The following is a 56,961-nucleotide window of genomic DNA, read 5'->3' on the forward strand; positions in this document are numbered from 1 at the left end:
ACGGCGGATCGTGAAGCGGCCTATTTCGAGGCCACGCGTCTCGCCGGTTTTGAGGAGAAGGAAGCACAGAAATTCTTCGGCAAGCCGGCCGCCATCACGGCTGTCACGGAACGCGATTATCTGACCCCCTGGCCGGCCGAGGTGGCGGAATCGCGTTATCTGGAGCGGTTTTCCAAGCTGCTGGGCTGATGCTTCCGCAATGCCGCCTGCCGGCCTATATCTGGCTTGAAACAGAAGGCTGAAAATGATTCACGTTTGCTCGCTCGCCCGCCTGCACGATACCGTTGTCGACACCCGCGCCCGCCACGTCGTCACCCTGATCAAGGACATTTCGCTGGTGCGGCGGCCCGACAGCATCGCCGCCGAGAACCACCTGCTGCTCGACATGGACGATATCGTCCAGGTGATGGACGGCTACGTGCACCCGACCGAAGAGCATGTCGAGAAGCTGATCGATTTCGTCACGCGCTGGGACCGCAGCGCGCCGATCGTGGTGCATTGCTTTGCCGGCATCAGCCGCTCCACTGCCGGCGCCTTCATCACCGCCTGCGCGCTCAATCCCGCACGCGACGAGACGACGATCGCGAAATGCATCCGCGACTCCTCGCCGACCGCCATTCCCAACATGCGGCTGGTGACGCTGGCCGACAAGATTCTCGGACGCGGGGGCCGCATGGTGAAAGCGGTGCAGGCGATCGGCCCCGGTGTCTCGGCCTATGAAGGCATTCCCTTCCGGCTCGACATCGAGTGACACCATGGACGCCGCCATCACGCCGATCGAAATCGGACTGACGACGGCGATTGTCGCACTGCGCGGCGAAGAACCGCTGGTGCTGGTTTCCGGCGATGTCGGCAACAAGGACGCGCCGGCCGGCCTGCCGTCCGGTCCCTTTGATCCGATTGCACATCGCACCTTCGAAATCGGACTGCGCGAATGGGTTGCGGCACAGACCGCGCTGTCAATCGGCTATGTCGAGCAGCTCTACACCTTCGGCGACCGCGGACGCCACGCGCGCGTCAGCGATACCGGTCCGCATGTGGTGTCGGTCGGTTATCTCGCCCTCACCCGCATGCCGGAAGACGTCACCGCTCTGCGCGCCGCCGGCGCCGGCTTTCAGCCCTGGTACCGCTTCTTTCCCTGGGAAGACTGGCGCAACGGACGACCGGGCATCATCGACGATGTGATGCTGCCACGTCTCGAAAAATGGGCGAAAGACGGCGGCCAGAATTCGCCGCGCGCGTTCACGCGCAAGGAGCGATTGCAGCTCGGCTTCGGCACCGGCGGCGTGCCCTGGGACGAAGAGAAGGTGCTGGAGCGCTATGAGCTCCTCTATGAGGCGGGACTGATCGAGGAAGCGCGCCGCGACGGGCGCGTCGACAACGTGCCGGTGACACTGGGTGAGTCCATGCGCTTCGATCACCGCCGTATTCTGGCGACATCAATAGCGCGGCTGCGCGCCAAGCTGAAATACCGCCCCGTCGTGTTCGAATTGATGCCCAATGAATTCACGCTGACCGAATTGCAGCGCACAGTGGAAGCGATTTCCGGCCGGCATCTGCACAAGCAGAATTTCCGCCGCCTGGTGGAATCGACCGCCCTGGTCGAGCCGACCGGCGACAGCACCGCCGCAACCGGCGGACGGCCGGCGGCGTTGTTCCGTTTCCGCCGCGAAGTCATTCAGGAGCGGCATGCGCCGGGACTGCGGCTCGGCGTGCGGACCTGATAGGATTGCAGCGACGGGAAATTTGAGGGACAGCGAATGGACGCAAAAGTGCCGACAACCGGCGTCGTGTCAGCAGAAACGCTTCTCTCTTATGACGGCCTGAGCTTTCTGCGCGCACTGCTCGACGGCAGCTTGCCGCCGCCGCCGATCACCGACACGCTGGGATTCCGTCTGTCGCTGGTCGAACCTGGCCGCGTAATCTTTGAAGGCGAGCCTCAATTGAGGCACTACAATCCGATTGGCACAGTGCATGGCGGCTTCGCCATGGCGCTGCTTGATTCGGCGCTCGGCTGCGCCGTGCATTCGATGCTGAAAAAAGGTGAGACTTATACGACGCTGGAGATCAAGGTGAATTTGGTGCGTCCGCTCACCAAGGATACCGGTCTCATTGCCGCCGAGGGTCGCATCCTGCATCGCGGACGCACGGTCGGCACCGCGGAAGGCGACATCAAGGATCGCAGCGGCAAAATCTATGCGCACGCCACCACGACGTGCATGATCTTTCCGGCGAAGGGATCGTGATTTGAGATCGAGGCGGCGGGGTACGCCCTGTCTCCGTCACCCTGACGGCTTGCGCCAAGCGCAAGCCTTGAAGCGCGCGACAGCCCAATCGCTGCAACGCACCGGCCGATCATCCTTCGAGGCCCGCCTTCGGCGGCGCCGCATCAGAATGACAGGGGAAATCTTATTCGCCTGACCGCTTCGGCTGGGCGGCAGCCGCCTGATACGGCTTCGTCACCGCATTGGCAAATTCGGCGCGTCCGCCGCGGCGCTTGAACTCGCAAGCCGCAAAGCTCATGCCGCTGATCGCTCCGCGGAAGCTCTCATGGCTGGTCCTCTGCACGTTAAAGCAGGGTTCGAACGGCAGGCCCTTCACGAAGGCGCAGACCTGTTCGCCCTTCACCCGCAGCGTATTGGCCGGGAGCACGGCATAGCGAACCGGGCCGGAGCCCTGGAACTGGATGGTGCCGGCAACCGAGCCGTCATGATTGATGCGGCCCGTACCCTTGGTGCCCTCAAAGCAATTGTAGGTGAACAGCTTGCCGACCACGAATTTGCGGGCTTCGTCGGCCTTCATTTCCTGGGCCACTGCCGGACAGGCAGCGAGCAGCCCAACGACCAGCGCTCCAAAACGCAACATATCTCCACCCCACGTCTATGAGGTCCCCGTTAACAGGCCTCTTACCATAACGAAGGGTGAATATGACCCACCTTCGTAGCTAAATGCTGAACGGGTTTACCCGATATTGACCACGATCCGCCCCCGGACACCTCCGGAGAGGATATTTGGAGCCTTGGAAATCACCTCGGAAAGAGGAATTTCCGTGGTCATCGCCGCGAGCTTGCTGCGATCCAGCCCGTTTTCCAGCCTTTTCCACGCTTCTTTTCGTTTGACGAGCGGGGCCATCACGGAATCGATGCCCAAAAGTGACACTCCGCGCAAAATAAACGGCGCGACGCTGGTCGGCAGATCCATACCGCCCGCCAATCCACAGGCGGCAACCGCACCGCCATATTTCGTCATCGAAAGCACATTGGCGAGCGTGGTCGAGCCGACCGAATCGACCCCGCCGGCCCAACGCTCCTTGGCGAGCGGCCTGACCGCGCCGGTCAGCTCGCTGCGGTCGATCACCTCAGAAGCTCCGAGTCCTTTCAGGTAATCGGCCTCGTTCATGCGGCCCGTGGAAGCGGTGACGCTGTAGCCGGCCTGCGCCAGCAGTGCCACCGCAACCGAGCCGACGCCGCCCGCCGCGCCGGTGACGACCACCGGCCCCTTGTCCGGCGTCACGCCGGCCTGTTCCAGAGCCATCACACTGAGCATCGCGGTGTAGCCGGCGGTGCCGATCGCCATCGCCTCGCGCGCGCTCATGCGTTGAGGCAGACGCACCAGCCAGTTACCCTTCACGCGCGCCTTCTGCGCATAGGCGCCAAGATGCGTCTCGCCGAGACCCCAGCCGTTGCAGATCACCTTGTCGCCGGCTTTCCACTCGGGATGCGAGGAGGCTTCGACTGTCCCTGCGAAATCCACGCCTGCGATCATCGGGAAACGTCGCACCACCGGCGCCTTGCCGGTGATCGCAAGACCGTCCTTGTAATTGATCGTGGAATATTCGGGACGCACGGTGACGTCGCCGTCCATCAGATTGGCGTCGTCAAAATCCGTGAGCGCGACGGACTGGCCGCCCTCGTTCTTCTCGACCACGATTGCTTTGAAACTTGCCACGCTTGTTCCCTCTCCATCGTCATGGCCGGGCATGCCGTCGAAGACACTATCGTTGACGCCTTATGTCCCGGCCATCCAAGGCTTCCTTTCAAACCAAGACAGAGAATGAAAGACGCGGATGCCCGGCACAAGGTTTATGCCCGGGCCGGCCTATGGCCGGACCCGGGCATGACTGAGTTTCAATTTAAGCCGCAGCGGTCGCCGGACGCTCCACCGGCTTCTCGACGATCGGCAGATTGATCACCGCCGACAGGATGCCGAGCAGGATAGCAAAATACCAGACGACATCGTAGGAGCCGATGCGCTCATACAGCACGCCGCCTAGCCAGACGCCAAGGAACCCGCCGACCTGATGGCTGAAGAAGGCAAAGCCCGCGAGCATGGTGAGCCAGCGGGTGCCGAACATTACGGCGACCAACCCTTGCGTCGGCGGCACCGTGGACAGCCAGAGCAGTCCCATCGTTGCGCCGAAGATCACGGAGGACGCCGGAGAGATCGGCAGGCTGATATAGGCGAAGATCGCAATCGACCGCAGGAAATAGATCAGCGCCAGGAGATGCCGCTTGGGTATCCTGTCGCTCAGCCAGCCGGCACCGATCGAGCCGATCATGTTGAACAGGCCGATCGCCGCAAGCGTCCAGCCGCCGACCTCCGCGGACAGACCGCGATCGGCGAGATAGGCCGGCAGATGCACGGTGATGAAGAAAAGCTGGAATCCGCAGGTGAAGAAACCGAGCACCAGCAGCACATAGCTGTTGTGACCCAGCGCCTCGCGTAATGCGGCCGTGACCGATTGCTGCGCGGCCTGACTTGCGCCGCTGCCCTGAGCGTTTTTCGGAAAGGCCAGCGCCAGCGACAGCGGCATGATGAGCAGAATGACGGCGGCGAAGATCAGCAATGTCGTCTGCCACTCGACGCGGCCGTTGAGGGCAATCGCCAGCGGCGAGAACAGGAATTGTCCGAACGAACCGGCCGCGGTGCCGGCGCCGAAGGCGATGGAGCGCCATCGCAGCGGCAAGAGTTTTCCGAAGGCGCCGATGACGACGGTGAACGACGTGCCCGCAAGCCCGATGCCGACAATGAATCCGGCCGAGAGATGCAACTCGCCCGGCGTCGTCGCATACGCCATCCAGCCTAACCCGACGGCATAAAGAATGGCGCCGACGCACAGCACGCTGACCGGTCCGAAGCGGTCGGCAATGGCGCCGACGAAGGGCTGCGCCGCGCCCCACACCAGCATCTGGATGGCAAGCGCGAGAGCGAACACGTCCCGGCCCCAGCCGTGCAACGACGACATCGGCGTCAGGAACAGGCCGAGCGCCGAGCGCGGCCCGAAGCCGATGATGCCGATCAGGCAGCCACAAAGAAGGATAACGGCCGGCGTCTGCCAGGAGCGGGCGGATGTCATTTCAGGTATTCCTGTTGTCTCACACCGGGTTGAGCGCCGGCCGCAGCACCGGCTTCTCGATGATCGGCAGATTGATGACCGCCGAGGCTACGCCGAAGAACACCGACAGCCACCACACCAGATCATAGGAGCCGGTCGCCTCGAAGGCGATGCCGCCGAGCAGCACACCGAGGAAGCCGCCGACCTGATGGCTGAAGAAGGCGAAGCCGAAGAGCATGGCGAGCCATCGCGTGCCGAACATTACAGCGACGAGACCCGATGTCGGCGGCACAGTGGACAGCCAGAGCAAGCCGGTCACGGCGCCGAAGATGAGCGCCGACAGCGGCGACATCGGCAAGGTGATGAAAGCGACGATCGAGACAGCGCGCAGGAAATAGATGATGGACAGGATGTAGCGCTTCGGCATGCGGCTCATTAGCCAGCCGGATGTCAGTGAGCCGATGACATTGAACAGGCCGATGACGCCGATGGTCCAGGCGCCGACCTCATTGGACAGACCGCGGTCGACCAGAAACGACGGCAGATGCACGGTGACGAAAGCAAGCTGGAAGCCGCAGGTGAAGAAGCCCAGCACCAGCAGTACATAGCTGCGGTGGCCGAAGGCTTCCGACAGCGCCTGCGTCAGCGATTGATTGGCGATTCCGGAAGCGCCCCCGCTTTCGGCGCGCGGCGTCCGCAACGCCAGCGACAGCGGCAGGATCAAAAGCATTCCGGCGGCGAAGACGAGCACCGCGACATGCCAGTCAAACTGATCGATCAATGCGCGCGCCACCGGAGAGAACAGGAATTGTCCGAACGACCCCGCTGCGGTGCCCGCGCCGAAGGCCAGCCCGCGCATGCGCTCGGGCACAAGCTTGCCGAAGGCGCCGATGACCAGGTTGAACGAACAGCCCGACAGACCGAACCCGATCAGCATGCCGGCCGACAGATGCAGCGCACCTGGCGTGCTGGAATAGGCCATCAGCGCGAGGCCTGCGGCGTAAAGAAGTGCGCCGCCGCACAGGACGCGGATGGTGCCGAAGCGGTCGGCGATGGCGCCAGCGAATGGCTGCCCGAGACCCCAGAGCAGATTCTGGATCGCGATCGCCAGCGAGAAGACTTCCCGCCCCCAGCCATAGGTCAGCGACATCGGCGTGAGGAACTGGCCGAGCGCCGAGCGCGGTCCGAAGGTCAGCATCGCGATGGCGCAGCCGCAGACGATGATCACCAGCGGAGTGCGCCAGCTGGCGGTTTGACCAGGAACAGATACGGACGTCATGCAGGGCTCCGGCACGCCGGCGCAAACCGAAATAGCGGTTCGGCTTTCGTTAGTCAGGCTTGACGGAAGCCGAGCCCGGCTGCACCGGAGGCGCGGAATTTAGGTTGTCGCCGCGCATCGCCCAAACGAATCTTGGTGATGGCTCCAATCTGCCGGCGGAATGCCTGGCTACGTCATGCATGGCTCGCCTGCGCATCGGGGCTAGCGGCCCGACGGCGAAAGTGCTATAAATATTTTGCTCGCTTTGAGAATAACTGCATGGGCTTCAAAGCGGAGCGCTCGTAACCGGCCATCTTGTGCCGGCTCTTTTAGCACCCATATATGCTCAACTTGAGCATATATGTTTCGGGAGATAGTCATGCCCATCCTTGCCGTCGAAGGCCCGGTCAAAACCACCGGAATCCCCCTGACCACGACTCCCGCTCCGGCGGCCTCGTCAGCGGCTGCGGGTAAATACGGCGCCGTGACGATGCCCTCGCTCGCCTGGAACGAGAATGTTGCGCGCGAGACCGCGCATCTTTACGAGCGCATCAAGGGCGTGATCCCGGCGGTCGAATGGCCGGTCTTTGCGCCCTATGTGAAGGCGATCAACGAGCTCAAGCGCGAGCGCAACGCCGTCATCCTCGCGCACAATTACCAGACGCCGGAAATCTACAATTGCGTTGCCGACTTCGTCGGCGACTCCCTGCAGCTCGCCCGCGAAGCGACCAAGGTGAAGGCCGACGTGATCGTGCAGTGCGGCGTTCACTTCATGGCCGAGACCTCAAAAATCCTGAATCCGGAAAAGACCGTGCTGATCCCGGACAGCCGCGCCGGCTGCTCGCTCGCCGACGCTATCACCGGCGCCGATGTGCGGTTGCTGCGCCAGCGTTACCCCGGCATGCCGGTCGTCGCCTATGTGAACACATCCGCCGACGTGAAGGCGGAGGTCGACATCTGCTGCACCTCCTCGAACGCCTTGCAGGTCGTGGAGAGTCTCGGCTCCGACACCGTCATCTTCCTGCCCGACCAGTATCTCGCGAAATATATCGCCTCGCAGAGCAAGGTGAAGATTATCGCCTGGAAGGGAGCCTGCGAGGTGCACGAGCGCTTCACCGGCGACGAGCTTAAGCTCTATCGCGAGAGCGATCCCTCGCTGAAGATCATTGCGCATCCGGAATGCCCGCCGGACGTGCTCGCGGAGTCGGATTTCACCGGTTCGACTGCACACATGATCGACTGGGTGCGGCGCGAGCGGCCGCAGCGCGTGGTGATGGTCACCGAATGCTCGATGGCCGACAACGTGCAGGCGGAATTGCCGGAGGTGCAGTTCGTGCGCCCGTGCAACCTCTGCCCGCACATGAAGCGCATCACGCTGCCGAAGATCCTCGACAGCCTCGTCTATATGAAAGAGGAAATCGTCATCGACCCGGCGATCGCCGAGAAGGCGCGCCGCTCGGTCGAACGCATGATCAATCTGAAGAATTAGGTCAGTCGTGCCCAAAAATCGCGTAACGAACTCAGCCCGTTCCCTCCCCCCTTGTGGGGGAGGGTTAGGGAGGGGGTGGTGCGAGAATCTGACGGCATTGCCTTATGCAACGACCCCCACCCCCCATCCCCTCCCCACAAGGGGGAGAGGAGCACCACGTGCAGCGCCATGCCCCACCCCATTGACGATGTGATCATAGTCGGCGGCGGCCTGGCCGGCCTCTTCTGTGCGCTGAAGATGGCGCCGCGTCCGGTCACCGTGCTGACCGCAGCGCCCTTGGGCGAAGGCGCCTCCAGCGCCTGGGCGCAGGGCGGCGTCGCGGCGGCGGTCGCCGAGGGCGACACGCCGGAAGCGCATGCACGCGACACCATCATCGCCGGCGCCGGCGTTGTCGATGAAGCGGTCGCGCGCGATGTGGTGCGCGAAGCGCCGGACCGCATCAACGATCTTCTTTCCTATGGCGTGCCTTTCGACAAAGACCTCGAAGGCCGACTCGCGGTGTCGCGCGAGGCGGCGCATTCGGCGCGCCGCATCGTGCGCGTGAAGGGCGATGCCGCCGGCCGCGCCATCATGACCGCGCTCGTCGCCGCCGTGCGCCAGGCGCCGCATATCCGCCTGCTGGAAGGCGTGGTTGCGCAGGACTTGCTGACGAAAGACGGCGCCGTGATCGGCCTGCGCGCGCAGACGGCCGGCAGGCTCCTGACGCTACCTGCCCGCGCCGTGGTGCTCGCCACCGGCGGCATCGGCGCACTCTATGCCGTCACCACCAATCCGGCGGAAGCGAATGGCGCGGGCCTCGGCATCGCCGCACGCGCCGGTGCAACCATCGCCGATCCGGAATTCGTGCAGTTCCATCCGACCGCCATCGATATCGGCCGAGATCCGGCGCCGCTGGCGACCGAGGCGCTGCGCGGCGACGGCGCGACGCTGATCAACGGCCGTGGCGAGCGCTTCATGCCGCGCATTCATCCGGACGCCGAGCTGGCGCCGCGCGATGTCGTGGCGCGCGGCGTTTTTGCCGAGATCGGGGCGGGACGCGGCGCGTTTCTAGATGCGCGCGAGGCGATCGGCGCGGCTTTCGCGGAAAAATTCCCGACCGTTCATGCCGCCTGCGTCGCGGCCGGCATCGATCCCGCGCGCGCACCAATCCCGGTCGCGCCGGCCGCGCATTATCACATGGGCGGCGTGGCGACGGATTTGACAGGCCGCACCTCGCTGAAGGGATTGTGGGCCGCGGGCGAAGTCGCCGCCACCGGGCTGCACGGCGCCAACCGGCTTGCCTCCAATTCGCTGCTGGAAGCCGTCGTCTTCGCCGCGCGCGTCGCCGGCGACATCAAGGCAACTTTCCCGGACGCACAGATCAATATTGCGCAGGATGAGCCGCTTTCACTCCCGTACCAGGACACATCTCGTCTGCGAGAGTTGCGCGCGTTGATGTCGGCGCATGTCGGCGTCATTCGCGAGGAGGCCGGGCTCGCCGCCGCGCTCGCCGATATCCTGCGCATCGAACATGAAGCGCCCTCGCCGGCGCTTACGAACATGGCAACGGCGGCTTTGCTAATCACCGCCGCCGCGTATCAGCGGCGCGAAAGCCGCGGCGGCCATTACCGTTCCGATTGCCCGCAAGCGGACGCGCAGCCGCGGCGCACATTCCTGACCCTCGCCGAGGCCCGCATGATCGCCAACCACGCCACGGGGATGACACGCCATGTCGCAGCCAAAGCTGTATGAGGTCACGACCGCGCCGGTCAGCCGCTCGCTGGTCTGCCCGGACGCCTTCATCTCGCCGCTGGAGATCGAGGAAGCGGTGACGCGCGCGCTCACCGAGGATCTCGGCCGCGCGGGCGACATCACCTCGATTGCGACCGTGCCGGAGGATGCGCAGGCGCGCGCCGTGATGGTGGCGCGCGAGGCCGGCACCATCGCCGGATTGCCGCTGGTGGAGGCCGTGTTTCGCCGCCTCTCGCCTGACATCGAGATCATCGCGCATGCGCGCGACGGACAAGCCGTTGCAGCGAAGACAAAGCTCGTGACGGTGAGCGGCAACGCCCGCGCGGTGCTCGCCGCCGAACGGGTGGCGCTGAATTTCATCGGCCATCTGTCCGGCATCGCGACGCAGACCGCCGAACTCGTCGCCAGGGTGGCGCATACCAAGACCCGCGTCACCGAGACCCGCAAGACCACCCCGGGCCTGCGCGCGCTGCAGAAATACGCGGTGTGCTGCGGCGGCGGCTTCAATCACCGCTTCGGGCTCGATGACGCGATCCTGATCAAGGACAACCATATCGCCGTCGCTGGCGGCATCCGCCCGGTGCTGGAGCGCGCCAAGGCGGCGGCCGGCCATCTCGTCAAGATCGAGATCGAGGTCGACAGCCTCGAGCAGTTGCGCGAAGTGCTGGATGTGGGGCTGGCGGATGTCGTGCTGATCGACAATTTCGACATCGTGACGATGAAGAAAGCCGTCGACATGGTTGCCGGCAAGCTGGTGATCGAGGCTTCCGGCGGCATCACGCTGGAGAAAGCTGCCGCGATTGCGGCCACCGGCGTTGACTACATTTCGTCCGGCGCGCTGACGCATTCGGCGGTCAATCTGGATATCGGGCTGGATATCGAAATTTGACGATGCGTCATCCTGGGGCGGCCGCGAAGTGGCCTTGGAAGGATGGCGGCCCGAATTGGCACGCAACGGCCCTTGCCCTTCGAAACTCGGAGCTGCGCGCCGCACCTTAGGGGCGACGGGTCAAGGCGAGCGAACCCTCTCTACTTGTTAAACGCCTGCGCATGCGACTTGTCAGGCGCCTTGATCGAGCCGGTGGCCTCGACTTCGGTCGGATCCCAGGTCGGCTCGTCGGAGCCGTCGCCCCAGCGCTTCGGACGATAGAAGATGTGGATGCCGAGTGTCTTGTACTTGTTCATCGTCCGCTTCCACCACGGGCTGACATAGGTCGCGTGGTAATGCGTCGCCTTGCCTATTTCAGGCAGCCAGATCTTGCCGTCCAGCGTGTCGCGCGAAATGCGTTTTGCGGTCTCCCACGCTTCCGGCTCGGTCACGACGTCGCGGACATTGTCGCAGGCGAAGGTGAACTGGCAGGCATTGTGCTTGTGCGCGTTCTGGTAGACCACGCCGCACACGGTCTCGGGATAATAGGGCGAGAACACGCGGTTCATCACCACCTGCGCCACCGCCATCTGGCCGCGCTCGGGCTCGCCGCGTGACTCGAAATAGATCGCGTTGGTCAGGCACCGCTCCTGCTTGGCGCGGCTCGCGCCGGTGAGGCCCAGGCGCTCGGCGGGCGTACGCGGACGCTTGCCTTCGCCGGTAACCTCGCCCTTGGGCGCAATCGTTTCGTTGGTCACGCCGGGCTTGGCGACCTTGTCCTTGTCGGAGGCCTCGTCGTCCCGCTTGTAATCCGGCATTTGCGCAGGCGGGGTCAAAGCCGACAGCTTGATGTCGGGATCGACCTTGCCGGGTGGCACGAGGATCGGCGCTTCACCGGGCTGGTAGGTTTCAAGTCCGCCATGCGTGGCGCCAAAACTGTCGGCGCCGAAATAAAGCTTCGCCATCTCCACCGCAGGATTGTCGGGCTGCGCGAGCTTGACGTCGGCGGTGTCGTCGTCGCGCGGTTCCTCGTCGGTGAGGATCTGGTTGTTCTCGACGACAGGAATACTGGCTTCGGTTGCGGTGTCGCCATCCGCCACCGCCGCAATCTCGACGGGGACAGTCTCCGGCGCGGTCTGTTCGTCATTGCGCGCCATCTCGATGCGCTCGGCTTCGGCGATCAGGTCTTCCGAAATCGCAAAAGGCTCCACCTCGGGCTGCGCCCAGGCCGTGACCGGCGGGTAGTTTACAGCCGGCGCCTCCGCTGTCCGCGTTTCCGCCGCCTCCGTGGTCCGGCCTTCCGCGGCTTCACGCCGGTCCGCGGTCTGGCTGTCGGCCAGCCGCTGCGCTTCGATCCGCGCCGCCGCGACGATTTCGCTTTCGTCTATGGCGAAAGGCTCGTTCTCGGCCGGCTGCCTGATCGCCAGCATCGCCTCGCGGGCTTGGCGCGCCGCCTTCTCTGCCGCAGCCGCGCGCCGCGCTTGCACGCGCTCGGCCTCGACGATCAGCTTCTGCGGAATGGCGAAGGGTTCATGCGCCGCGAGATCCCGCAGCTTGCGCGGCTTTGGTTTTGGGGTTGGCGGGGCCGGTTGCGGATCGCGGCGCACCAGGAGATCGCCTTTCAGGCGGCGGTCGACGGACGGAAATTCGTAGCGCGGTGCAGGCGGCGCCGCGCGCTCGGCGAAGGGATCATAGAAAGGATCGCTCTTGCGGATCGCGCCGGTGACACCCGCTGCACGCGGATCGAGACTCGCCAGTTGATAGCCCGGCGCATCGGGGATCATGGTGCCGAGGGGACGCGGAAACGAGAAGGTCGCGGTGTGCAACGCCGTGAGGCTGGGCGCGCTTCGGATATGCTGGCGACCGCGCTCGGCGACGCCCGGCTGGCGGGCAATCAGCGAGGCGAGATCCTGATGCCCGACCGATGTCGGCGTCAGGATGATGCAGGACATGAAAAGGCCGAAGGGACGTCGAAAGGCGCCCTTCGGCCTCTTACGCGAAGCACTCATACCTTACTTCCACGCAACGCGACCGACGCGACCAGAACGCAACGCAGGTACGCGGCAGCAAACGCGCCGCGCAGGCCGTTAAATTTGTCGGATTATCCTTGCGATCGTGTTAACCGCGATGGCGTGGCGGTAAACGCTTTGTCAAGGATTGCGGCGCGCGCGTGTCAGAGCACGCGCACTGGCACGCCAGCCAGATAGGGAATCAGCATCATCCAGATGATGCCGATGGCGAAGCCGAGCAGTCGCGCGTTGAAGCCAAGCATGCCGCCGGTCGCGGCGTATCCGCGCAGGTAGCTGAACAGGTCGAAGCTCGCGACGGGGATCAGCATCCAGAAAACCGGCCTGACCGCGAAGTCGCGCGCCTCCGGCGAGCGCGCAAGGAGCAATCCGGCAAGAATGCCGACGATGGCCATGAAGAAATAGAATTTGCGATCGAGCGGCATGGTTGAAAGAAGTCGGCATTCTGATCTTCTCCGTCACCTGAGGTGCCATCGCGAAGCGATGGCCTCGAAGGGCGACGGCGCGGACATTGCCCGTCATCCTTCGAGGCTCGTTCACTTCGCTCACTCGCACCTCAGGATGACGGCACAAGGTTTGGCGCTGATAACAAAACGGCCCCGCGAAAGCGAGGCCGTTCCATCAGGCGCGATGTGAATCGCTCACATCTTGGCGCCCTTTTCCTTGAAGTATTTCGCGGCGCCGGGATGCCACGGAATGGTTGTGTTCTGGTTGTTCTGCGTGTCGAGCACGATCGCCTTGGCTTCGCCATGCGCCATTGCCACCTCGTCGCGCTTCTCGAACAGAGTCTTGACGATGTCGTAGGCGACCTTGTCCGACATCTTCGCGCTGGCGACCAGGATGTTCTGCACCACCGCGATCTTGTTGTCGGTGTCCTGGCCGGGATAGGTCTTCGCCGGGATCACCCCTTTGCTGTAGAGATTGCCGTATTTGGCGTTCATCTTCTCGGTCAGGTCGGCGGTGTCGACGAGCTTCAGCTTAACGCCCGGCGATGCGCCGAGATCGGTGACCGCCGCCGTCGGCAAGCCGCCAACCCAGAAATAGGCGTCAATCTTGCGATCCTTGAGCGCGTTGGTCGATTCCGCGACGCCGAGGCGTTCGCGCGTCATGTCCTTGTCCTTGTCGAGACCGGCGGCCTCGATCACGCGGAACGCCATCACTTCGGTGGCGCTGCCGGGTGAGCCGGTAGAGACGCGCTTGCCCTTGAGGTCGGACATCTTGGTGATGCCGGTGCCGTCGACCGTCACCACATGCATGCGGTTCGGATACAGTACCATCAGCGTGCGCACCTCGACGGGATTGCCCTTGAACTTGTCCTCGCCCTTGAGCGCGTTCAGTGCGGCATCCACCATCACCAGCCCGACTTCACTCTGCTGGGAGCCGATCAGCTTGAGATTGTCGACAGAGCCGCCGGTCACGCGCGCGGTGGCCTGCACATTGGGCAGATGCTTGGACAGCACGTTCGCCATGCCGCCGCCCATCGGATAATAGACCCCGCCGGTTCCGCCGGTGGCGATGGCGATGTTGGTCTGGGCAGTGGCAGTGCCGGCGAACAGGACGGCGCCCAAGGCGAGTCCTGCCAGATATCCACCCATGACAAAGCTGCGTTTCATTCCACTTCCTCCCTATGACCGGCTGGCCGTTTTGGCCGCTGATGCTGCCGGTGTTACGCGTTGTTTAAAGATTACAATGAGCGCGATCACGATGCCAAATGCCGCAGTGTAGCTGATATCGCGCCCGGTAAGGGCTTCCGCCAATGCTTCGAGGAGGCTCGGGAACACCAGCAGCAGGCCCGCCAGCACCAGCAGGCCGCGCTCCACCGGCGTGGCGCGGCGAAGCGCCCAGCCCTGCGCGGCGGCGGCGAGCGCCGCGAGCCCCAGTGCGGTTTTCACGGTGATCATCGCGATGTCGACCCAGCTCCCGCCCGCCGGCAACTTGAGTAGCAGGCCAAGTCCCTGCGGATCGAGCACAAACACGAAGGGCACGAGGAAGGCCGGCAGGGTGTATTTCCAGGCCTGCAACGTCGTCCTGTAGGGATCGCCGCCGGTGATCGCCGCCGCCGCGAAGGGCGACAGCGCGGTCGGCGGCGAGACTTCCGACAGCACCGCGTAATAGAAGATGAACATGTGCGCGGCGACGTCCGGCACGCCCAGCTTGATCAGGGCCGGCGCCGCGATCACCGCGCAGATGATGTAGGACGCCGTCACCGGCACCGCGAGACCGATGATCCAGACGATCAGCGCGGTATAGATCGCGGTCAGCAGCAGCGAACCGCCGGCGTAATCGATCACGATGGCCGAGAATTTCAGGCCGAGACCGGTCAGCGTGACGACGCCGACAATGATGCCGGCCACGGCGCAGGTGGTCGCCGCCGTCAGCGTCTGGATCGAGCCGTCGGCCAGCGTGCGCGTCAATTTCTTCGGCATCAACGCGGTCTCACGCGTGATGAAGCTCATCACGAAGGTGAGCGCGGTGGCATAGAGGACCGAGGTTGTGGGCGAATAGCCCCAGACCATGAAGACCACGATCGAGATCAGCGAAACGAAGTGGAAGCCGTAGCGGCGGGTGAGTTGCCCCAACGACATGTCCGGAACAAATGGTTCGCCGCGCGCTCCGAACCGCCGCGCGTCAATCTCCACCATGAACAGCAGCGACAGGTAGTAGAGACAGGTCGGGATTGTCGCCATCCAGATCACGTCGAGGTAGCCGATCTTGAGAAACTCGGCGATCAGAAAGGCCGCGGCGCCCAGCACCGGCGGAGAGATGATGGCGCCGAGGCCCGCGGCGGCGAGCAGGCCGCCGGCGGCATTCCGCTCGAAGCCCGACTTCTTCATCATCGGATAGGCGACGGCGCCGATGGCGACGGTGGTCGCAACGCCCGAGCCCGACGGTCCGCCGAGCAGGAAGGACGACAGCACCACCGTGCGTCCGGCCGCGTTGGGCTTGTTCCCCATCAGGGTCATCGAGAAGTCGATGAAGAATTTCCCTGCGCCCGAATGCTGAAGGAATGCGCCAAAGATGCAGAACAGCACGATCAGGGTCGCGGAGACGTCAACCGGCACGCCGAAGATGCCTTCCAGCGTGATGAACAGGTGTCCGACAAGCGACGACAGATCGTAGCCGCGATGATTCCACGGCGGCGGCAGATATGGTCCCGCCAGCGCATAGGCGATGAACAGAAGCGCGATAATGGGCACGATCGGCCCGATGGTGCGCCGCGACGCTTCGATCAGCAGCGCTATGAAGATCACACCCAGAACGACGTCGAGCCGGTCGGGAACCATCGCGCGATCGGTAAAGTCCTCGCCGCCAACGATGGCATAGGCAAGGATGCCCACGGCGGCCGCGCCGAGCAGCACATCCCACCACTGGATGCGGTTGCGAAAGCGCTGCGCCATGGGGAATAGAAGAAAACACAGCACCAGCACGAAGGCGACGTGGGTGTAGCGCAGTTCCTGGGTGGGGACGATCCGGTAGGCCGCGTAGAGGTGGAACAGCGACATCGCCACCGCGATCGTGGTCACGACAGTTCCCGCCCAGCCCGACAGCCGGTTGGTCAGCCCTTCTTCCTGCTCGACAAGGGCCTCGGCCTTGTGGAGCCCTTCGAGCTCCTCCGGCGACACAGAATCCGTCACCCGGTCGTGCTGCTGGGTCATTCTTCCCCCTGGATTGTCCCTCTTGGGCGGGTTCTCCCCGCTTCTATGCCGCCTGCCCGGCCGGCATCGTCTTGGGCCGGAAGCTAGCATGCGAAGGCACAGGCGAACACCCGCCGTTGGTAGCGAAGGAAAGACCCGGAAAATCCCTCAAAAAGAGGCCGGTTAACCATGCGGCAATTGGCCCAAGGTAGAAATTTTCGGGATGTTGCAACGGGTGAGGTTCGATGGCCGACGCGTTCTTGTCCAGCGAAGCCAATCTGGTGAGCGCGGGGATTTCGGTCCTTCTGCTGATTGCTGCCGCGGCTTTCGTCCGCAGCTGCTACCGGCTGAAACGGCAGAATATTCGCCTGACCTTTGCATTGACCAATATGACGCAGGGCCTGTGTGTCTGGGATTCCGCCATGCGTCTTCTGGTCTGCAACAATCGCTATCTCGACATGTATGGCATGTCGGCGGATCGGGTGAAGCCCGGCGTCTCGATAAACGACGTCCTTCGACACCGCGCGGAGATTGGCCACTTCAAGGGGGACATCCAGAAATACGTCGCTGCGATCCGCGAACGCGTCGCCTCGCAAAAGGCCAGCGTGCACACCGTGCACCTTGACGATGGCCGCACGATCTCGATCTCGGAGCAGCCATTGCCCGACGGCTCGCTGGTCGCGACGCATGAAGACATCACGCAATGGCAAATCCTGGAACATCAGCGGGCCGACCTCACTGCCAATGAGCAGCGCCGGGAACGCATCGACGCTGCCATTGCAACCTTCAACGAGCGCATCGAGACCCTGCTGCGCAGCGTCAAGGACAGCACCAGCACGATGAAGGACACCGCGGCGGTGCTGTTCTCGTCCTCCGACCAGACCTCGCAGCGGGCTCAAGGCGCGCTGCAGGCATCCAATGAAGCCTCGATCAACGTCACCACCGCTGCAACCGCGGCGGACCAGATGGCAAGCTCCATCGACGAGATCAGCCGGCAACTGGTGCAGACCACCGGCGTCGTGCGGCAGACCGTGGAGGAAGCGCGCGCGACCAACGAAGGCATCAAGGGTCTTGCCGACGCCGCGCAGAAGATCGGCGACGTGGTCGAATTGATCCGCAACATTGCCGGCCAGACCAATCTGCTGGCGCTGAACGCGACGATTGAAGCGGCGCGCGCGGGCGAATCCGGCCGCGGCTTCGCGGTGGTCGCCTCCGAGGTGAAATCCCTCGCGGTGCAGACGGCGAAGGCGACGGAAGACATCACAGCGCAAATCCTGTCGGTGCAGGCTTCGACCGGAAATGCGGTGGACGCCATTGCCCGCATCACCCTCCGCATGCAGGAAATCGACACCTGCGCCTCCGCGGTCGCCGCTGCCGTGGAAGAGCAGAACGCAGTGACGCAGGAGATTTCCCACAACGTCACCAGCGCCGCGCAGGGCACAAGCGATGTCGTCGGCGTGCTCGATCAGGTGGCCGGCGCGGCCACCGGCACGCGGCAATCGGCGGAGACGGTTCTCACCGCGGCCGCCTCGGTCGAAAAGGCGGTCAGCAACGTGCGTTCCGAAGTTGAAGATTTCCTCGCCAAGGTGGCGGTGTAACCATGGACATGACAGAACAGCCTGGCCGCCCGCCGTTGAAGCCGGCGGACATTTACCGCCCGCGCCTCGGTGCGCAGCAACCGCCGCGCTGGAAAACCGCGATGGCCGAGCATCAGGCCTGGCGCGCGATCGCCTCGCCGTCAATCTGCCCGTCCCAGACGGCGGACGCCGATGCGCAGGACATGTGACCCAGGCGCTTCACTTGCCGCGCTTGATAAATGCCAGGATTTCCCGCCCCATCAGTTCATCCTTGGTATTGAACTGATAGACCATCGACAGATGATTGTGATGCTCCATGCGGGTGAATTTCGGGCAGGCGCGGTCGCGCTTGCAGAATTCCGCCAGCAATAGCGCCCCCTGCGTGTCGAGATCGGGATTGTCGTATTCCGCGACCACGACGAAAAGCGGGACCGCCGGCGCGCTCTTGATATGTGTGATCGGCGACATGTCAGCGTAGCGCGAGCGATCGGTGCCGAAATACGCCTGGAAATTGGCCAGGTTGGGATCCTTCGGATTTGGATCGAAGTGGTAGCGGCCGCTCATCAGCACCGCGCCCGCAATCTCCGGCTTTCCTTCCGGGCGGATGTCCTTGTGGAACAGATAGGTCGCAATATGCGTAGCGCCCGCCGAATGCCCGATGACATAGATGCGCTCTGGATCGCCGCCATATTGCGCGGCGTTTTTCTTGATCCATTGAATGATGCTTTTGACATCTTCGGCGGCAGCCGGCCATTTCGCCTCTGGCGCCAGCCGGTAGGTGGCATTGATGCCAAGCATGCCGTTGCGCGCGAAATAGAGCGGCACGTTGCCGTAGATTTCGTCGGTCACGTTGCGGTCGCCGGCGACATAGGCGCCGCCATGCAGAAAGATCAGCACCGGCAGGCCCTTGGCGTCCTTCGGCTTGAACACGTCCAGCTTGTTGCGGGCATGCGAGCCATATGAAATATCGCGCATGACATCGACGCCATCATGCGGCGCTGCCTGCAGCAGCGGCATGTAGAGCTTCTGGGTGATGGCGATGTTGCCGCGGATGTCCTTGCCCCAGTTCGGACCGATTTCCGCAAGCCGATCCTGCAGCTCCTGCGGCATGGCCGCCATCTGCGCCATCGCAGGCGTCGGCGCGAGCAACATAAAGGCGGCAAAGATTGTTCTCAGGCGCACGTTATCCTCCATCATGTTTTGATGAAGGCTACAGGCCGAGATTTGGCGCAGCAAGAATTGACATGCTGCGCATAGCTTGCATGCAATGGCAGTGCACTTGCGCAAGCCGCCGGGTCAGGCTTGGCTCGCGATCTCCCTGCCGAGTGCGGCCTGCGCCGCGGCGAGCCGCGCGATCGGTGCGCGGAACGGCGAGCAGGACACGTAATCGAGCTTCACCTCATGGCAGAACGCGACCGAGGCCGGATCGCCGCCATGCTCGCCGCAGATGCCGACTTTGAGGTCGGGCCGCACGCGGCGGCCACGCTCGACGCCGATCTTCACCAGCTCCCCGACGCCCTCGCGGTCGATCGAGACGAAGGGATCAACCGGCAGGATGCCGCGCTGGGTGTAGGGCGTAAGGAAGCTTGCCGCATCGTCGCGGCTGATGCCGAAGGTGGTCTGCGTCAGGTCGTTGGTGCCGAAGGAGAAGAATTCCGCGCCGCCTTCGCCTTCGGCGATCTTGTCCGCGAGCAATGAGGCGCGCGGCAATTCGATCATGGTGCCGACCTGATAGTCGAGCGTGACGCCTTTCTCGGTCGACACCGCCTCCGCCATTGCGTCGATGCGCGCCTTGACCAGATCGAACTCCGCGCGCGTCGCGATCAGCGGCACCATCACCTCCGGCACCACCGGCTGGCCGGTTGTCTTGCCGGCCTCGGCGGCCGCCTCGAAAATCGCGCGCGCTTGCATCTCGGCGATCTCGGGATACGCAATGGCGATGCGGCAGCCGCGGAAGCCGAGCATCGGGTTGAACTCGGCAAGCTCCGCCGCGCGCGTCTTGATCTTCTGCGGGTCGGTGCCCATCGCCTTGGCAACCTCCGCGATCTCCTCGTCGCCATGCGGCAGGAATTCATGCAGCGGCGGATCGAGCAGGCGAATGGTAACCGGCAGCCCCTTCATGATCTCGAACAGCGCAATGAAGTCGCTGCGCTGCATCGGCAAAATCTTCGAGAGCGCGGCCCGGCGCGCCTTCTCGTCGTCGGCCAAGATCATTTCGCGCACCGCCTGGATGCGGTCGGCTTCGAAGAACATGTGCTCGGTGCGGCACAGTCCGATGCCTTCGGCGCCGTATTTCAGCGCCGTGCGCGCGTCGGCCGGTGTGTCGGCATTGGCGCGCACGCCGAGCTTGCGCAGCTTGTCGGCCCAGCTCATCAAGGTGGCGAATTCGCCCGACAATTCCGGCTCGATCATCTTCACCTGGCCGGCCAGCACCTGCCCGGTGGAGCCGTCGATGGTGATGACATCGCCCTTCTGGTAGCTCTGGCCGGCGACCGTCATCGTGTTCTTGCTGTAATCCACGCGCAGCGAGCCCGCGCCGGAGACGCAAGGCTTGCCCATGCCGCGCGCAACCACCGCCGCATGCGAGGTCATGCCGCCGCGCGTGGTCAGGATGCCTTCGGCGGCATGCATGCCGTGAATGTCTTCCGGCGACGTTTCCACGCGAACGAGAATCACCTTCTTGCCCTGCGCCTTCAGTGTCTCGGCTTCGTCCGACGAGAACACGATTTCGCCCGAGGCAGCTCCTGGCGAGGCCGGCAGGCCGGTCGCGATCACCTTGCGATCGGCTTTCGGATCGATGGTCGGGTGCAAGAGCTGGTCGAGCGAGGCCGGGTCGATGCGGGTGACCGCCTCGTCCTGCGTGATCAGGCCTTCATTGGCGAGTTCGACCGCGATGCGGAGCGCGGCCTTCGCCGTGCGCTTGCCGGAACGCGTCTGCAGCATCCACAACTTGCCCTGCTCGATGGTGAATTCGAGATCCTGCATGTCGCGGTAATGCTTTTCGAGCGAGGCATAGAAGCGCTGCAGTTCCGCGAAGGCCTGCGGCATTGCCGCCTCCAGCGAGGGCTTGTCGGAGCCCGCTTCCTTGCGCGCCTCCTCGGTGATCTCTTGCGGGGTGCGGATGCCGGCCACGACATCCTCGCCCTGCGCGTTGATCAGGAACTCGCCATAGAGCTTGCCCTCGCCGGTCGAGGGGTTGCGCGTGAAGGCGACGCCGGTCGCCGAGGTGTCGCCCATATTGCCGAACACCATCGCCTGCACATTGACCGCGGTGCCCCAGCTTTCCGGAATGTTGTGCAGGCGGCGATAGGTAATGGCGCGCGCATTCATCCACGAGCCGAATACCGCGCCGACCGAGCCCCACAATTGCTCCTGCGGGTCCTGCGGAAACGGCTTGCTGCTTTCCTGCTCCACGCGCGCCTTGTAGCGCTTCACAATCTCGATCCAGTCCTCGGCGGAGAGGTCGGTGTCGAGGGTGTGGCCGCCCGCGTCCTTGTATTCCTCGAGGATGTCCTCGAAGTGGTGATGTTCGATGCCGAGCACCACGTTCGAATACATGGTGATGAAGCGGCGATAGGAATCGTAGGCGAATCGACGGTCGCCGGCCTGCTCGGCCAGCGCCTCGACGGTCTGGTCGTTGAGGCCGAGATTGAGGACGGTGTCCATCATGCCCGGCATCGAGGCGCGGGCGCCGGAGCGGACCGACACCAGCAGCGGGTTCTTGGCGTCGCCGAACCTGCGGCCGGCGATCTTGCCGGTGGCGGCGAGCGCGTCCGCGACCTGCTGCTTCAGTTCGGCCGGGTAGCTTTTGTCGTTGGCGTAATAATAGGTGCAGACCTCGGTGGTGATGGTGAAGCCCGGCGGCACCGGCAGCCCCAGATTGGCCATCTCGGCGAGGTTCGCGCCCTTGCCGCCGAGGAGGTTCTTCATCTCGGATTTCCCCTCGGCCTTGCCGTCGCCGAAGGTATAGACCCACTTCGCCATCACGCCCGTCCTGTTGCAGTGCCAAAACCCGGCCTGTCTTAGGCCGGATTTGGACGTTCTTTCAACCGGAACAAAAGTCAGGGCCGGGCCTGAATTTACAGAGGTTTCGGCTTTTTTCAGCGGAAAATGCCGAGCCCCAGCAGGCCGACCAGGATCAGATAGATCGCCACGATGAAATTGAGCAGCCGCGGCACCAGCAGGATCAGGATGCCGGCGATGAGGGCAACGATCGGCTGCAACTGGGCAATGGTGATGGTCATGGGAATGGATCTCCGAATGTGCAGGCGGAACGGCGCAACCGGGCGGGAGGTTCCGCCGGGGCCGCATAAGGCCTGATTCTCGGAGTGCGGTCGCGGCGCGCTTATTCACCTCTCCCCGCTGCGGGAGTCTTCCCTCTCCCCGTTCTTACGGGGAGAGGGTGGCGAGCACCTGCAAGGTGCGAGCCGGGTGAGGGGCATTGCACGGCCCCTCACCCGGCGCACGTCAAGACCATCGCACTCGGATAGAATTTACCTGCGCGCCGACCTCTCCCCGCGCAGCGGGGAGAGGTGAAAGAAGCTAGCCCTCAATTTTCGAGAAATCCGCCACGGCGCGCGTCGCTTCGCGGATTTCGTTGAGCAGCTTCAGCCTATTCTCGCGCAGCGCCTTGTCGTCGGCATTCACCGTCACCTTGTCGAAGAAGGCATCGACTGCCGGCCGCAGCTTGGCCATCGCGGTCATGGCGGCAGCGAAGTCTTCCTGCTCGACCGCCGCAGCCGCCTCGCGCTGCGCCTCTGCGATGGCGGTCGCCAATGCCTTCTCTTCCGGCAATTGCAACAGCGCCGCATCATGCGCGCCGGTATAGTCGCGCTTGTCCTTCTTCTCCTCGATGCGGATGATGTTGGTCGCCCGCTTGGTGCCGGCGAGCAGGCTCTTGCCGTCGTCGGTGTCGAGGAATTTGCCGAGCGCCTCGACGCGGCGGACGATCATCAAGAGATCGTCCTGACCTTCCAGCGAGAACACGGCGTCCACGAGATCATGCCGCGCGCCCTGATCGCGGAGCTGGACTTTCAGGCGATCGGCGAAGAATATCAGCAACTGTTCTGCAATTTCCTTGCCGACGGACTCATGGCCAGGAACCATGTCCTCAAGGGGATCGACAGCCTTTACTCCAGCAGCAACTTTGTCGGCGTAGCCTTCCAAATCCTCGCTGCCCAATCGACGCGCCAAATCCTTCACTTCAACAACTTCAACAGGCTTCGCAGCCTCCTCGTAATATTGCCGTCCAACAACTGGGAACGTCGCGCGATAAAACACTTCAAGTAAATGCACTCGCAGGCCATTTTCTACTATTAGACGAACTACCCCCAGCGCCGCCCGTCGCAGCGCGTAAGGATCCTTCGATCCCGTTGGCTTCTCGTCGATCGCCCAGAACCCGACCAGCGTGTCGATCTTGTCGGCGAGCGCGACCGCGATCGACACCGGATCGGCCGGCACCAGATCGTTGGGCCCCTGCGGCTTGTAGTGATCCTCGCAGGCATGCGCGACCGCTTCGTCCTCGCCCTGCGCCTCGGCGTAATATTTCCCCATTAGCCCCTGCAATTCGGGGAATTCACCGACAACCTCTGTGAGAAGGTCGGCCTTGGCGAGCCGCGCCGCGCGTTCAACCTTCTTCTGATCGGCCTTGACGAGCGGGGCGAGTTCCACCGCCAGCCGCGCAATGCGCTCAATGCGTTCAGCCTGGGTGCCCAACTTCTCGTGGAAGATGATGTTTTCGAATTTGGGCAGGCGCGCTTCAAGCGGCACTTTAAGATCGGTTTCGTAGAAGAACTTGGCGTCTGACAGGCGGGCCCGGATCACCCGCTCGTTGCCGGCGACGATGGCCGCCCCATGGTCGGTGGCGTCCATGTTGGAGACGAGGACAAACTTGTTGACCAGCTTCGCAGTCTGCGGGTCGCGCACCACGAAACATTTCTGGTTGTTGCGGATGGTGGCGCGGATCACCTCGTCGGGGATCGCGAGGAAGCTTTCGTCGAAGCTTCCCATCAGCACCACCGGCCACTCGACCAGACCGGCGACTTCCTGAAGCAGGCCCGCATCCTCGACGAGTTCATACCCTTGCGCGAAGGCGAGGTTCTTCGCTTCGGTGAGGATGATCTCCTGCCGCCATGCCGGATCGACGATGACCTTCGCCTTTTCCAGCTTTGCCATCCAGTCGTCCTGGCGGCGCACCTCGATTGCGCCGGGCGCGAGAAAGCGGTGACCATAGGTGGTGGAGCCGGAGGCGATGCCGCCGACCTCGAATTTCACCACCTGCGGGTCTTCGGTCTCCGGGCCGAACATCGCGACAATGGCGTGCAGCGGACGTACCCAGTTGAGAGCGCCGGGCTTCGCCGATTCCGCGCCCCAGCGCATCGATTTCGGCCAGGGGAAATTGCGCACGATGTCGGGCACGAATTCGGCGATCACCTCGATCGCGTCGCGGCCCTTCTTCTCCACCACCGCGACATAGAATTCGCCCTTCTTCGGGTCCTTCTCGATCTTCGCCTGATCGAGCGAGGAGAGGCCGGCGCTCTTCAGGAAGCCGGCAATCGCCTGCTCCGGCGCGCCGACGCGCGGGCCTTTCTTCTCTTCTTTCAGATCGGGCTGCTTCACCGGCACCCCATGCACGGCAAGCGCCAGGCGCCGGGGCGTCGCGAAGGCTTTGGCGCCCTCATAGACGAGACCGGCCTCGACCAGGCGATCGGTGACCAGCTTTTTCAGATCGTCTGCGGCACGCGGCTGCATGCGCGCGGGGATTTCTTCGGAGAAAAATTCGAGCAGAAGGTCGGGCATCTTCTTTTCTCTTACCCTGCCCCGAAAGGAAGGTCGCCGCCGCCGGCGGCTGGGGTGAGTTACACGTCAACCTTGACGGGAATGCTGAGGCGGCCAGCCATAAAGCCACACAGGGATGGCGTCCAGCGCGACATTCTCACGGAACGCGCAACCGCCCCTTCACGGGAGGGAAACCGTCACCAGCCCCCTCCACCGCCGCCGCCCCCACCTCCGCCCGAGCCCCCGCCGCCGGAGGAGAAACCGGAGGATGAGGAGGACGCCGGCATGGCGCTGGACAGGGCACTGGCGGTGCTGCTCACGGTCGAAGCGATGGCGCTGCCGAAGGAGCGGCCGGACCAGGAGCCGGAATGCCAGTTTGGCCGGTAATGCTGGTTCACCGGGTCCGGCTCGTCGGGATAAGCCCGCTGCAACGCGGCGGCGAAGGCCTCCGACCACGGCTTTTCGACATCGAGCGCGACCGCATAAGGCAGCAAGGCCTCAAAGCGCTCCGCGGTAATTTCCGGCGCACCGCGCAGATTGAGCCGGTCCGATTCCGCCGTCTCCAGATACAGCTTGAAGCCGGCGAGCTGGTCCATGATCGGGCGGCCGAGCGCGGTCGGCGCGCGCATCAGATAGAGAAACAACCCGTTCAGCATGGCGAACGCGCCGACGAGCAAGAACGGCAAGGGATGATCGCCGAGCAGCGAGACCAGCAAGGGAAAGACGTCGCCGGAAATCCCTGAGAAAATGTCGTGCATGGCGATCGAGATGCCCGCAACGAAGATGCCGATGATGATCAGCGTCAGTGCGCTGCGCACGATTGAGCCGAAGCGGATCGCGCCGAACAATGCCATCAGCAGCGGCACCAGAAACATGCCGAGCCAGACGCTGCCGAAAGCAATGACGGCGAGGATGACGATGTCGCTTTCGGATAGCCCGCCGAAAACGACCGTGCCCACAACCACCGCCACCGTCATCGCCGCGCCGGCAAGCACATAGCCGAGGTTGCGGCGAAAGAAGCGATTGCGGTTTTCGTTCTCGATGGCGCTGGTGAAATTCCGCGAGACGTTCGCTACCCCGCTGCTGTTGCTCGTGTCGATGGCGGCGGAGCCGCCCGAACTCTCGAGCCAGCCGGCGATGGCAGATTCACCGGCAGGCAGCGATGCCCGGCCTTCCTTCAGCTTGTCGGTGCCCCTCAGCCTGAGCGTGCCGTCCTTGTCGTCGAAGCGCAGCAGACCTTTCACTGCGAGCGACAAAGCCGCTGCCGTGAAGGCCCGCCATTTGTCCCGGCCCAGCCCCCAATTGTCGATGTAGTTGGCCAGCGCAGGCGAAATCCCTTTCGGGGGATGGAAGAGCGGGATGATGGTGCCGCCCTGGGGGTCGCGCCCCACCGCTCTCCACGCCGATACATAATAGACAAGCACCAGCAGGAATCCGACACCGCCAAGGACCCAGCCGCGATTGTCATGGAACGCGTACCAGAGTTCAGTCGCCTGCGTCGGCGGCTCGACCGCGCCTTCCGGCAAGGCGGCGACGACCGTAAGCCCTTCGCCGGCTCGCAGCGGCCGCGTGGTGGTCACGACCAGCGCGCCATCGCTGCTGAGACCCGCACGATAGTCGGTGCCGCGAGCGCCGAGCGGACCAGTAAAGGCGGTCCAGCGCACCGGCCTCAGGCCATCGGCAAGCTCAAGCCGATAACTCGCCGCAAGGATGGAAAAAGTCCAGAAATTGCCGGTGACATTCCAGTTCAGTTCCGGCCCGCTGTCGAACCAGCGCACCTGCCGTGCCGTGCGATAGCGAAACTCATAGGTGTGATCGCCTGGCGTCAGCATCACGTCCTTGTCGCCGGCATAGATGCGGATGACGCCTCCGCTCTTGCGTTCGGTGAAATAGTTTTCCGGCCGGCCGTCGCGGGTGACCCCGAGCAGCTTGAAACTCACTTCACGACGGCGTCCCTGCGCATCGAGGAAAGTCCGGGGAAAGTCCCGGTAAATGCCACGCTTGATGTCGCGGCCTTCCGCGCGCACGCGAATACGTTCGATGACGGTGAGTTCGCCGGACTTGTCGAGCACGACGTGTGAATCGAAGGAATGGATCACCTCCGCCGCAGGCGCGCGGGTGAGGCCGGCCAGCAGCACCAGGCCAAGCAGGCAGAGAAGACGGACCGGTGCAAGCTTCCGCATCTGTCGCCTCACCGCGGCTGCAATGTCACTTGCGGCACCGCCCGCTCGCGCGCATCCGGCAATTCGAAATAATCGCGCTCGCGGAAACCGAACAAGCCTGCAATGAGGTTTGAGGGCACCGATTGCACCAGCACATTCTGATTGCGCACGGCGCCATTGTAATAGCGGCGCGCCATCTGCAACTCGTCTTCAAGGGTGCTCAACTGCTGCTGCAGTTCGAGGAAATTGGCGCTCGCCTTCAGGTCTGGATAGCTTTCGGCCAGCGCGATCAGGCGGCCGATGGCGGCCGTCAGCGCCGTTTCGGCCTGCGCACGATGGGCGACGTCGTCTTTCGGCAACGCACCGGCCGCGCCGCGCAACCGCGTGACCTCCTCCAGAACGCCGCGCTCATGCGCGGCATAGCCTTTCACCACCTCAACCAGATTGGGCACGAGATCGGCACGCCGCTTCAGCTGCACGTCGATGCCGCTCCACGCCTCGTTCGCCATCTGGCGCGTGCGCACCAGACGGTTGAAGACAATGATCGCATAAAGAACGGCGCCCGCCGCCAGCGCCAGCAAAACCCAAGTCATTGCATAACCCAAGTCATTGCTGTTTGTCGCCCGCCGGGCGCCTGCGTTCAATGGCTTTGACCGCCGGCGCCATCGTCGTACACAGCCGGGTTTGCCGGGTTCAGGCCTTGATCTGTCCGGCCGTCGCAATCGTGGCGAAGCGGTCGGCCAGTTCCGCCAGCGCGGTGCAATGCACCTGCTCTGCCGGAATGTCGCCGCCGCCGAGCGGATCGGGCAGCGCGCGCGTCGCCACCGCGTCGGAAATCACGGTCGCGGCGTAGCCGTGATCGAGCGCCGAGCGCGCGGTGGCGCTCACGCACATATGCGTCATGAAGCCGGCGATCACGAGCGACTTGCGGCCGGTCGCCTCAAGCACCGCCTGCAAATTCGTTTTCGCGAACGAATTCGGCAGCGGCTTCTCGACCACGGTCTCGCCGGCCAAAGCCGCCGCCTGCGGCGCGATCCGGAACGCGTCACTCTCAGGATCAAAAAGCCCGCCCGGCCGGCCGCGCTGCACGACATGAATGACCGGCGCGCCGGCCGCGCGCGCCGCCTTCAGCAGCGCGGCGATATTGTCGAGCGCGGCCGCCACGCCCTCGAGCGGCAGCCTGCCGGTGACATACTCGTTCTGCGCATCGATGATCACAAGCGCCGCGTCGCCGAGCTTCGCGGGCGACGGATTGACGCCGGCCATCTGCAGCAATGTTCTGGCGCCGGTCATCTTGACGCTCCCCCCGCCTCTGGTGCGGAATGCTGTCGTTGCTTCTTCTCCCCTCCCCCTTGTGGGGAGGGGTCGGGGGTGGGGGTCCCAGTTACAGCGCGTTGAATCTCAGCCAACACACCATCGATGTTCGACAATACGTCATTATTCCAGAAGCGCAGCACCTTATAGCCATCCGCTTCGAGACGCTGCGTGCGCTTTTCGTCAGCAGCCGGATTCTGCGCATGCTGCCCACCGTCGACTTCAATGATCAGCTTCGAATGATGGCAAGCAAAGTCGACGATGTAAGGACCAATCTGCACTTGCCGCCGGAAATGAGTGTCTGCCAGCTGCAAGCGGTGGCGAAGATGGAACCATAGCTTGCGCTCTGCATCGGTAGGTGCCTTGCGCATCTGCCGCGCATGCCCACGCTGCGGCGCCAGGATCGAAGGATCCCGCCGTGCCCATGTGCGCGGTTCATCGTTCGGCATCGCAATCATTCCGGCTCTCTCGACCCCCACCCCTGACCCCTCCCCACAAGGGGGAGGGGAACAGTCAATGCCGTACGTCCAAGGCCTCAGGCTGCACGAAGCTCATCACCCCACCCCGCCGCCTTCGGCGGCGACCCTCCCCCTCCAGGGGAGGGTGAAGGATAACGCCAGCGCGTGCGATCGTCGCTACCGCAGCGAACGCCATCACCCCGCCCCGCCCGCTTCGGTCGCGAGCCAGGCCGCGCCGCAGGCTTTCGCAAGTTCGCGCACCCGCAGGATGTAGCTCTGGCGTTCGGTCACCGAAATCACGCCGCGCGCGTCGAGCAGGTTGAACACATGGCTCGCCTTGATGCACTGGTCATACGCCGGCAGCGCCATCAGGTGACGCTCTTTCTTTCCGTCCTTGTTTTCCTGCCAACCCGCTTCGAGATATTTCCGGCACGCCTCTTCCGCCATGCGGAACTGCTCGAACAGCATCGCCGTGTCGGAGTATTCGAAATTGTGCCGCGAATATTCCTGCTCGGCCTGCAGGAACACGTCGCCATAGGTGACCTTCTCCTTGCCCTCGCGCCCGTTGAAATTCAGGTCGAAGACATTCTCGACGCCCTGCACATACATGGCGAGGCGCTCCAGTCCGTAAGTCAGCTCGCCCGCGACCGGCGCGCATTCGAAGCCGGCGACCTGCTGGAAGTAGGTGAACTGGCTCACCTCCATCCCGTCGCACCAGCATTCCCAGCCCAGCCCCCAGGCGCCGAGCGTCGGGCTCTCCCAGTCGTCCTCGACAAACCGGATGTCGTGGATCTTCGGGTCGATGCCGATGGTGTAGAGCGACTTGAGGTAAAGCTCCTGAATGTCGGCTGGCGACGGCTTCAGGATCACCTGGAACTGGTAATAATGCTGCAGGCGGTTCGGATTCTCGCCATAGCGGCCGTCCTTCGGGCGGCGCGAGGGCTGCACATAGGCGGCGTTCCACGGTTTCGGCCCCAGCGCCCGCAGGGTGGTCGCAGGATGAAAGGTTCCCGCGCCGACCTCCATGTCATAGGGCTGCAGGATCACGCAGCCATGGTCCGCCCAGAAGCGTTGCAGGGTCAGGATCAGCCCCTGAAAGGAGCGTGAAGGCTCCAAAGCATGGTCCCTGGAGCGGGCATCGGCGGCGACGGTCATGAATTAAGGAAATCCGGGTTGCGCGGTTTAAGTATCGGCCAAGCCCTGACCGGTCAAGAAAGCCCGGCGCGACCAGGGACAGGCTCGAACGCTCGGAAAAAGCGCGCTTTTACCCTCTTCCAGCGTTAACGAAGGGAATTAAGGCAAGGGCAGAAGGCAATTGAAATCGGCGGCCCTGTTCTGCCATTGTGGGTCGCGAAGGCACGCGGGAGAGGCCCCGGGGGGTTTCCGAAGTTCCGGTTGAGTACAGAGGGCGGAGTATGTCCAAGCCGACAGTTATTATCGTGGGCGCCGACAAGGGCGGCGTCGGCAAGACCACCGTTTCACGCACGCTTCTGGACTATTTCACCGCCCGCAACGTCCCGATCCGCGCGTTTGACACCGAATCCCCGCGCGGGACGCTGAAGCGCTTCTATCCGGATATCACCGAGGTCGTCGACGCCACCTCGGTCTCCGACCAGATGCGCATTTTCGACACCCTGAGCGACAGCCAGGTAACGATCATCGACGTCCGCGCCGGCCTCCTCTCCACCACCCTCGCCGCCTTGCGCGACATCGGCTTTCTCGAATCGGCCAAGCGCGGCCAGATCACGCTCGCCGTATTCCACATTGTCGGGCCGTCCATAGCTTCGCTCGACGAGATCAAGGACATCGCTCCCTTCGTAGTCGACGGCAAATATTATCTGACCAAGAATTTCATCAACAACACCAGCTTCTTCGAGTGGGATCAGTCGACATACGATTCCTACTTCAAGCAGATCCGCGACGCCGTCGACCTCACCATTCCGAAGCTGAACGAAATGGCCTATGAGCAGGTGGAACTCGCCGCCGTGCCCTTCGTCACCTTCATCGCCAACAAGACCGCGCGCGGCGAGAACGCCAATTATTCCTTCGTGTTGCGTGGTTATGTCCGGCACTGGCTGGGCAATGTCTGGGCCGAGTTCGACCGCGTGAAGCTGCCCGACATCGTCGGCTCCAATGTGGTGGGCGCGCCGAAGCCGCAGAGCGGGTTTACGTCGACGCCCCAGAATCAGATACGCAGCGGCGGAGGGTGAGTCTTGCCTGTCCTTCGTCATTGCCCGGCTTGACCCGGCAATCCATCTTTCTTGATGGATGCGCGGGTGGTCGAGCCCGCGCATGACGAACTGAAGATTGCTTCCGTCATGGCGCGCCGCACGCCCGTTTACATTGTCTGCTCTCCCCGCCCGCGCACCGGCAAGACGCTGCTGGCGCGCGTGCTGACGGATTTCCAGCTGGTCAACAATCGGCAGCCGATCGCCTACGATCTCAACCGCAACGAAAATCTGCTCGCCACCCTCCTCCCCCACCACACCGCGATCGCCGACCTGTCGGATACGCGCGGGCAGATGGCGCTGTTCGACGGGCTGATCGCAGGCGGCGATGTTCCGCGCATTATCGATCTCGGCGCTGAGGCGTTTGATCCGTTTTTCACCGTGGCACGGCAGATCGGATTCATGCGGGAGGCGCAGCGGCGCGGCATCGATCCGATGCTGCTGTTCATCGCCGATCCGCATCCGCGCTCGGCGCAATTCTACGGCTACCTGCACCAGGCCTTTCCGCACACCGTCATCGTGCCGGTGCAGAACGAGGCCAATATCAGCGCGCGCGGCTATATGGAGCCCTTTCGGCCCGTCACCACCGAGCGCGGCCTGTTCATTCCGCGGCTCAACCCGGTGATCAAGGGCGTGATCGACAAGCCGCATTTCTCCTTCGCCTCGTTCATGCGCAAGCCCGCTGATCTGCGCACCGAGCTGCACGTCTGGACCGAGAAGGTCTTCATCGAGTTCCGCGAGCTGGAATTGCGGGTGATGCTGCGCGAGCTGAAATCGGCGCTGCCGTTCAGGTAGAGACGAAGGCGCGCCGCGCACTCAGCAGATCCCTCCACCTTGTGGGAAGGGTCAGGGGTGGGGGTCCATCGAAAGAGACAACGCTTTCGCCACTCGCAATTGGGTTCAGCGCGCGCTCAGTTCCGCGTAAAATTCCAGCATTTCCCGTACCAGCTCCCCCGGCGCCTGCGTCGGCGCGACATGCGCGGCATCGATCACCACAACACGCGCGTCCTTGATCTGCGCCGCGACGCGCCCGGCCTCTTCCGGCGGACGCAGGCCGTCATGCTCGCCTGCGATCACAAGCACCGGACATTGCAGCTTGCCGAGATCGGGCACCGCGTCGAAATCGATGAAGGCGCGGTTGAGCGCGGCGTAGCTCTCCGGATCGTTGGCGAGGAAGCGCGCGCGATAGGCTTCGTACATGGTTTTGTCGCGGATCACGGCCGGCGGATAGGAGCGGCTGAGCGTATCGTCCACCACCGCCTGCATGCCTTCCTTCGCCACCAGCGCCGCGCGGTCGCGCAAATAGACCTTGCGATCCGGCACCACACCCATGACCGGCGCCGCCAGCACCAGCGATTTCACGCGCCGCGGATGGGCCGCGGCGAAGCGGATGCCGATGCCGGAACCGATCGCGGTGCCGGCGATATGACACGACGCAATTCCGAAATGATCCAGCATCGCGCCGACATCGTTCACAAGCGTGTCGATTGCAAAATCGCCGCGCAGCTTTTCGGATTGGCCTGCCCCGCGCGAATCGTAGCGCAGCACCCGGAAATGCTTCGCCAGTTCCGGCACGGCGGGTGTCCATGACTCGAGCGACCCGCCGAGTTCATGCAGCAGCACCAGCCATTCGCCGCCATGCCCTGCAATATCGGTGCGGAAGCGAACACCTCCAAGCCCCACCTGATCCATCAACTTATTTCCCGAATGACAAAGGCTGTTTCACGCCCGATCAACCATGAATGGTGCCCTCATCACAAGTGCGTTTCTTGCATTGTGATGAGCATGGCCTCCCCCTAGCATCGCGGAATTGCCGATGATGAATCCGAATTGCGATCCGGGAGTTTGCATGACTACCGCCCTGTCTCGCCGTGCCTTCATTGCCTCATTCGCCCTGACAACCGTCATCGGCCTGCAATGCGCGCTTGCGCAGGACGCCGCGCCGGGCGCCGTCACCCTGTTCGAAAACGTGCGCATCTTCGACGGCAAGTCCGGCACCCTCTCGGCGCCGTCACACGTTCTGGTCAGGGGCAACATCATCGAGCGCATTTCCGCCGCGCCGATCCCGACCGATCGCCGCGCCGATACGCGCATCATCGACGGCGGCGGACGCACCCTGATGCCGGGCCTGATCGACGCGCACTGGCACGCGGCTCTGATCCGGGTGACTCCGGCGGAGTCGATGGGTGACGTTACTTTTAGCTCCCTCCTGGCTGGCGCCGAGGCAACGGACACCTTGATGCGCGGCTTCACCACCGTCCGCGACGTGGGCGGGCCGGTGTTCGGCCTCAAGCGCGCGATCGACGAAGGCGTCCTCGCCGGTCCGCGCATCTACCCCTCCGGTGCCGTGATCACAGTGACGAGCGGGCATGGGGATTTCCGTCAACTCACCGACTTGCCGCGCACTGTCGGCGGCGTGCTTCACCGCATGGAGCAGCTCGGCGGAAGCATGGTCGCGGACAGCCCGGACGAGGTGCGTCTGCGCACACGCGAACAGCTCATGCAGGGGGCCTCCCAGATCAAGCTGACGGCGGGCGGCGGGGTGTCGTCGCCCTTCAGTCCGATCGACGTGACCACCTTCACCGCGGAGGAACTGCGTGCCGCGGTGGAAGCGGCGGAGAATTGGGGCACCTACGTCACCGTGCATGCCTTTACGCCGGCCGCGATCCAGCGGGCCATCGCCGTTGGGGTGAAGGTTATCGAGCACGGCATGCTGATGGACGATGCGACCGCCAAGCTGATGGCCGAAAAGGGCATCTGGCTGAGCATGCAGCCGTTGCCTGAGGGCCTGCGGCTGGGCTTTCCGGAGGGCTCTGTACAACGCGCCAAGGCGGATGAGGTCTGGCCCGGCATCGCCAAGACCTACGAATTGGCAAAGAAGTATAAGCTGAAGACGGCATGGGGCACCGACGTCCTGTTCTCCGCCGCGCTGGCGAAGCAGCAGGGCGCGATTCTCGCGTCGCTCACCCGCTGGTACACGCCCGCCGAAGCGCTCGTGATGGCAACCAGCACCAACGCCGAACTGCTGGCCCTCACCGGCCTGCGCAATCCCTATCCCGGCAAGCTCGGTGTCATAGAGCACGGCGCGCTCGCCGACCTGCTGCTGGTCGACGGCGATCCGCTCGCGAATATCGCGCTCGTTGCAGATCCGGCGAAGAACTTCGTGGTCATCATGAAGGATGGCAGGATTCACAAGAATACACTAAGCAAGTGAGGCTCGATCAATCGACCTGCACCTCTTGCGTCAACGGGAGCGCCGCCGACCAAGCATGCATAAGCCGCCGAGCAAAGCCGAAGGAGCCGCCGCTTCACATCGCACGTTCCTCTCCAGGATTCTCGGCTGGCTGATCGCAGGGATCTGGTTGCTGGCACAGCTGCTCCTCATCGGATGGGCCAGCCTGGCGATCTATTTTTCGAACCTGCCATGGCCCTGGCTGCGCCTTGCATTGGCGGTGTCCTTTGCAGCCTTCGCGGCCTGGGCCTTCTGGGTGTCGCGGCAACGGCATATGCGCGTGGCCCTCGCCATAACGTATCTCGGCGTGGTCGCATGGTGGATCGCCATTCCTCCCTCGCACGATCGCAACTGGCGGCCGGAATTTGCGGTCATGCCGCGTGCCCATATCGACGGCGACCACGTGCGCCTGACCGGGGTGCGCGATTTCGATTACCGCACCCGCAACGATTTCACAGTGCGCTATGAGGAGCGCGAGGTGCAGCTGTCGCACCTGACCGGGCTGGATTTCTACGTCTCATACTGGCGCGAAGGCTTGGTGGCACACACCTTCCTGAGCTTCATTTTCGACAACGCGCCGCCGCTGAGCATTTCCATCGAGACGCGGCCGGAGGTCGGCGAGGGCTTTGCACCCGTCGCCTCCATGTTCAAGCAATTCGAACTGATCTACGTGGTGGGCAGCGAGCGCGACCTCGTGGGGGTGCGCACAAATCACCGGCGCGAGACGACCTACCTCTATCGTCTCAACACCTCGGCCGAGGATGCCCGCCGGCTGCTGCTGATCTATCTGGCACGGATCAATGAACTCGCCGATCGTCCGGAATTCTATCACCTGTTGAGCAACAACTGCACCCTCAACATCATCCGCTATGCAAACGCCGCCGGCCGGCAGGGGCGCTTCGACCTGCGTCACCTCTTCAACGGCCTGATCGACAGTTACCTCTATCATTCCGGCCGGGTGAACACGGATTTGCCGTTCGACGAATTGCGGCGGCGCTCGCTGATCAACGCGGCGGCACAGGCGGCCGGCGACGCGCCCGATTTCTCGCAGCGCATCCGCGCGTCACTGCCGACGATCTCTCGCTGATCCACCCTGATCGGCCGTCGGCAGACTGGGGCGCGGTGATCCCCGGAGCCCATCGTCTTCGCCGCTCGAAACCGCCCTAATGCCCCTCGAAGGAAACCAGCGTGCGCACATTGACGCCGAGCGCGCGCAGCTTGTCGGCGCCGCCGAGCTCCGGCAGGTCGACCATGAACACCGCGGAGGCCACTTCCGCGCCCATCTGGCGCAGCAGCTTCACCGCACCTTCGGCGGTGCCGCCGGTCGCGATCAGGTCGTCGACCAGGATCACGCGCTCGCCCTTCTCCACCGCGTCGGCATGCATTTCCATCTCATCAATGCCGTATTCCAGCGAATAGGCCACGCGCACGCTCTTGTGCGGCAGCTTGCCCTTCTTGCGGATCGGAATGAAGCCGGCGGAGAGCTGATGCGCGATGGCGCCGCCGATGATGAAGCCGCGCGCCTCGATGCCGGCGATCTTGTCGATCTTCGACCCCGCCCACGGCTGCACCAGCTCATCCACTGCGCGGCGGAAGGCGCGCGGATTTCCCAACAGGGTGGTGATGTCGCGGAACATGATTCCGGGCTTGGGATAATCCGGAATGGTGCGGATCGCGGCTTTCAGGTCGTTTTCAAGGACAGGAGAGGTCATTGTGGGTCCGCTTGCGAGAGGAGTGATGCCCGGAGCGGGCGCAATGTGGCGAACGGCGGGGCGTTGTGCAACCTCTCTGCGTCATCCTGAGATGCGGGCAAATGAAGTGAGCAAGCCTCGAAGGATGATCGGCCCCACGCTGCCTGCCATCCGGATTGGTCCCACATGACGATCCGCTTGTAGCACCCGACAAAAATCTACACGCCGAGCACCCTGCCCGCCACCGCATCGAGCTTTTTCAGAAGCTCGGGATCGCGCGCCTCCGGCGCGGTGATGAACGCATTGTCGAGCGCGCGGTCGGAGCCGATCGGGCACGGCTCATGCTCGCGCGGGAAATCCTTTGCCAGCTGCGCCACCAGCGTCTTTGCCTTCTCGGCATTCGACACCAGCACCTTGATCACGTCCTGCACCGTCACCGCGTCGTGGTCGGGGTGCCAGCAATCATAATCGGTCACCATGGCGACGGTGGCGTAACAGATCTCCGCCTCGCGCGCGAGCTTGGCTTCCGGCATGTTGGTCATGCCGATCACCGAATAACCGAGCTGCTTGTAGGTCATGCTCTCCGCATAGGAGGAGAATTGCGGGCCCTCCATGCACACATAGGTGCCGTCGCGCACGACCGGGATACCGGCCGCCTGCGCCGCTGCAGCGAGATGGATGCGCAATCGCGGCGAGACCGGATGTGCCATCGACACATGCACCACGCAGCCCTTGCCGAAGAAGGAGCTTTCGCGCTTGTGCGTGCGGTCGACGAACTGGTCAACCAGCACGAATGTGCCGGGCGGCAATTCCTCCTTGAACGAACCACAGGCCGACACCGAGACAAGATCGGTCACGCCGGCGCGCTTGAGCACGTCGATATTGGCGCGGTAGTTGATGTCGGAGGGCGACAGGCGATGCCCCTTGTCGTGCCGTGGCAGGAACACCACCGGCAGTCCCGCCATCTCGCCGATGCGTAGCGGCCCCGACGGCTCGCCCCAGGGACTTCTGATGTGCTCCTCGCGCACATTCTGCAGGCCGGGCAGATCGTAGATGCCGGAGCCGCCAATGATGCCGAGAACCGCGCGTGTCATTAGTCCTCCGCCTGCCATCGTCACAAACGCAAAGGGCCCCGTTCGGGGCCCTTCGTCAACTCACAAAATTCCGCCTCACGCGTGCTTGTGCACGTCGGCCCAGACCTTCTTCTTGGTGAAGTAGAGCAGGCCCGCGAACACGATGAGGAAGATCATCACCTGGAAGCCGATGCGCTTGCGCGCTTCCATGTGCGGCTCCGCCGTCCACATCAGGAAGGCGGTAACGTCCTTGGCATATTGCTCGACGGTCTGCGGCGTGCCGTCGTCATAAGTCACCTGATCCGCGCTGAGCGGATTCGGCATGCCGATGGCGTGGCCGGGAAAATACTTGTTGTAGTTCGAGCCCTCGGGCAGGTTGAAGCCCTGCGGCGCGTCCTCATAGCCGGTCAAGAGCGCGACGATATAGTCGGGGCCCTGCTCCTGATATTGCGTGAAGATATCGAAGATGAAACGCGGAAAGCCGCGCTCATAGGTGCGCGCCTTGGCGATCACCGACAGATCCGGCGGCAGCGCGCCGCCATTCGCAGTGCGCGCGGCATTGTCGTTCGGGAACGGGCTCGGGAAGCGGTCGGCCGGACGTCCCGAGCGCTCGAACATTTCGCCGGCGTCGTTCGGACCGTCCTGCACCTTGTATTCTGCCGCAAGCGCCGCCACTTGCGCCGCGCTGTAGCCGGGGCCGCCCGGCTCGGCGAGATTGCGGAAGGAGACCAGCGACAGGCTGTGGCAGCTCGCGCAGACCTCTTTGTAGACCCTGAAACCGCGCTGCAATTGCGCGCGGTCGAAAAGCCCGAACGGTCCAGAGAAGGACCATGTCTGCCGCGGCGGCTCCGGCGTGCCTTCGGCGGCACCGGCCGGCATTGCGAAAGGCGTAGCGAGACCAGCCGCCAGCACCAGCGCGAGAAGAGGGCGTTGCAACGTCATGACCTGTCTCCGCTCCTTCACGCTTTCTTGGCCGCGGCCGCGCCCAGCACCGATTCCTCGATCGAGTTCGGCAACGGCTTTGTTTTCTCAAACAATCCGAGCAGCGGCAGGATGATGATGAAGTGAGCAAAATAATACGCGGTGAGGATGCGCGCGGCGATGACATAGCCGCCTTCCGCGGGCTTGGCGCCAAGCCAGCCGAGGCCGAGGCAGACCGCGACGAATATCCAGAAGAACTGGCGGAACAGCGGCCGATAGCGGGCCGACTTCACCCGCGACGTGTCGAGCCAGGGCAGGAACATCAGGATCAGGATCGAGGCGAACAGCGCGATGACGCCCAGGAGCTTGTTCGGGATCGCGCGCAGGATCGCGTAGAACGGCAGGTAATACCATTCCGGCACGATATGCGCCGGCGTCACCGCCGGATTGGCCGGAATGTAATTGTCGGCATGGCCCAGATAGTTCGGTGTGTAGAACACGAACCAGGCGAACATAATCATGAACACCACCATGAAGAAGGAGTCCTTGATCGTCGCATAAGGCGTGAACGGCACCGTGTCCTTGGCGCTCTTGGGCTCGATGCCGGTCGGGTTGTTCTGGCCCGCGACATGCAGCGCCCAGACATGCAGCACCACGACGCCGGCGATCACGAAGGGCAGAAGATAATGTAGCGAGAAGAAGCGCTGCAGCGTCGGATTGCCGATTGCGAAACCGCCCCACAGCCAGGTGACGACCGCCTCGCCGACCCAGGGGATCGCCGAGAAGAAATTGGTGATGACGGTGGCGCCCCAGAAGCTCATCTGGCCCCAGGGCAGCGTGTAGCCGAGGAAGCCGGTCGCCATCATCAGCAGATAAATAATGACGCCGAGGATCCACAGCACCTCGCGCGGCTCCTTGTAGGAGCCGTAATACATGCCGCGGAACATATGGATGTAGACGGCGATGAAGAACATCGACGCGCCGTTGGAATGCAGATAGCGCAAGAGCCAGCCGTAATTCACGTCACGCATGATGTGCTCGACGGAATTGAACGCCATCGTTTCATGCGGCGTGTAATGCATCACCAGCACGATGCCGGTGATGATCTGCGCAGCGAGCATGAAGCTCAGGATGCCGCCGAAGGTCCACCAGTAGTTCAGGTTGCGCGGTGTCGGATAGGCGACGAACGAAGAATAGACGAGGCCTGCGATCGGCAGCCGGCGCTCCATCCATTTCATGAATGCGCCTTGCGGCTGGTAGGTCGAATGTCCGCTCATGGTGGAACCTTCAGATCAATCCAATGCGAATGTCAGCCGATCCGGATCTTGGTGTCGGAGACGAATTGATAGGGCGGCAAAGCGAGATTGAGCGGCGCCGGACCTTGGCGAATACGGCCCGAGGTATCGTAGACCGAACCGTGGCAAGGGCAGAAATAACCGTTGTACTCGCCCGAATGCGCGATCGGGATGCAGCCGAGATGGGTGCAGATGCCGATCAGCACCTGGAAATTGGCATGGCCTTCCTTCACGCGTGCCGAATCCGGCTCCGGGTCGGGCAGGCTTGCCAGATTGACCTTCTGCGCTTCCTCGATCTCTTTCGGCGTGCGGTGGTTCACGAAGATCGGTTTGCCGCGCCAAAAGACCTTGATGACCTGGCCTTCCGCGATCGGCGTCAGGTCGACCTCGATCGGCGCGCCGGCGGCGATGGTCGAGGCGTCCGGGTTCATCTGCGAGATGAGCGGCACGGCGACGGCAGCGGCGCCAACGGCTCCGACGGCTCCGGTCGCAATGTAGAGAAAATCGCGGCGTGTCTGTCCCGCCGAAGACATGGCTGTCACGGTGCAGTCCCTCTTCCGTCATGCCGAAACCCGCCCTGCGTCCCGAACAACTCGAAACGGGCCTCGACGAAGTACGTCGTCGAAAGCGAGCGAACCGGCCACATCCGGCCTTGGGGAAAGGCCTTCTGCGGCAATCCGGCGAGGTTCTATTGGCACCCTTGCCGGGAGAGCGCAAGGTGCCTTTTCAATACCGCTAAAGAGTCGCACAAATCACTCGTACAACGTGACATTTCCGCTTCTCGGGCCTGTTCCAAGCCGCATGCAGATCGCGCTCTATCAGCCCGATATCCCGCAAAACGCCGGAACGATTCTGCGGCTCTGCGCCTGCCTCGCGGTCAGGGCCCATCTCATTGAACCGGCAGGCTTTCCGATTTCGGACCGGCATTTCCGCCGGGCCGGCATGGACTATCTCGACCAGGTGGAAATCGGCCGCCACGCGTCCTGGCCGGCCTTCGACGTGTGGCGGAGAAGCGAGGGGCTGCGGCTCGTGCTCTTCACCACGCGCGGGGCGGTGTCCTATCTGGACCATGCCTTCGACCCGCGCGACGTCCTCCTCTTCGGCCGGGAATCGGCCGGGGTCCCGGACGAGGTGCAGGCGGCGGCCGAGGCGCGGCTGCTGATCCCGATGCAGCCCGGGATGCGGTCCATCAACGTGGCGATGACGGCCGCCATGGCGCTCGGGGAGGCGCTAAGGCAGACTGGCGGCTTCCCGGCAAGCTCGGACACAATGGAGAGGTAGCCATGCCCACAGTGCGCACCTCGGAGGGTGCGGCCCCTGACCAGGCGAAATCTGGCGGCCCTCAACTCCTATCAAATAGAAAGAAGGACGACGTACAAATAAGGCTTCGCCTGCCGACAGGGACACTCGACCGGATCAAGATCGCGGCCAGCAGACGTGACGTGCCTTATCAATCGCTGATCAAAACGTGGCTGAAAGAAAAGGTCGATGCGGACTGACGCGGCCTCCCCCCTTCCCGACCCCGCAACCCTCGACGATTGCAAGACCCGCGCCCGCGCCTGGTTCGAAAGCCTGCGCGACGAGATCTGCGCGTCATTCGAAGAGCTGGAGCACACCCTCCCCGCTTCCGCGCCCAACGCGGACAAGCCGGCAGGCCGCTTCGTCCGCACGCCATGGCAGCGCAAGGATCACAGCGGCAAAGATGGCGGCGGCGGCGTCATGTCGATCATGAAGGGCCGCGTGTTCGAGAAGGTCGGCGTGCATTGCTCGACCGTGCATGGCGAATTCGCCCCCGAATTCCGCAAGGAGATTCCCGGCGCGACGGAAGACCCGCGCTTCTGGGCGTCGGGCATCTCGCTGATCGCGCATTTATGGAATCCGAATGTGCCGGCCGTGCATATGAACACGCGCTTCGTGGTCACCAGCCGCGCCTGGTTCGGCGGCGGCGCCGACCTGACGCCGGTGCTCGACGCGCGGCGCACGCAAAGCGATCCCGACACCATCGCGTTTCATGCCGCGATGAAAAAAGCCTGCGACGCGCATGCGGCGGTCGCCCCCTACGACAAGTTCAAGCAATGGTGCGACGAATATTTCTTTCTCAAGCACCGGGGCGAGCCGCGCGGCATCGGCGGCATCTTCTATGACTGGCTCGACTCGGGCGACTGGGAGAAGGATTTCGCCTTCACGCAGGAGGTGGGACGCGCCTTCCGTGACATCTATCCCGAACTCGTGCGGCGCAATTTCGAAAAACCCTACGGCGATGCGCAGCGCGAGGAGCAGCTCGTGCGCCGCGGCCGCTATGTCGAATTCAATCTGCTCTATGACCGCGGCACGATCTTCGGCCTGCGCACCGGCGGCAATGTGGAGTCGATCTTGTCGTCGCTGCCGCCTGAGGTGAAGTGGCCGTAGCACGAGAAGCGCGGCCGCAATCCCATGCGGCAAGCTCGGGTCACCGCCCCCACAATTCCTTGCTCGCCAGCCTTGCGCCTTCGGCGAGGCTTTCGAGCTTCGCCCACATCACGGAAGGATGCACGCGCTGGAGGCCCTCGCTCTGCGCGAAGCCGCAATCGGTGCCGGCGATCACATTCTCCCGCCCGACGATCTTGGCGAAGCGGACGATGCGGTCGGCAACGAGCCGCGGATGCTCGACCGTGAGCGTGTGATGCGTCACGACGCCGGGAATCAGGATCTTGTCCTGCGGCAATTGCACATTCTCCCACACCCGCCATTCATGTTCATGCCGCACATTGGCGGCCTCGATCGAATAGGCGCCGGCCGGCACCTGCAAGATCAGATCGACGATGGCCTCGAGCGGCGCGTCCGCCATGTGCGGCACATGCCAGCTCCCGAAACAGACGTGATAGCGCACGCGCTCGGCCGGAATGCCGCTGAGCGCATGATTGAGCGCCTCGATGCGCAGCGCCGCCCATTTGCGGTAATGCTCCGGGCTCTGCTGCACCAGGTGATCGTACATATTGGCGAGCACGGCATCGTCCACCTGCAGCACAAGGCCCGCCTTGTGGATCGCGAGATATTCCTCGCGCAGCGCATCGGCGATCGCGAACACATACGCGCGCTCATCCGCATAATATTCGTTCACCGCATCGTACCCGGTTGAGGCCGGCGCCACCGCGGTGAGAAAGCCTTCCGCCACCTGCACCGACTGCAAGGCCTCCTTCAGGTCGGCGATGTTGCGCGCAATGCTGTCCTGCCCCTGATAGGTGATGGGGCCGATACAGGCGTCGAGCGGTGAGCCCTCGACGCCGCGCGGGAAGTCCAGCTTCATGAATTCGGCGAAGCGGAAGCGGTCGCGGCCAAGCCACACGGCCTCGTGCCGCAGGCCGGGGCGGTGCTCGAAACCGGTCATGCGGTCGAGCACGTAATTCGCCCAGCTCGACTTGCCGTATTCGCCGTCATTGACGATGTCGATGCCGGCCTCCGCCTGCCTGCGGACGACCTGCGCGGTCGCCTCTTTCAGCGCCTGCTCATAGCTTTTGCGCGCGGCGGCATCCTGCTGTGCCTTTGCTCCGAGATCGAGCAACTCTTTCGGCCGGATCAGGCTGCCGACATGCGTGGTCAAGATGCGGTCATCGCTTCGTTTCACGGTCACTCCTGCTGGCAAGCAGCGCCACGCACTCAGCACACTCCCGTGCCCCGCAAGGGGGGAGAGAACATGCAGAGTGTTTTCGCTCGCAATTCATCCTGACCGGACACACACATCAATACGCCGCCCGGTACCGGATCACGGTCCTGCGCAAGTCATCCAGGATCGCCTGCGGATCATGCCCCGCCTTGCGTACCGCCTGACTCCACTCGGCGACGATCGGCTGCGCCGACTTGCGCCAGGCGGCAAGCTCTGCGTCCGTCAGCGAATAGACGTCGTGACCCGGCAACACCTTGATCTTGTCCTTGCCGCCGGCTTCGAAGTCGGCCCATGGCGTCGCGATCTTCAGCGCCCATTCGCTCGAACAATGCTCGTCCATCACTTTTTTCTGGGCCGGCGACATCGCGTTGTACTTGTCCTTGTTCATCACCCAGACCTGTTCCGAGACATAGACGGGTGAATCGATGTGATACTTCGTGACCTTGTCGATGCCGAACAGCTCCATCGAGCCCCAGGGAGAGCCTGCTGACTCGGCGACGCCCTTTTCCAGAATGTCGCGGATTTCCGGCGCCGCCGCCTGCACATTGGCGGCCCCGAGCGAACGCATCCAGCTCGCGATCACCGCGTTCGGCGGCCGCACGCGCAGGCCGGACATGTCGGAGGGCATCCTCACTTTCTTGCGGGTAAAATGAAACGTGCCGGGATCGTGCGCAAATGCGAGGCAGTATCGCACTTCTTTCATTTCACGCTCGGCATAGCGCCGGTACCAGGCGTCCAGCGCCGCGCTGCCCTGCTTGGCATTTGAGAAGGTGAAAGGCAGTTCCACCGCCGCAACGATCGGGAAGCGGCCAGGCTCATAGCCGGGATTGATGTGACTGATGTCGGAGATGGCGTCGCGCGCCATGTTATAATGATCAAACGCCCGGCCCAGCTGCTGCGCCGGGAAGATCGTGATCTTGATCGTGCCATTCGACGCCTTCCCGATCGAATCGGCCCAGGCGACCGCGGCGGCGTGCATCGGATGCGCGGTCGGCACCCAATGCGCAAATCTCAGATTGATCTCTTTGTCTTGGGCATGTGCCGGCATAAGGTATGCCAGCACAAGCCCGGCAACGAACCCCATCGTTCTCGGACAGGACATGCGATTCTCCCCAGTCTCATATGAACGTCTTCAAACATTTTTTGTGAGATGTCTGGTGACGCGATCAGACTAGGGAAGCGGATCAAAATCAAGCCGCCGAACATTCGCATGGGCGATGGGCCTGATGTCCGCTGACGCCGGCGGAACGCGCCGTGATAATCCACGGCGCTGACACGGAAATTCAGGCATCCGCTGAAGCCGGATGCCTGATCAGGACGCGGAATTTTTCTTCGCCCGCTTGAGCGGCTTTGCCTGCCCCTGCGGCTTCGCCGCCTCTGCGGCGTCCCGCGCCAGACGCTGCTCGCGCAGGCGCGCCGTCTTCGCGGCCGCGGCTCTTTTCTCGGCTTGATATTCCTGCATGGCGAGGGCGGCATCCCGCGCTCGTTGCTCTTTCGTCAACGGATGCACCGGCGGTTTGCGAGGACGTTCGGTGTCGGCCGTCATTGGCAATCCCTCCATTGCTCATTCCAGGTCAGGCGAAACAAAATTAGTCAAATAAAATCAGGCGAAACAAGGTTACGCAAAACAAAAAACCTCACGCCCATTTCGGGCGAGAGGCTCTTGAACCTTGCGCTCTGCCGGTACATCCGCGGTCAAAGCGAGGTCATGTTCAACTGGCGATTAAACGGCGCGCAGATTATCGGCGGCCGATTTGCCGCTGCGGCGATCGGCAACCACGTCGAACGAGATCTTCTGACCTTCGTTCAGGGTGCCGAGGCCCGCGCGTTCGACCGCGCTGATATGGACGAAGACATCGCCGCCGCCGTCTTCCGGCTGAATGAAGCCGAAGCCTTTTTGATTATTGAACCACTTCACGGTTCCCGTGTGCATGGGATAGTCCTTTTTAGATATGCAAAAAAAATCCAGCCGTACGACGTACGACGGGTACGCTCGAATTTTTGAAAGAAGGTCGTCAGTCAGGCGCTTTTTGCGCAGCGGGCCAAGTCGTTCAGGCCGAAATTCGATTGGAATTACATAGTACGAATAGCCCTTTTGCGCAAGGGCAGCGGTCGGCTTTCTTTTCGACCTATCATGGCTTGAATCAAATACGGCCGAAATGAGAATGCGATGTCGTAGAACGCTTCGCTGCGTCACGCGATCAGGGCCGCTGCTGCAACGCGATGATTTGTCCGCTGCGCAATTCCCGCAGCGACTGCCGCAGAATCTGCATCGAGGAATAGACGAACAGCGATGCCATGATGCCGGCGACGATCAGGTCCGGCCATTTCGTCGCCGTGCCCCAGACCGCCAGCGCCGCCAGCATGACGGCGACATTGCCGATGGCGTCGTTGCGCGAGCAGAGCCACACCGAGCGCACATTGGCGTCGCCATCCCTGTAACGCATGAGCAGGAACACGCTGCCGACATTGGCGGCGAGCGCCAGAATACCGATGACGCCCATCACCTCGGCGCGCGGCACGCCGAGCACCAGGACATGATAGGCGGTCGAACCGAATACCCACAGGCCCATCAAGGTGAGGCTGATGCCCTTCGCGAACGCCGCCCAGGCGCGCACCGGAAGCGCCGCGCCGATCACCGCCAGGCTGATGCCATAGGTCAGGGAATCCCCCAGAAAGTCGAGCGCGTCGGCCTGCAAGGCCTGCGAACCCGCGAGCGTGCCCGCGCCCATCTCGACCAGGAACATTGAAGCGTTGATCGCAATCACCAGCCACAGACGGCGCTTGTAATCAGCCGAAAGCCCATCGAATGTCGTGGTAGGTCCGCAGCAGCTCGCGCTCATGTCCATTCTTGCTCAGTCATCTGCGCTATATGGCGACGGGAGGCCGTGTTACACAATCGCGGTTGCAAAATAATCCAGTCCTTCCCATCGAGCCATTACAAAGTAATGATGTTCGTGCTTGCCGCCGAGTGAACCATGCCGCGTTTCGCCGCCAATATTGCGTACCTGTTTTCCGAGCGTCCCTTCATCGAGCGTTTCGCCGCCGCGGCGAAAGCCGGCTTCGCCGCCGTCGAGGCGCAATTCCCCTATGACACGCCGGCCGCCGCCGCACGTGCGGAGCTCGAGAAACACAAGCTCACCATGCTCGGCATCAACACCGAGCACGGCCGCGAGGGCGAATTCGGGCTTGCCGCCGTGCCGGGGCGCGAGCGCGATTTCGCGGCGCAGTTTGCAAAGTCACTCGACTATATTGTCGGCATCGGCGGGAGCGCGATCCATTGCCTCGCAGGCAAGGTGTCGCCGGACCAGCGCCCGGCGGCGGAGCGCACCTACATCGCCAATCTCACGCGCGCCGCCGATCTCGCTGCCGACAAGAACATCACGCTCCTGATCGAGCCGATCAACCTGCGCGACCGACCCGGCTATTTCCTCAACCGCGCCGAACACGCCGCCGACATCATCACGAAGATCGGCAAGCCCAACATCAGGATCCAGTTCGACTTTTATCATGCGCAGATCGTCGGCGGCGATCTGCTGAAGCGTTTTGAGAAATGCCAGCCGCTCATCGGCCATGTGCAGATCGCCGCGGTGCCGTCGCGGCATGAGCCGGATGAAGGCGAGGTGAATTATCCGGAAATCTGCAAGGCGCTGGATGCGCTCGGCTATTCCGGTTGGATCGCGGCAGAATACCACCCCCGCGCGAAAACCGAGGACGGTCTTGGCTGGGCGAAGCCTTACGTGATGCCGAAATAGTTCACAGGTCGGCTTTGCAGCGCAGGCGCGAGGTCATTAGAATAATCGGATGTGGGGTAAAAAAGGGGATTCCAGTGCGGGAACCGCGCCGGCGGCGGAGACGCCGCAACGGCTGAAGGAGGCCGTGCGCGCCGCGCGTATCGAAAGCGCCGAGCGCATGGGCGTGGTCGTGGAATTGCGCGACGCCGAGCTCGCGCGGCTTGAATTGCTCAACGAGGCGCTCGATCCGATCTTCAAGGAAATTCCCGCCGACATCGATCTTTTCGACCGCGGCCTGAGCCGCGGCGACACCCCGCGGCTGTGGATCGACGCCATCGCCTTCGTGGAGATGGGACGCGACAAGCGGCACTACCGTTTCCTGCAGGACACACGTTACGGCCGCAAAATCCTCTCCGAGTCGCCGGAGATCGGCGAGACCACCGGCCACATCACCCGCTATCTGGCGCGGCGGCTGGTCGAGCGCGAACGCGCACTGGAAAGCGACGGCGATGTCGTCGCGCGCGCCGAACGCGCGGCGACGCAGACGCGTCGGCGGCAGCGATGGCGCGTGCTCGGCGCGTTCCTGCTTGGCATCCTGTTCACGATCACTGCCCTGTTCGCGCTGGCCTGGTGGGCGGTGCGAGTGTAGTTTCGTCAAACGTAGCCCGGATGGAGCGCAGCGAAATCCGGAATTACACCGCGTCCACCCGCATTCCGCTTCGCTCCATGCGGGCTGCAAGCTACGCGCCTACAATCATCCTTCTCGCAAGCTCCACCACCGGCCCTTCCGCATTCACGCGAAAGCCGCGCGTGATCGCTTCGCACCGCCAGCCGTCCTTCGCCTGCTCGATGCGATAGAGATTATAGGCGGCGGGATCCGACTCTCCCCCGAAGCACGAGGCAGACGGTACGCCGACCGCGGGAATTCTGCCGCGCGGCCCCTCCAGCATCACCACCGAATGCACATGGTCGTGTCCGTGCAGCACGAGATCGGCGCCGCGTTTCTTCAGCACCGCGCGAAAGGCGTCGGCGTCGATCAGCCGCTTGAACCGATGGTTCGGCTTGCTCTCCGGCGGGTGGTGGATCATCACCACGCGAAACAGCTTCTCCCGCTGCAGGGTCAGCAGCAATTCCGACAAGGCCTCCAGTTGCTCCGGCCCGACTTCGCCGGTCGCCATGAAGGGGAGCGTCGGGATCGCGCTCGACACCCCGATCAGCGCCAGCGGCCCGCGCCGGCGCAGATAGGGGAACTCGCCCGGCGCCCCCCTGTCGCCGCGCATGAACTCGCCCCAATGCGCGCCGAAATATTGCGCCGCCTGCCGCACATAGAAATCGTGATTGCCCGGTACAAAAGAGACATCTTCCGGCTTGCCGAGATGATCGAGAAAAACGCGCGCCACCGAGAATTCCGCCGGCAGCGCGATATTCACCAGATCACCGGTCAGCGCGATGTGGTCGGGCATCTGATCCTGCAGATCGTGCAGGATGCGCGCCAGTACGTCGATGCGGTGGACCTTGTGGCGGTTGCGCCGCCAGTTGAGAAACCCGATGGCGCGCTTGCTCAGCAGCTCCGGCAGCTGCGGTTGCGGCATCGGCGCGAGATGCGGATCGGACAGATGCGCGAGAACATACATGCGTTATGAACTGCCGATCACAATGCCCGCGATGAAGACCAGTGTGCCGCCCACCACAACCTGAAAGGCGGCGCGCAGGAACGGCGTATCCATGAAGCGATAGCGTATCCAGGAGATGACCGCGAGTTCCAGAACCGTAATGAAAATGGCGAGCACGGTCGCGGTCCAGAAATCGGGGATCAGATAGGGCAAGGTATGGCCGAGTCCGCCGATCGTGGTCATCAGCCCGCAGACGGTGCCGCGGATCCAGGGTGTGCCGCGGCCGGTGAGCGAACCGTCATCCGACAAGGCCTCGGCAAAGCCCATGGAAATCCCCGCCCCCACCGAGGCGGCGATGCCGACAAGAAACGTCTCCCAGGTGGACTGCGTCGCGAAAGCCGCCGCAAAAACCGGCGCGAGCGTCGACACCGAGCCGTCCATCAGTCCGACCAGGCTCGGCTGCACATATTGCAGCACGAACATGCGCCGGGCGGTCTCGTCCTCCTTGGCGCGCGCATCCTTGGTCAGGATCGCTTCGCCGAGATGTTCGGCCAGGCGCTCGTGATGATCCTCGATCTCGGCGAGCCGCGTCAGCAGATCGCGCACCGCCGGGTCCGCCGCCCGTTCCGCCGCGCGGCGATAGAAGCGCGCCGCCTCATATTCCATCGTGGCCGCATAGCCACGCACCTGGTCGAGCCCGAGCGGGCGCATCAGCCAGAGCGGCTTGTGGTGGATGAAGCCCTGCACGTCCTGGCGGCGGATCAGCGGCAGGAAATCGCCGAACTTCTCGCGGTAGAGCCCGGTCAGCATTTCGCGATGGCTCAGTTCCTCCTCGGCCATCTTGTCGAACATGGTGGCGGAGGCGGGATAGAGCGCGCGCAGGCCGTCGGCGAAGCCGCGATAGATACGGCTGTCCTCGTCCTCGCTGGAAATGGCGAGCGCCAGGATCTGCTGTTCGCTAAGATCGGCAAAGCGCATCATGGTGTCTCACAATCCTGCGAACGCGGGCCGCGATTCAGACTATAATTGAACTGCCGGCGTTTGGGGTATGTTCGGGTCCCATTTCAGTCGTCCGGGCTTGTCCCGCAAGTCGGGTTTACCCGACTTGCGTACTCCAAACATGCCGAAGCCGGACAAGCCCGGCTTCGGGAGCCACGTCTTTCTTGCCAAACAAACAAGACGTGGAATGCCCGGCATGAGGCCGGGCATGACGGAAATTGAACGGCTCAGGAGCCCCGCATGATCCGCCGCCTGATGCACATTTACTGGCGCCATACGCGCGGGCTTACCCTCGGGGTGCGCGGGCTGGTCCTCAACGGCGAAGGCCGCGTCTTCCTGATCAAGCATTCCTATGTGCCGGGCTGGCACCTGCCGGGCGGCGGCGTCGAGCCGGGCGAGACGCTGCTCGAGGCGCTCACCCGCGAGCTCATGGAGGAAGGCAACATCGCCATCCGCAAGACGCCCGAACTCTACGCGATGTACTACAACGACAAGGATTCCAACCGCGACCATGTCGCGCTCTACGTGATCGAGGATTTCGCGCAGGACGCGCCGCCCGAGCCGAACCACGAAATCGTCGCGCACGGCTTCTTCGCGCCCGGCGAATTGCCGGAGGACACCTCGCCCGCGACGCGCGCGCGGCTCAACGAGGTGCTGTCGGGGGCGAAGACGGCGGAGAGGTGGTGAGTGTTACGACGCAGGTGCGCACGAAATCTCCACCCGGTCGTCCCCGCGCAAGCGGGGACCCAGATCGGATGGCAGTGGTTATGGGTTCCCGCGTTCGCGGGAACGACGCAGCATTGTAGGATGGGTTGAGCGCAGCCAAACCCATCAAGATCAGCGCTCTCCAAACGCAATTTTATGGTCTTCCAGATTTCCTGCCCAATCTTCCGGATAAATACCCAGCTTCACAAAACGCTGAAACGACGAATACGGCCAATCCGCCACACGTGACACATGGCCATGCTTCACGGGATTGAAATGGATGTAGTCCGCGTGACGCTCAAAATCGTTCTCGTCGCGTAGCGTATGCTCCCAGTAGCGGCGCTGCCATATGCCCCGCTCGCCCTTGCCGGCGCGGCTTGCGGAAATACCCTCGCCCTTTGGCATGGATCGTGAGAACGCTGATTTGATCAGCCGCCAACGTGTGGCGAAATCAGAATCATCCGGAGGCAGCGTCCAGATCGCATGCAAATGGTCGGGCAGGACAACAATCGCGTCGATCGTAAACGTATGAGAAAGACGTACTTCGCGAAACGCAGCGCGCAGTTCATCGATGTGCTCAGTGAGCAGACCTGATCGCCGGTCGAACAGATTGACTGTGAAGAAGTAGCTGGCACCCGGACTGAAATTCCGACGGTAGCTGGTCATTTATTCACAGCCATCTGATGGGTTTCGCTTCGCTCAACCCATCCTACAAAAAATCATGCAACAAACCTATTGACTTTATTCCTAACGGATAATATACCTATTCTTGTCCCGTTCACGAGGGGCGTCTTCCGGAGACGTCTTGAGGATGGAGCGGGATGCGGCGCCCTGCGGGCGGGTCGTAACGTACGATCCGCACTCGGGTGGCCCCGGGGCTCCGCCCCCTCCGGCAATAGGACCGGGGCGCAAGGAGCTTGCTTAAGTCGGATCGGCCACGTGTGCGCGGTCCGGGAAGCGCGGCCCGGGGTTGGTGGGGAACAGTCCCGCGCTGTCGGGCCCCATCAGAACGCCGCGGTGGAGCGCCGCGAGGCGAGCGCGCTGCGTCAATGCGCGCCCGCACCGCAGGTGCGGATCAGGCTGGATGCGCCGCGCGGCGCTCCACCACCCCTCGCTCATGCGGAGCGAGGGGAAACGACGCAAAACCCGGGCGCAGGCGCGCCGCGGGATCGCAACCTCGTGCCCGCAGCGACGACAACAGAGGAGATTGCATGCAGGACTTCAGCCGAGGCTTCAAGGACGAGAGGCGGCGGCGCAGCGCGGCGCGCAAGACGGAGGACATGCGCGCCCTCAACACGTCCTATGGCTTCTGGCGAACCTGTTGCCTCGCGCAATGCCGCCGCGCCCGCGCCTGCACGGACGATGCCGAGATATGTTTCCGCGATCACTCCTGCATTTATTCTGCGGAGCAGTTGCGCTGGATCGACACTATGCTGGCCGCACGCCGTAGCGGCCTCGATTGGGACGAGGCGGCGGCGCAAGCCACGCGGTTGATGGCACGCCGGCAGAGTCTCCTCAGCCAAACCGATCCCGGTCATGCCCCGCCGCAAAATTCAGCTCCGGTCCTTTCGGCACGATGCCGGTCGGATTGATCTGCCGGTGGCTCATATAATAATGCGTCTTGATGTGATGCATGTCGACGGTGCCGGCAACGCCCGGCACCTGATAGAGCTCGCGCAGGTAATTCGACAGGTTCGGATAATCCGCGATCCGCTTCTTGTTGCACTTGAAGTGCCCGACATAGACCGCGTCAAAGCGGACCAATGTCGTGAACAGCCGCCAGTCCGCCTCGGTGATCAAGCCGCCCGCAAGATAACGCTGCCGGCTCAGAATCTCCTCGACCCAGTCGAGCGCCGCGAACAACTTGTCGAAGGCCTCTTCATAGGCCTCCTGCGTGGTGGCGAATCCGGCGCGATAGACGCCGTTGTTGATCTCGGCATAGACGCGCTCATTGATACGGTCGATCTCGCCGCGCAGCTTTTCGGGATAATAGTCGGTGCGGTCGCGTGTCAGGCCGTTGAAGGCGGCATTGAACATGCGAATGATTTCGGACGATTCGTTGTTGACGATTGTTCTCGTCTTCTTGTCCCACAAAACCGGCACGGTGACGCGGCCGGAATATTTCGGATCGGCCTTCAGGTAAATTTCACCGAGCGTCCTGGCGCCGTTGACCGGATCGCCGCTCGACCCTTCATCCTCGTTGAATGTCCAGCCGACATCGCCCATCAGCGGCGACACGGTCGAGACCGTGATCAGGTCGTCAAGCTTCTTCAGCTTGCGGAAGATCAGGGTGCGGTGCGCCCAGGGACAGGCGCGGCAGACATAGAGATGATAGCGGCCGCCTTCGGCGAGAAAGTCGCCCGTGCCGCTTGGGCCGGCCTGGCCGTCCGCGGTCACCCAGTTGCGGAAGCGCGTGGGCTCGCGCTCGAAACGCCCTTTGCTCTTGCCGGTGTCATACCACTGGTCGTGCCATACCCCGTCGAGAAAAAAGCCCATGCCGATCTCCGTTGCCGTCCGACCTATGTAGAGCGCCGGCAGATCAAAACAACGCGCTATCGGGACATGGCTCGTCCGCGCCAGAGCGGGAACGACAGACCCAATGGCTTTTCCATCGCCAAAATGCTAAGGCGCACGCCGCATGACAGATCTGTCGCTGACCATCCTGCCCGAGACTCCCGAAGACGCCGTCGCCATCGAGCGGCTGCACGAACGGACCTTTGGCCCGGGCCGGTTCGCCCGCACCGCTTACCGCATTCGCGAAGGCGTCACGCACGATCTGGCTTTGTCCTTCACCGCCCGCATCGGCACCCTGCTGGTCGGATCGGTGCGGCTCTCGCCCATCACCATCGGCGAGACGCGGGCGCTCCTCTTGGGTCCGCTCACCGTCGAGCCGCCGTTCCGCGGCCGCGGCATCGCCAAGGCGCTGGTGGCACGCGCCTGCGAAGAGGCAAGGACCAAAGGACACAAACTGGTGCTGCTGGTGGGAGACGAGCCTTATTACGGGCCGCTCGGCTTCACACGCATCAAGAAGGGTCAAGTGAAAATGCCGGGGCCGGTCGATCCCGCGCGGCTTCTCGTCTCCGAGCTTTCTCCCGGTGCTTTTGCCGGCGTCAGCGGCGAGATCATGCCGGACTGGGCGGAGGCATAAGGCGGACTGTTCGCGTCAGTCGATCAATGCGATCGATTTTTGTTGCGATCGGTCTTGCCGCTTCGTTCAGTGCAGCCTTTGATGTAAATAAAATCCTTCGATCGGGAAGTTGTATGTCCTCACCCGATTGCATGAACTCAAGATCGAGGGAGAAAATGCGTCCAATCACTCAGTGTGTGCTGGCGGCGTCGCTTGCGCTCTTCGCGACCGCAACCTTCGGGCAAGCCCAGGCTCAGAAATATCCGGAGCGGCCGGTCAGACTTGTTGTGCCGTATCCGGCGGGCGGACCAACCGACGCCATCGCGCGTCTGGTTGCGCAGAAATTGTCCGAGAAGAACGGCGTGCAGTTCTACGTCGAGAATATCGGTGGCGCCGGCGCCACCATCGGCATTGCCAATGCGGCGAAGGCCGCTCCGGACGGCTACACCGCCTTGCTGACAACGCAGGACGTGGTGGTGCAGCCGGTGCTGCGCGCGAAAGTGCCGTTCGATCCGTTCAAGAATTTCACGCCGGTCTCCCTCATCGTCTCCGGTCCCGAACTGATCGTGGTCAATCCGTCGGTACCGGCCAAAAGCATGAAAGAGCTGATCGCGCTGATCAAAGCCGATCCCGACAAATACAATTATGCGACGCCGGGCTTCGGCACGACGCCGCACCTTGTCGGCGAGAATCTGTTCAAGATCTCGCATGGTCTCAAGGTCGCGCACGTTCCCTTCCAGGGGGGTGCGGCGGCGGTGCAGGCCACGCTTGCCGGGCAGACGCAGATCTTCATGAATGTGGTGCCGACGGTGGCGCCCTATATCAAGGACGGAAAACTGCGGCCGCTCGCGGTGGTGAGCAAGACGCGCTCGCGGTTCTTCCCGGATGTGCCGACGCTTGAGGAGGCCGGCATTCCCAAGCACGAGTCGCTTTACTGGGTGGCCGCTTTGTTCCCGGCCGGAACGCCGAAGGACAAGGTCGATTTCCTGCAGCGGCAGATCGCCGAGATTCTCAAGCAGCCCGACATCCAGGAGCGCCTCACCACCCTCGGCTTCGATGGCGCGCCGAGCACGGCCGAGGAACTCGGCAAATTCATGCGGGCGGAATTTGACAAGTGGGATTCGGTGGTGCGCGCCACCGGCATCAAGATCGATTAATCCGCGCTTCGGCACTAACGCTCGCGCTGCCTCGCAGCGCGAGCGGAGCTCCGGTCAGCGTCCTTCTCTCGCCCATGTAGCCGCAAGCGAGCCGACCAGGAGCAGCAATCCGAGGAATCCCGCAAACACCGGCAAGACGCCGATGCCGCGCACAACCGATGCGTCGCGCAACCTCACGCCCATCCAGTCATTGCCGTGGAAAGTCTCGCTCGATCGCACGCCGACAATGCGCGGCATCCGCAGCGCGCCATTGTCGTCCAGCCGTCGCGCGTCGCCGCCGGTCGCCTCGCTGAGGGATTTCAGCACGTCGGTGGACGAGGTGACTTCGGAAAATTCGCGCGGATTGACCGGACCGACATTCACCAGCGTCGTCAGCTTGCCGTCGCTCGCGCGCCAGAGCCCGAGCTCGTTTGCGGGCGTGACGGCGCGCCACAAACCAGGCTCGGCGACCTGCAGCGTGATGCTGCGCGTCTCGCCCGATGGCGTCGTCACCGTCACCGGCGCAACCTCTTCCGCCATGGTCTGGCGCTCGATCGTCAGATCGCGTCCGCGCGCGACGATGCGCAACGCCTCCTCCTCGAGATCGGGCTGCTTCATCAGCCAGTGCGACAGCCGGCGCAGGAGATCGAGATGCGGACCGCCGCCTTCGAAGCCGCGCGCCCAGAGCCAGATATGGTCGGAAAGAAGAAGCGCGACGCGTCCCTCGCCTTCGCGTGAGAGCACCAGCAGCGGCTTGCCGTCCGGTCCCTCCATGATCGAAGAGCCCTGGCCGACTTTCGCGTCGACCACACGGAACCAGCGGCTCCAGTGCGGCGGATCGCTCTGCGATCCCTCAAGCTCGCGCGTCACCGGGTGGCGCTTGCCAAGTTCGGTCAACCGTGCACGGAACGCCTGCTCTGTCATCGTGCCCGCCGGCTCCGCTGGCAGGATGGTGTCGAGCGGCGTGCGCCACAGCGAGGTCGGGCTTGCGTAGTCGGGGCCGGCGGCGATCAGCACCGCCCCGCCTTCGCGCACATAACGCGCGATATTGTCGAAATAGATGATCGGCAGTACCCCCTGCCGCGCGTAGCGGTCGAAGATGATGAGATGGAATTCACCGATCTTCTGCTGGAACAATTCGCGCGTCGGGAATGCGATCAGCGACAATTCGTTGATCGGCGTGCCGTCCTGTTTCTCCGGCGGACGCAGGATGGTGAAGTGGACAAGATCCACCGACGCATCGGACTTCAGGAGATTGCGCCACGTTCGCTCGCCGGCATGCGGCTCGCCGGAGACGAGTAGCACGCGCAGCTTGTCGCGCACGCCGTCGATGGACACGACGGCGCGGTTGTTTACCGGCGTCAACTCGTCATCGAGCTGCGACGCCTCGATCTCGACGATGTTCGGACCGGCATGCGGAATCGGCACAGTCACGCGCAACGGCGCGTTGGTGTTGACGGCGCGGTTCTCGATCGGCTCGCCGTTGCGCCGCACGGTGATGCGCGCGGTGCCGGGACGCACACCCTGGTCCTCGACGCGGAAGGCGATGGTCTGCGACTGCCCGACAATGCCGAAACGCGGCGCGGAGGTGAGCACCACGCGGCGGTCGCGCTCCTCCGCCTTGCCGGTGATCAGCGCATGCAAGGGAGCGGCGAAGCCAAGCGAAGCGGCGTCCGGCGGCACGTCATGCACGCGGCCGTCGGTGACAAGGAACGCACCGGCGACGCGATCCGGCGGCACGTCGGCGAGAGCGGCTCCGAGCGCGTTGAACAATCGCGTGCCGTCAGTCTCACCGTCGGCCTGCCCCGCCTCGACCACACGAACTTCAAGGCCGGGAATGCGCGACAGCCGGTCCTTGAGCGCGGCGCGTGCCTCCTCCGCCTGTCGGGTGCGATCGCCGAAATTCTGGCTCGGGCTCTGGTCGATCACGACGACCGCGACCGAGGACAAGGGCTCGCGATCCTGCTTGGTGAAGGACGGATTGGCGAGCGCCAGCACCACCAGCGCCAAAGCCGCCGCGCGAACCAGCGCGCCGCGGCTGCGCGACAGGAGCAACAGCGCAATCACGACGATCGCGGCAGCCGCGCCCGCCCAGAGGACGTATGTCGGAACCAGCGGTGCGAAATCGATGCCGAAGCCCATGTGTTCCTACGTGTTTGTCACGAATTCAGGAAAACCAATTCCACTCTTCCTGATTTCGCTCCTCTCTATTGGCCCAGGCGTTCCAGCAGAGCCGGGATATGCACCTGGTCCGCCTTGTAGTTGCCGGTGAGCGTGTACATGACGATGTTGACACCGGCGCGATACGCCATCTCGCGCTGGCGCGGCTCGCTCGCCACCATCGGCAGCGTCGCCTGCCCGTCCGGGCGCATCGCCCAGGCACCGGCGAGATCGTTGGACGTGATCATGATCGAGGACACGCCGTCGCCCGCGCGCGCCGGACGTCTGGTTTCGGATTCGTCGTCGATCTGATCATTCGCCGGCAGCGCCTCGACCCAGAGCTGGCCGGTGCCGAAGCGGCCCGGAAAATCCTTCAGCAGGAAGAACGTTTTCGTCAGCACATGATCCTTCGACACCGGCTCAAGCTCGGGAATATCGAGCGAGCCGACGATCTCGCGCAACGCCGCCATGCCGGGGCTGCGCGTCTCGCCGCCCGGTCCGGGCGGCGCCATGATCGCGTCGCGCGTATCGAACAGCACGGTGCCGCCCTGTTTCATGTAGGCATCGATCCGCGCCAGCGCCTGCTGCGAGGGTTTCGGCGCGCCGGGCACGACCGGCCAATAGATCAAGGGGAAGAAACTCAGGTCGTCGCGTGCAATATCGAGCCCGATCGGCTCGCCGGCCTCCAGCGCGGTGCGTTGCGCCATGAACAGGGTCAGTCCGCTCAGGCCCGCTTTGCTGATGGCGTCGGTTTCCGCGTCTCCCGTCACAAC

The 56,961-nt window shown here is 63.5% G+C and carries 53 protein-coding genes and 1 pseudogene (2 of these 54 running past the window's edge); 21 read left to right on the forward strand and 33 right to left on the reverse strand.

The window, feature by feature from the left end; translation table 11 throughout:
* The 4 genes in view from RO009_02545 to RO009_02560 are tightly spaced (at most 55 nt apart) and all read left to right on the forward strand, a layout consistent with a single transcriptional unit that may run on beyond the window.
* A protein-coding gene (locus tag RO009_02545; GenBank protein ID MDT3683906.1) for an HD family hydrolase crosses the window boundary here: on the forward strand, positions 1-189 show its 3' end. 375 nt of this gene lie to the left of the window's left edge; 189 of the gene's 564 nt are visible here — the last part of the coding sequence; its start codon lies beyond the left edge, outside the window; its stop codon occupies positions 187-189.
* 55 nt (positions 190-244) lie between these two features.
* Positions 245-751, forward strand: a complete 507-nt coding sequence (locus tag RO009_02550) for a protein-tyrosine phosphatase family protein (GenBank protein MDT3683907.1) — start codon at positions 245-247, stop codon at positions 749-751.
* Positions 752-755: 4 nt separating this feature from the next.
* The gene (locus RO009_02555; protein ID MDT3683908.1) at positions 756-1,724 is read left to right on the forward strand and encodes an NAD regulator; all 969 of its coding nucleotides are present in this window, start codon (positions 756-758) and stop codon (positions 1,722-1,724) included.
* A 36-nt stretch (positions 1,725-1,760) separates the two neighbouring features.
* Entirely contained in the window at positions 1,761-2,246 is a 486-nt protein-coding gene (locus RO009_02560; GenBank protein MDT3683909.1) for a PaaI family thioesterase, read from the forward strand.
* Positions 2,247-2,409: 163 nt separating this feature from the next.
* On the opposite strand, the gene RO009_02565 is transcribed toward RO009_02560, so the two are convergent.
* The 4 genes from RO009_02565 to RO009_02580 all read right to left on the reverse strand — a co-directional run bounded on the left by RO009_02565 (position 2,410) and on the right by RO009_02580 (position 6,614).
* A complete protein-coding gene (locus RO009_02565; protein ID MDT3683910.1) occupies positions 2,410-2,865 on the reverse strand; it encodes a hypothetical protein in 456 nt (151 codons plus the stop codon).
* A gap of 96 nt (positions 2,866-2,961) precedes the next feature.
* Complete coding sequence (locus tag RO009_02570; GenBank protein ID MDT3683911.1) at positions 2,962-3,948, reverse strand: MDR family oxidoreductase; 987 nt, start codon at positions 3,946-3,948, stop codon at positions 2,962-2,964.
* A 184-nt stretch (positions 3,949-4,132) separates the two neighbouring features.
* Positions 4,133-5,356, reverse strand: coding sequence for an MFS transporter (locus RO009_02575; protein ID MDT3683912.1), 1,224 nt, complete (start codon positions 5,354-5,356; stop codon positions 4,133-4,135).
* Positions 5,357-5,375: 19 nt separating this feature from the next.
* The gene (locus RO009_02580) at positions 5,376-6,614 is read right to left on the reverse strand and encodes an MFS transporter (GenBank protein ID MDT3683913.1); all 1,239 of its coding nucleotides are present in this window, start codon (positions 6,612-6,614) and stop codon (positions 5,376-5,378) included.
* 358 nt (positions 6,615-6,972) lie between these two features.
* On the opposite strand from RO009_02580, the gene nadA reads away from it, so the two are divergent.
* The 3 genes from nadA (at position 6,973) to nadC (ending at position 10,702) form a co-directional block, all read left to right on the forward strand.
* Positions 6,973-8,082, forward strand: coding sequence for a quinolinate synthase NadA (nadA, locus tag RO009_02585; protein MDT3683914.1), 1,110 nt, complete (start codon positions 6,973-6,975; stop codon positions 8,080-8,082).
* 168 nt (positions 8,083-8,250) lie between these two features.
* Positions 8,251-9,813: an L-aspartate oxidase gene (locus tag RO009_02590; GenBank protein MDT3683915.1), complete on the forward strand. Its 1,563-nt coding sequence runs from the start codon at positions 8,251-8,253 to the stop codon at positions 9,811-9,813.
* Positions 9,791-10,702 carry a carboxylating nicotinate-nucleotide diphosphorylase gene (gene nadC, locus RO009_02595; GenBank protein MDT3683916.1) on the forward strand — a complete coding sequence of 304 codons (912 nt, stop codon included), beginning with the start codon at positions 9,791-9,793 and terminating at the stop codon, positions 10,700-10,702. The genes RO009_02590 and nadC overlap by 23 nt, the downstream gene beginning before the upstream one ends.
* A gap of 140 nt (positions 10,703-10,842) precedes the next feature.
* Here the strand turns inward: nadC and RO009_02600 are convergent, their stop codons facing one another.
* From RO009_02600 to RO009_02615, 4 genes are all read right to left on the reverse strand, one after another.
* Positions 10,843-12,690, reverse strand: coding sequence for a cell wall hydrolase (locus RO009_02600; GenBank protein MDT3683917.1), 1,848 nt, complete (start codon positions 12,688-12,690; stop codon positions 10,843-10,845).
* A 164-nt stretch (positions 12,691-12,854) separates the two neighbouring features.
* On the reverse strand, positions 12,855-13,133 hold the full coding sequence (locus RO009_02605; GenBank protein ID MDT3683918.1) for a hypothetical protein: 279 nt from the start codon (positions 13,131-13,133) through the stop codon (positions 12,855-12,857).
* 216 nt (positions 13,134-13,349) lie between these two features.
* Positions 13,350-14,321 (reverse strand): TAXI family TRAP transporter solute-binding subunit, encoded by a 972-nt coding sequence (locus tag RO009_02610; GenBank protein ID MDT3683919.1) that lies wholly within the window; start codon positions 14,319-14,321, stop codon positions 13,350-13,352.
* Between the two features lie 12 nt (positions 14,322-14,333).
* Positions 14,334-16,364: a TRAP transporter fused permease subunit gene (locus RO009_02615; protein MDT3683920.1), complete on the reverse strand. Its 2,031-nt coding sequence runs from the start codon at positions 16,362-16,364 to the stop codon at positions 14,334-14,336.
* 224 nt (positions 16,365-16,588) lie between these two features.
* On the opposite strand from RO009_02615, the gene RO009_02620 reads away from it, so the two are divergent.
* Both RO009_02620 and RO009_02625 read left to right on the forward strand, forming a co-directional pair.
* Positions 16,589-17,941, forward strand: coding sequence for a PAS-domain containing protein (locus RO009_02620; protein MDT3683921.1), 1,353 nt, complete (start codon positions 16,589-16,591; stop codon positions 17,939-17,941).
* Between the two features lie 2 nt (positions 17,942-17,943).
* A complete protein-coding gene (locus RO009_02625) occupies positions 17,944-18,129 on the forward strand; it encodes a hypothetical protein (GenBank protein ID MDT3683922.1) in 186 nt (61 codons plus the stop codon).
* Positions 18,130-18,139: 10 nt separating this feature from the next.
* Here the strand turns inward: RO009_02625 and RO009_02630 are convergent, their stop codons facing one another.
* The 9 genes from RO009_02630 to RO009_02670 form a co-directional block, all read right to left on the reverse strand.
* The gene (locus tag RO009_02630) at positions 18,140-19,102 is read right to left on the reverse strand and encodes an alpha/beta hydrolase (GenBank protein MDT3683923.1); all 963 of its coding nucleotides are present in this window, start codon (positions 19,100-19,102) and stop codon (positions 18,140-18,142) included.
* A gap of 114 nt (positions 19,103-19,216) precedes the next feature.
* Entirely contained in the window at positions 19,217-22,024 is a 2,808-nt protein-coding gene (gene ppdK, locus RO009_02635; protein ID MDT3683924.1) for a pyruvate, phosphate dikinase, read from the reverse strand.
* Positions 22,021-22,164 (reverse strand): DUF3096 domain-containing protein, encoded by a 144-nt coding sequence (locus RO009_02640; protein ID MDT3683925.1) that lies wholly within the window; start codon positions 22,162-22,164, stop codon positions 22,021-22,023. The genes ppdK and RO009_02640 overlap by 4 nt, the downstream gene beginning before the upstream one ends.
* A gap of 298 nt (positions 22,165-22,462) precedes the next feature.
* Positions 22,463-24,718 (reverse strand): glycine--tRNA ligase subunit beta, encoded by a 2,256-nt coding sequence (gene glyS, locus RO009_02645; protein ID MDT3683926.1) that lies wholly within the window; start codon positions 24,716-24,718, stop codon positions 22,463-22,465.
* A 176-nt stretch (positions 24,719-24,894) separates the two neighbouring features.
* Positions 24,895-26,880, reverse strand: coding sequence for a DUF2207 domain-containing protein (locus RO009_02650; GenBank protein ID MDT3683927.1), 1,986 nt, complete (start codon positions 26,878-26,880; stop codon positions 24,895-24,897).
* An 8-nt stretch (positions 26,881-26,888) separates the two neighbouring features.
* Positions 26,889-27,452, reverse strand: a complete 564-nt coding sequence (locus RO009_02655) for a LemA family protein (GenBank protein ID MDT3683928.1) — start codon at positions 27,450-27,452, stop codon at positions 26,889-26,891.
* 100 nt (positions 27,453-27,552) lie between these two features.
* Positions 27,553-28,152, reverse strand: coding sequence for a cysteine hydrolase family protein (locus RO009_02660; GenBank protein MDT3683929.1), 600 nt, complete (start codon positions 28,150-28,152; stop codon positions 27,553-27,555).
* Positions 28,149-28,631, reverse strand: a complete 483-nt coding sequence (locus RO009_02665) for an endonuclease domain-containing protein (GenBank protein MDT3683930.1) — start codon at positions 28,629-28,631, stop codon at positions 28,149-28,151. The genes RO009_02660 and RO009_02665 overlap by 4 nt, the downstream gene beginning before the upstream one ends.
* Before the next feature lie 195 nt (positions 28,632-28,826).
* Positions 28,827-29,747: a glycine--tRNA ligase subunit alpha gene (locus RO009_02670; GenBank protein ID MDT3683931.1), complete on the reverse strand. Its 921-nt coding sequence runs from the start codon at positions 29,745-29,747 to the stop codon at positions 28,827-28,829.
* Positions 29,748-30,046: 299 nt separating this feature from the next.
* On the opposite strand from RO009_02670, the gene RO009_02675 reads away from it, so the two are divergent.
* Both RO009_02675 and RO009_02680 read left to right on the forward strand, forming a co-directional pair.
* The gene (locus tag RO009_02675; GenBank protein MDT3683932.1) at positions 30,047-30,841 is read left to right on the forward strand and encodes a hypothetical protein; all 795 of its coding nucleotides are present in this window, start codon (positions 30,047-30,049) and stop codon (positions 30,839-30,841) included.
* A gap of 66 nt (positions 30,842-30,907) precedes the next feature.
* Positions 30,908-31,654: a hypothetical protein gene (locus tag RO009_02680; GenBank protein ID MDT3683933.1), complete on the forward strand. Its 747-nt coding sequence runs from the start codon at positions 30,908-30,910 to the stop codon at positions 31,652-31,654.
* A 105-nt stretch (positions 31,655-31,759) separates the two neighbouring features.
* On the opposite strand, the gene RO009_02685 is transcribed toward RO009_02680, so the two are convergent.
* Complete coding sequence (locus tag RO009_02685; GenBank protein ID MDT3683934.1) at positions 31,760-32,551, reverse strand: alpha/beta hydrolase; 792 nt, start codon at positions 32,549-32,551, stop codon at positions 31,760-31,762.
* A gap of 157 nt (positions 32,552-32,708) precedes the next feature.
* Here RO009_02685 and RO009_02690 point away from each other — a divergent pair, with 157 nt between their 5' ends.
* Together RO009_02690 and RO009_02695 are read left to right on the forward strand one after the other, a co-directional pair.
* Complete coding sequence (locus tag RO009_02690; protein ID MDT3683935.1) at positions 32,709-34,073, forward strand: amidohydrolase family protein; 1,365 nt, start codon at positions 32,709-32,711, stop codon at positions 34,071-34,073.
* A 55-nt stretch (positions 34,074-34,128) separates the two neighbouring features.
* Positions 34,129-35,178, forward strand: coding sequence for a DUF4105 domain-containing protein (locus tag RO009_02695; protein MDT3683936.1), 1,050 nt, complete (start codon positions 34,129-34,131; stop codon positions 35,176-35,178).
* Positions 35,179-35,254: 76 nt separating this feature from the next.
* Here RO009_02695 and RO009_02700 read toward each other — a convergent pair whose 3' ends face one another.
* From RO009_02700 to petA, 4 genes and pseudogenes are all read right to left on the reverse strand, one after another.
* Positions 35,255-35,803, reverse strand: a complete 549-nt coding sequence (locus RO009_02700) for an adenine phosphoribosyltransferase (protein MDT3683937.1) — start codon at positions 35,801-35,803, stop codon at positions 35,255-35,257.
* Positions 35,804-36,000: 197 nt separating this feature from the next.
* Complete coding sequence (locus tag RO009_02705) at positions 36,001-36,876, reverse strand: S-methyl-5'-thioadenosine phosphorylase (protein MDT3683938.1); 876 nt, start codon at positions 36,874-36,876, stop codon at positions 36,001-36,003.
* Between the two features lie 75 nt (positions 36,877-36,951).
* Positions 36,952-39,053: pseudogene (locus RO009_02710) on the reverse strand (cytochrome c1).
* 32 nt (positions 39,054-39,085) lie between these two features.
* Positions 39,086-39,613, reverse strand: coding sequence for a ubiquinol-cytochrome c reductase iron-sulfur subunit (gene petA / locus RO009_02715; GenBank protein MDT3683939.1), 528 nt, complete (start codon positions 39,611-39,613; stop codon positions 39,086-39,088).
* 259 nt (positions 39,614-39,872) lie between these two features.
* Here petA and RO009_02720 point away from each other — a divergent pair, with 259 nt between their 5' ends.
* The 3 genes from RO009_02720 to hemF are packed head-to-tail and all read left to right on the forward strand — an operon-like array spanning position 39,873 to position 41,480.
* Positions 39,873-40,352: a tRNA (cytidine(34)-2'-O)-methyltransferase gene (locus RO009_02720; GenBank protein ID MDT3683940.1), complete on the forward strand. Its 480-nt coding sequence runs from the start codon at positions 39,873-39,875 to the stop codon at positions 40,350-40,352.
* A gap of 2 nt (positions 40,353-40,354) precedes the next feature.
* Entirely contained in the window at positions 40,355-40,570 is a 216-nt protein-coding gene (locus RO009_02725) for a CopG family antitoxin (protein ID MDT3683941.1), read from the forward strand.
* Positions 40,560-41,480, forward strand: a complete 921-nt coding sequence (gene hemF, locus RO009_02730) for an oxygen-dependent coproporphyrinogen oxidase (GenBank protein ID MDT3683942.1) — start codon at positions 40,560-40,562, stop codon at positions 41,478-41,480. Before RO009_02725 ends, hemF begins: the two co-directional genes overlap by 11 nt.
* 40 nt (positions 41,481-41,520) lie before the next feature.
* On the opposite strand, the gene RO009_02735 is transcribed toward hemF, so the two are convergent.
* The 5 genes from RO009_02735 to RO009_02755 form a co-directional block, all read right to left on the reverse strand.
* Entirely contained in the window at positions 41,521-42,675 is a 1,155-nt protein-coding gene (locus RO009_02735; protein ID MDT3683943.1) for a cobalamin-independent methionine synthase II family protein, read from the reverse strand.
* 115 nt (positions 42,676-42,790) lie between these two features.
* Positions 42,791-43,816 carry a TRAP transporter substrate-binding protein gene (locus tag RO009_02740; protein MDT3683944.1) on the reverse strand — a complete coding sequence of 342 codons (1,026 nt, stop codon included), beginning with the start codon at positions 43,814-43,816 and terminating at the stop codon, positions 42,791-42,793.
* Positions 43,817-44,026: 210 nt separating this feature from the next.
* Complete coding sequence (locus RO009_02745; GenBank protein MDT3683945.1) at positions 44,027-44,260, reverse strand: hypothetical protein; 234 nt, start codon at positions 44,258-44,260, stop codon at positions 44,027-44,029.
* A gap of 177 nt (positions 44,261-44,437) precedes the next feature.
* Positions 44,438-44,647 (reverse strand): cold-shock protein, encoded by a 210-nt coding sequence (locus RO009_02750; protein MDT3683946.1) that lies wholly within the window; start codon positions 44,645-44,647, stop codon positions 44,438-44,440.
* A gap of 268 nt (positions 44,648-44,915) precedes the next feature.
* Complete coding sequence (locus RO009_02755; GenBank protein MDT3683947.1) at positions 44,916-45,557, reverse strand: cation transporter; 642 nt, start codon at positions 45,555-45,557, stop codon at positions 44,916-44,918.
* Positions 45,558-45,692: 135 nt separating this feature from the next.
* Here RO009_02755 and RO009_02760 point away from each other — a divergent pair, with 135 nt between their 5' ends.
* A complete protein-coding gene (locus RO009_02760; GenBank protein ID MDT3683948.1) occupies positions 45,693-46,469 on the forward strand; it encodes a TIM barrel protein in 777 nt (258 codons plus the stop codon).
* A 49-nt stretch (positions 46,470-46,518) separates the two neighbouring features.
* Positions 46,519-47,097 (forward strand): hypothetical protein, encoded by a 579-nt coding sequence (locus tag RO009_02765; GenBank protein ID MDT3683949.1) that lies wholly within the window; start codon positions 46,519-46,521, stop codon positions 47,095-47,097.
* Between the two features lie 91 nt (positions 47,098-47,188).
* On the opposite strand, the gene RO009_02770 is transcribed toward RO009_02765, so the two are convergent.
* Positions 47,189-48,082: a metallophosphoesterase gene (locus tag RO009_02770; GenBank protein MDT3683950.1), complete on the reverse strand. Its 894-nt coding sequence runs from the start codon at positions 48,080-48,082 to the stop codon at positions 47,189-47,191.
* Positions 48,083-48,085: 3 nt separating this feature from the next.
* The gene (locus RO009_02775; protein ID MDT3683951.1) at positions 48,086-49,042 is read right to left on the reverse strand and encodes a ferritin family protein; all 957 of its coding nucleotides are present in this window, start codon (positions 49,040-49,042) and stop codon (positions 48,086-48,088) included.
* Positions 49,043-49,300: 258 nt separating this feature from the next.
* Here RO009_02775 and RO009_02780 point away from each other — a divergent pair, with 258 nt between their 5' ends.
* Positions 49,301-49,747, forward strand: coding sequence for an NUDIX domain-containing protein (locus tag RO009_02780; GenBank protein ID MDT3683952.1), 447 nt, complete (start codon positions 49,301-49,303; stop codon positions 49,745-49,747).
* A 150-nt stretch (positions 49,748-49,897) separates the two neighbouring features.
* Here RO009_02780 and RO009_02785 read toward each other — a convergent pair whose 3' ends face one another.
* A complete protein-coding gene (locus RO009_02785) occupies positions 49,898-50,431 on the reverse strand; it encodes a transposase (protein ID MDT3683953.1) in 534 nt (177 codons plus the stop codon).
* Between the two features lie 849 nt (positions 50,432-51,280).
* A complete protein-coding gene (locus RO009_02790; GenBank protein ID MDT3683954.1) occupies positions 51,281-52,261 on the reverse strand; it encodes a glutathione S-transferase family protein in 981 nt (326 codons plus the stop codon).
* A 142-nt stretch (positions 52,262-52,403) separates the two neighbouring features.
* On the opposite strand from RO009_02790, the gene RO009_02795 reads away from it, so the two are divergent.
* Positions 52,404-52,913, forward strand: coding sequence for an N-acetyltransferase (locus RO009_02795; GenBank protein MDT3683955.1), 510 nt, complete (start codon positions 52,404-52,406; stop codon positions 52,911-52,913).
* A gap of 155 nt (positions 52,914-53,068) precedes the next feature.
* Complete coding sequence (locus RO009_02800; GenBank protein MDT3683956.1) at positions 53,069-54,049, forward strand: tripartite tricarboxylate transporter substrate binding protein; 981 nt, start codon at positions 53,069-53,071, stop codon at positions 54,047-54,049.
* Between the two features lie 54 nt (positions 54,050-54,103).
* Here the strand turns inward: RO009_02800 and RO009_02805 are convergent, their stop codons facing one another.
* A complete protein-coding gene (locus RO009_02805; protein ID MDT3683957.1) occupies positions 54,104-56,170 on the reverse strand; it encodes a hypothetical protein in 2,067 nt (688 codons plus the stop codon).
* A 65-nt stretch (positions 56,171-56,235) separates the two neighbouring features.
* Positions 56,236-56,961: the 3' portion of a DUF4159 domain-containing protein gene (locus RO009_02810; protein MDT3683958.1), read on the reverse strand. The gene runs 2,154 nt beyond the window's last position; only the last 726 of its 2,880 coding nucleotides appear in the window; its start codon lies beyond the right edge, outside the window — the gene reads right to left on this strand; the stop codon is at positions 56,236-56,238.

The organism is Pseudorhodoplanes sp. (assembly GCA_032027085.1).
Lineage (GTDB): Bacteria > Pseudomonadota > Alphaproteobacteria > Rhizobiales > Xanthobacteraceae > Pseudorhodoplanes.

Excerpts from the sequence above, each read along its gene's own strand:
- RO009_02550 (MDT3683907.1), top strand. The coding sequence starts at position 245 with ATGATTCACGTTTGCTCGCTCGCCCGCCTGCACGATACCGTTGTCGAC.
- RO009_02555 (MDT3683908.1), top strand. The coding sequence starts at position 756 with ATGGACGCCGCCATCACGCCGATCGAAATCGGACTGACGACGGCGATT.
- RO009_02560 (MDT3683909.1), top strand. The coding sequence starts at position 1,761 with ATGGACGCAAAAGTGCCGACAACCGGCGTCGTGTCAGCAGAAACGCTT.
- RO009_02565 (MDT3683910.1), bottom strand. The coding sequence starts at position 2,865 with ATGTTGCGTTTTGGAGCGCTGGTCGTTGGGCTGCTCGCTGCCTGTCCG.
- RO009_02575 (MDT3683912.1), bottom strand. The coding sequence starts at position 5,356 with ATGACATCCGCCCGCTCCTGGCAGACGCCGGCCGTTATCCTTCTTTGT.
- RO009_02580 (MDT3683913.1), bottom strand. The coding sequence starts at position 6,614 with ATGACGTCCGTATCTGTTCCTGGTCAAACCGCCAGCTGGCGCACTCCG.
- nadA (MDT3683914.1), top strand. The coding sequence starts at position 6,973 with ATGCCCATCCTTGCCGTCGAAGGCCCGGTCAAAACCACCGGAATCCCC.
- RO009_02590 (MDT3683915.1), top strand. The coding sequence starts at position 8,251 with ATGCCCCACCCCATTGACGATGTGATCATAGTCGGCGGCGGCCTGGCC.
- nadC (MDT3683916.1), top strand. The coding sequence starts at position 9,791 with ATGTCGCAGCCAAAGCTGTATGAGGTCACGACCGCGCCGGTCAGCCGC.
- RO009_02600 (MDT3683917.1), bottom strand. The coding sequence starts at position 12,690 with ATGAGTGCTTCGCGTAAGAGGCCGAAGGGCGCCTTTCGACGTCCCTTC.
- RO009_02605 (MDT3683918.1), bottom strand. The coding sequence starts at position 13,133 with ATGCCGCTCGATCGCAAATTCTATTTCTTCATGGCCATCGTCGGCATT.
- RO009_02610 (MDT3683919.1), bottom strand. The coding sequence starts at position 14,321 with ATGAAACGCAGCTTTGTCATGGGTGGATATCTGGCAGGACTCGCCTTG.
- RO009_02615 (MDT3683920.1), bottom strand. The coding sequence starts at position 16,364 with ATGACCCAGCAGCACGACCGGGTGACGGATTCTGTGTCGCCGGAGGAG.
- RO009_02620 (MDT3683921.1), top strand. The coding sequence starts at position 16,589 with ATGGCCGACGCGTTCTTGTCCAGCGAAGCCAATCTGGTGAGCGCGGGG.
- RO009_02625 (MDT3683922.1), top strand. The coding sequence starts at position 17,944 with ATGGACATGACAGAACAGCCTGGCCGCCCGCCGTTGAAGCCGGCGGAC.
- RO009_02640 (MDT3683925.1), bottom strand. The coding sequence starts at position 22,164 with ATGACCATCACCATTGCCCAGTTGCAGCCGATCGTTGCCCTCATCGCC.
- glyS (MDT3683926.1), bottom strand. The coding sequence starts at position 24,718 with ATGCCCGACCTTCTGCTCGAATTTTTCTCCGAAGAAATCCCCGCGCGC.
- RO009_02650 (MDT3683927.1), bottom strand. The coding sequence starts at position 26,880 with ATGCGGAAGCTTGCACCGGTCCGTCTTCTCTGCCTGCTTGGCCTGGTG.
- RO009_02655 (MDT3683928.1), bottom strand. The coding sequence starts at position 27,452 with ATGACTTGGGTTTTGCTGGCGCTGGCGGCGGGCGCCGTTCTTTATGCG.
- RO009_02660 (MDT3683929.1), bottom strand. The coding sequence starts at position 28,152 with ATGACCGGCGCCAGAACATTGCTGCAGATGGCCGGCGTCAATCCGTCG.
- RO009_02665 (MDT3683930.1), bottom strand. The coding sequence starts at position 28,631 with ATGATTGCGATGCCGAACGATGAACCGCGCACATGGGCACGGCGGGAT.
- RO009_02675 (MDT3683932.1), top strand. The coding sequence starts at position 30,047 with ATGTCCAAGCCGACAGTTATTATCGTGGGCGCCGACAAGGGCGGCGTC.
- RO009_02685 (MDT3683934.1), bottom strand. The coding sequence starts at position 32,551 with ATGGATCAGGTGGGGCTTGGAGGTGTTCGCTTCCGCACCGATATTGCA.
- RO009_02690 (MDT3683935.1), top strand. The coding sequence starts at position 32,709 with ATGACTACCGCCCTGTCTCGCCGTGCCTTCATTGCCTCATTCGCCCTG.
- RO009_02695 (MDT3683936.1), top strand. The coding sequence starts at position 34,129 with ATGCATAAGCCGCCGAGCAAAGCCGAAGGAGCCGCCGCTTCACATCGC.
- RO009_02700 (MDT3683937.1), bottom strand. The coding sequence starts at position 35,803 with ATGACCTCTCCTGTCCTTGAAAACGACCTGAAAGCCGCGATCCGCACC.
- RO009_02705 (MDT3683938.1), bottom strand. The coding sequence starts at position 36,876 with ATGACACGCGCGGTTCTCGGCATCATTGGCGGCTCCGGCATCTACGAT.
- RO009_02720 (MDT3683940.1), top strand. The coding sequence starts at position 39,873 with ATGCAGATCGCGCTCTATCAGCCCGATATCCCGCAAAACGCCGGAACG.
- RO009_02725 (MDT3683941.1), top strand. The coding sequence starts at position 40,355 with ATGCCCACAGTGCGCACCTCGGAGGGTGCGGCCCCTGACCAGGCGAAA.
- hemF (MDT3683942.1), top strand. The coding sequence starts at position 40,560 with ATGCGGACTGACGCGGCCTCCCCCCTTCCCGACCCCGCAACCCTCGAC.
- RO009_02740 (MDT3683944.1), bottom strand. The coding sequence starts at position 43,816 with ATGTCCTGTCCGAGAACGATGGGGTTCGTTGCCGGGCTTGTGCTGGCA.
- RO009_02745 (MDT3683945.1), bottom strand. The coding sequence starts at position 44,260 with ATGACGGCCGACACCGAACGTCCTCGCAAACCGCCGGTGCATCCGTTG.
- RO009_02750 (MDT3683946.1), bottom strand. The coding sequence starts at position 44,647 with ATGCACACGGGAACCGTGAAGTGGTTCAATAATCAAAAAGGCTTCGGC.
- RO009_02755 (MDT3683947.1), bottom strand. The coding sequence starts at position 45,557 with ATGAGCGCGAGCTGCTGCGGACCTACCACGACATTCGATGGGCTTTCG.
- RO009_02760 (MDT3683948.1), top strand. The coding sequence starts at position 45,693 with ATGCCGCGTTTCGCCGCCAATATTGCGTACCTGTTTTCCGAGCGTCCC.
- RO009_02765 (MDT3683949.1), top strand. The coding sequence starts at position 46,519 with ATGTGGGGTAAAAAAGGGGATTCCAGTGCGGGAACCGCGCCGGCGGCG.
- RO009_02770 (MDT3683950.1), bottom strand. The coding sequence starts at position 48,082 with ATGTATGTTCTCGCGCATCTGTCCGATCCGCATCTCGCGCCGATGCCG.
- RO009_02775 (MDT3683951.1), bottom strand. The coding sequence starts at position 49,042 with ATGATGCGCTTTGCCGATCTTAGCGAACAGCAGATCCTGGCGCTCGCC.
- RO009_02780 (MDT3683952.1), top strand. The coding sequence starts at position 49,301 with ATGATCCGCCGCCTGATGCACATTTACTGGCGCCATACGCGCGGGCTT.
- RO009_02785 (MDT3683953.1), bottom strand. The coding sequence starts at position 50,431 with ATGACCAGCTACCGTCGGAATTTCAGTCCGGGTGCCAGCTACTTCTTC.
- RO009_02790 (MDT3683954.1), bottom strand. The coding sequence starts at position 52,261 with ATGGGCTTTTTTCTCGACGGGGTATGGCACGACCAGTGGTATGACACC.
- RO009_02795 (MDT3683955.1), top strand. The coding sequence starts at position 52,404 with ATGACAGATCTGTCGCTGACCATCCTGCCCGAGACTCCCGAAGACGCC.
- RO009_02800 (MDT3683956.1), top strand. The coding sequence starts at position 53,069 with ATGCGTCCAATCACTCAGTGTGTGCTGGCGGCGTCGCTTGCGCTCTTC.
- RO009_02805 (MDT3683957.1), bottom strand. The coding sequence starts at position 56,170 with ATGGGCTTCGGCATCGATTTCGCACCGCTGGTTCCGACATACGTCCTC.